The 57,671-nt window shown below is 45.2% G+C and carries 48 protein-coding genes, 2 tRNA genes and 4 pseudogenes (1 of these 54 running past the window's edge); 36 read left to right on the forward strand and 18 right to left on the reverse strand.

Annotation, left to right across the window (positions count from 1 at the left end; genetic code table 11):
- Positions 1-93: 93 nt before the first annotated feature.
- Positions 94-4,017 carry a type I secretion C-terminal target domain-containing protein gene (locus D908_RS15640; RefSeq protein ID WP_235047342.1) on the forward strand — a complete coding sequence of 1,308 codons (3,924 nt, stop codon included), beginning with the start codon at positions 94-96 and terminating at the stop codon, positions 4,015-4,017.
- Between the two features lie 100 nt (positions 4,018-4,117).
- On the opposite strand, the gene D908_RS15635 is transcribed toward D908_RS15640, so the two are convergent.
- Positions 4,118-4,666: a DUF1415 domain-containing protein gene (locus tag D908_RS15635; protein WP_000102798.1), complete on the reverse strand. Its 549-nt coding sequence runs from the start codon at positions 4,664-4,666 to the stop codon at positions 4,118-4,120.
- A 108-nt stretch (positions 4,667-4,774) separates the two neighbouring features.
- Positions 4,775-5,992: an MFS transporter gene (locus D908_RS15630; protein WP_005522833.1), complete on the reverse strand. Its 1,218-nt coding sequence runs from the start codon at positions 5,990-5,992 to the stop codon at positions 4,775-4,777.
- Between the two features lie 104 nt (positions 5,993-6,096).
- Between D908_RS15630 and D908_RS0118925 the strand changes: the two are divergent.
- Positions 6,097-6,965: pseudogene (locus D908_RS0118925) on the forward strand (LysR family transcriptional regulator).
- Positions 6,966-6,978: 13 nt separating this feature from the next.
- Here the strand turns inward: D908_RS0118925 and D908_RS15625 are convergent.
- Complete coding sequence (locus tag D908_RS15625) at positions 6,979-7,212, reverse strand: glutaredoxin family protein (protein ID WP_000832723.1); 234 nt, start codon at positions 7,210-7,212, stop codon at positions 6,979-6,981.
- Positions 7,213-7,386: 174 nt separating this feature from the next.
- Between D908_RS15625 and D908_RS15620 the strand changes: the two genes are divergently transcribed.
- From D908_RS15620 to D908_RS15610, 3 genes are all read left to right on the forward strand, one after another.
- Complete coding sequence (locus tag D908_RS15620; protein ID WP_005522834.1) at positions 7,387-7,893, forward strand: M48 metallopeptidase family protein; 507 nt, start codon at positions 7,387-7,389, stop codon at positions 7,891-7,893.
- Positions 7,890-8,984, forward strand: a complete 1,095-nt coding sequence (rlmF, locus tag D908_RS15615; RefSeq protein WP_005522836.1) for a 23S rRNA (adenine(1618)-N(6))-methyltransferase RlmF — start codon at positions 7,890-7,892, stop codon at positions 8,982-8,984. Before D908_RS15620 ends, rlmF begins: the two co-directional genes overlap by 4 nt.
- A 74-nt stretch (positions 8,985-9,058) precedes the next feature.
- Complete coding sequence (locus D908_RS15610) at positions 9,059-9,283, forward strand: hypothetical protein (protein WP_001217310.1); 225 nt, start codon at positions 9,059-9,061, stop codon at positions 9,281-9,283.
- A gap of 3 nt (positions 9,284-9,286) precedes the next feature.
- Here D908_RS15610 and pilW read toward each other — a convergent pair whose 3' ends face one another.
- Positions 9,287-10,000: a type IV pilus biogenesis/stability protein PilW gene (gene pilW / locus D908_RS15605; RefSeq protein ID WP_000831969.1), complete on the reverse strand. Its 714-nt coding sequence runs from the start codon at positions 9,998-10,000 to the stop codon at positions 9,287-9,289.
- A 200-nt stretch (positions 10,001-10,200) separates the two neighbouring features.
- Positions 10,201-11,142: a homoserine O-acetyltransferase MetA gene (gene metA, locus D908_RS15600; RefSeq protein WP_001122737.1), complete on the reverse strand. Its 942-nt coding sequence runs from the start codon at positions 11,140-11,142 to the stop codon at positions 10,201-10,203.
- 139 nt (positions 11,143-11,281) lie between these two features.
- On the opposite strand from metA, the gene D908_RS0118930 reads away from it, so the two are divergent.
- Positions 11,282-11,656, forward strand: coding sequence for an ATP-binding protein (locus D908_RS0118930; RefSeq protein ID WP_032467519.1), 375 nt, complete (start codon positions 11,282-11,284; stop codon positions 11,654-11,656).
- A 3-nt stretch (positions 11,657-11,659) separates the two neighbouring features.
- Here the strand turns inward: D908_RS0118930 and D908_RS15595 are convergent, their stop codons facing one another.
- The 5 genes from D908_RS15595 to D908_RS15575 all read right to left on the reverse strand — a co-directional run bounded on the left by D908_RS15595 (position 11,660) and on the right by D908_RS15575 (position 16,786).
- Positions 11,660-12,808, reverse strand: coding sequence for an ABC transporter permease (locus tag D908_RS15595; protein WP_005522842.1), 1,149 nt, complete (start codon positions 12,806-12,808; stop codon positions 11,660-11,662).
- Complete coding sequence (locus D908_RS15590) at positions 12,805-13,953, reverse strand: ABC transporter permease (protein ID WP_005522844.1); 1,149 nt, start codon at positions 13,951-13,953, stop codon at positions 12,805-12,807. Before D908_RS15590 ends, D908_RS15595 begins: the two co-directional genes overlap by 4 nt.
- Before the next feature lies 1 nt (position 13,954).
- On the reverse strand, positions 13,955-14,929 hold the full coding sequence (locus D908_RS15585; protein WP_000859617.1) for an HlyD family secretion protein: 975 nt from the start codon (positions 14,927-14,929) through the stop codon (positions 13,955-13,957).
- Between the two features lie 11 nt (positions 14,930-14,940).
- Positions 14,941-16,359 carry a TolC family protein gene (locus D908_RS15580; protein ID WP_005522846.1) on the reverse strand — a complete coding sequence of 473 codons (1,419 nt, stop codon included), beginning with the start codon at positions 16,357-16,359 and terminating at the stop codon, positions 14,941-14,943.
- A gap of 193 nt (positions 16,360-16,552) precedes the next feature.
- Positions 16,553-16,786: a hypothetical protein gene (locus D908_RS15575; RefSeq protein ID WP_000617374.1), complete on the reverse strand. Its 234-nt coding sequence runs from the start codon at positions 16,784-16,786 to the stop codon at positions 16,553-16,555.
- Positions 16,787-17,112: 326 nt separating this feature from the next.
- Here D908_RS15575 and D908_RS15570 point away from each other — a divergent pair, with 326 nt between their 5' ends.
- From D908_RS15570 to D908_RS0118940, 6 genes and pseudogenes are all read left to right on the forward strand, one after another.
- Complete coding sequence (locus D908_RS15570) at positions 17,113-18,729, forward strand: ATP-binding protein (protein WP_005522848.1); 1,617 nt, start codon at positions 17,113-17,115, stop codon at positions 18,727-18,729.
- Entirely contained in the window at positions 18,729-19,415 is a 687-nt protein-coding gene (locus D908_RS15565) for a response regulator (protein ID WP_005522854.1), read from the forward strand. Before D908_RS15570 ends, D908_RS15565 begins: the two co-directional genes overlap by 1 nt.
- 65 nt (positions 19,416-19,480) lie before the next feature.
- Positions 19,481-20,247: pseudogene (locus D908_RS0118935) on the forward strand (substrate-binding periplasmic protein).
- A 27-nt stretch (positions 20,248-20,274) separates the two neighbouring features.
- The gene (locus tag D908_RS15560) at positions 20,275-21,252 is read left to right on the forward strand and encodes a chemotaxis protein (RefSeq protein ID WP_000070388.1); all 978 of its coding nucleotides are present in this window, start codon (positions 20,275-20,277) and stop codon (positions 21,250-21,252) included.
- 135 nt (positions 21,253-21,387) lie between these two features.
- Positions 21,388-22,191, forward strand: a complete 804-nt coding sequence (locus tag D908_RS15555; protein ID WP_001219175.1) for a hypothetical protein — start codon at positions 21,388-21,390, stop codon at positions 22,189-22,191.
- 184 nt (positions 22,192-22,375) lie between these two features.
- Positions 22,376-23,057, forward strand: a pseudogene (locus tag D908_RS0118940) (DUF2726 domain-containing protein).
- Here D908_RS0118940 and D908_RS15550 read toward each other — a convergent pair.
- Positions 23,058-24,116 (reverse strand): GGDEF domain-containing protein, encoded by a 1,059-nt coding sequence (locus D908_RS15550; protein WP_005522865.1) that lies wholly within the window; start codon positions 24,114-24,116, stop codon positions 23,058-23,060.
- A 272-nt stretch (positions 24,117-24,388) separates the two neighbouring features.
- Between D908_RS15550 and D908_RS15545 the strand changes: the two genes are divergently transcribed.
- The 8 genes and pseudogenes from D908_RS15545 (at position 24,389) to D908_RS0118945 (ending at position 36,525) form a co-directional block, all read left to right on the forward strand.
- A tRNA-Val gene (locus tag D908_RS15545) sits at positions 24,389-24,465 on the forward strand.
- 22 nt (positions 24,466-24,487) lie between these two features.
- A tRNA-Val gene (locus D908_RS15540) sits at positions 24,488-24,564 on the forward strand.
- A 212-nt stretch (positions 24,565-24,776) separates the two neighbouring features.
- The gene (locus tag D908_RS15535; RefSeq protein ID WP_005522866.1) at positions 24,777-26,210 is read left to right on the forward strand and encodes an MDR family MFS transporter; all 1,434 of its coding nucleotides are present in this window, start codon (positions 24,777-24,779) and stop codon (positions 26,208-26,210) included.
- Between the two features lie 405 nt (positions 26,211-26,615).
- Positions 26,616-27,671 carry a UDP-glucose--hexose-1-phosphate uridylyltransferase gene (locus D908_RS15530; protein ID WP_005522867.1) on the forward strand — a complete coding sequence of 352 codons (1,056 nt, stop codon included), beginning with the start codon at positions 26,616-26,618 and terminating at the stop codon, positions 27,669-27,671.
- A 59-nt stretch (positions 27,672-27,730) separates the two neighbouring features.
- Positions 27,731-28,891 carry a galactokinase gene (gene galK / locus D908_RS15525; protein ID WP_005522868.1) on the forward strand — a complete coding sequence of 387 codons (1,161 nt, stop codon included), beginning with the start codon at positions 27,731-27,733 and terminating at the stop codon, positions 28,889-28,891.
- A gap of 8 nt (positions 28,892-28,899) precedes the next feature.
- On the forward strand, positions 28,900-29,964 hold the full coding sequence (gene galM, locus D908_RS15520; protein ID WP_032467520.1) for a galactose-1-epimerase: 1,065 nt from the start codon (positions 28,900-28,902) through the stop codon (positions 29,962-29,964).
- Between the two features lie 215 nt (positions 29,965-30,179).
- A complete protein-coding gene (locus D908_RS15515; RefSeq protein ID WP_390622356.1) occupies positions 30,180-31,586 on the forward strand; it encodes an alpha-L-fucosidase in 1,407 nt (468 codons plus the stop codon).
- Between the two features lie 359 nt (positions 31,587-31,945).
- Positions 31,946-36,525, forward strand: a pseudogene (locus tag D908_RS0118945) (SslE/AcfD family lipoprotein zinc metalloprotease).
- An 84-nt stretch (positions 36,526-36,609) separates the two neighbouring features.
- Here the strand turns inward: D908_RS0118945 and D908_RS15510 are convergent.
- Positions 36,610-37,050 (reverse strand): YkgB family protein, encoded by a 441-nt coding sequence (locus tag D908_RS15510; RefSeq protein WP_005522871.1) that lies wholly within the window; start codon positions 37,048-37,050, stop codon positions 36,610-36,612.
- 455 nt (positions 37,051-37,505) lie between these two features.
- On the opposite strand from D908_RS15510, the gene katE1 reads away from it, so the two are divergent.
- The 6 genes from katE1 (at position 37,506) to D908_RS15480 (ending at position 41,609) form a co-directional block, all read left to right on the forward strand.
- A complete protein-coding gene (gene katE1, locus D908_RS15505) occupies positions 37,506-39,017 on the forward strand; it encodes a catalase KatE1 (RefSeq protein WP_005522872.1) in 1,512 nt (503 codons plus the stop codon).
- Positions 39,018-39,115: 98 nt separating this feature from the next.
- A complete protein-coding gene (locus D908_RS15500) occupies positions 39,116-39,631 on the forward strand; it encodes an ankyrin repeat domain-containing protein (RefSeq protein ID WP_005522874.1) in 516 nt (171 codons plus the stop codon).
- 47 nt (positions 39,632-39,678) lie between these two features.
- Entirely contained in the window at positions 39,679-40,191 is a 513-nt protein-coding gene (sodC, locus tag D908_RS15495; protein ID WP_001046475.1) for a superoxide dismutase family protein, read from the forward strand.
- 170 nt (positions 40,192-40,361) lie between these two features.
- On the forward strand, positions 40,362-40,697 hold the full coding sequence (gene yqfB / locus D908_RS15490; RefSeq protein WP_005522875.1) for a N(4)-acetylcytidine aminohydrolase: 336 nt from the start codon (positions 40,362-40,364) through the stop codon (positions 40,695-40,697).
- Positions 40,698-40,720: 23 nt separating this feature from the next.
- Positions 40,721-41,179 carry a DUF2127 domain-containing protein gene (locus D908_RS15485; RefSeq protein ID WP_001290737.1) on the forward strand — a complete coding sequence of 153 codons (459 nt, stop codon included), beginning with the start codon at positions 40,721-40,723 and terminating at the stop codon, positions 41,177-41,179.
- Positions 41,180-41,258: 79 nt separating this feature from the next.
- Positions 41,259-41,609 (forward strand): DMT family protein, encoded by a 351-nt coding sequence (locus tag D908_RS15480; protein ID WP_005522881.1) that lies wholly within the window; start codon positions 41,259-41,261, stop codon positions 41,607-41,609.
- 443 nt (positions 41,610-42,052) lie between these two features.
- On the opposite strand, the gene D908_RS15475 is transcribed toward D908_RS15480, so the two are convergent.
- Both D908_RS15475 and D908_RS15470 read right to left on the reverse strand, forming a co-directional pair.
- Complete coding sequence (locus D908_RS15475) at positions 42,053-43,438, reverse strand: class II fumarate hydratase (RefSeq protein ID WP_005522882.1); 1,386 nt, start codon at positions 43,436-43,438, stop codon at positions 42,053-42,055.
- 14 nt (positions 43,439-43,452) lie between these two features.
- Positions 43,453-43,833, reverse strand: coding sequence for a hypothetical protein (locus D908_RS15470; protein ID WP_000431624.1), 381 nt, complete (start codon positions 43,831-43,833; stop codon positions 43,453-43,455).
- Positions 43,834-44,199: 366 nt separating this feature from the next.
- Between D908_RS15470 and D908_RS15465 the strand changes: the two genes are divergently transcribed.
- The 10 genes from D908_RS15465 to nrdF are packed head-to-tail and all read left to right on the forward strand — an operon-like array spanning position 44,200 to position 53,610.
- Positions 44,200-44,568 (forward strand): iron-sulfur cluster assembly accessory protein, encoded by a 369-nt coding sequence (locus tag D908_RS15465; RefSeq protein WP_000774946.1) that lies wholly within the window; start codon positions 44,200-44,202, stop codon positions 44,566-44,568.
- Between the two features lie 3 nt (positions 44,569-44,571).
- Positions 44,572-46,035, forward strand: a complete 1,464-nt coding sequence (gene sufB / locus D908_RS15460) for a Fe-S cluster assembly protein SufB (protein WP_005522883.1) — start codon at positions 44,572-44,574, stop codon at positions 46,033-46,035.
- Positions 46,036-46,039: 4 nt separating this feature from the next.
- A complete protein-coding gene (gene sufC / locus D908_RS15455; RefSeq protein WP_000884314.1) occupies positions 46,040-46,786 on the forward strand; it encodes a Fe-S cluster assembly ATPase SufC in 747 nt (248 codons plus the stop codon).
- Positions 46,761-48,014, forward strand: a complete 1,254-nt coding sequence (gene sufD, locus D908_RS15450) for a Fe-S cluster assembly protein SufD (protein WP_005522884.1) — start codon at positions 46,761-46,763, stop codon at positions 48,012-48,014. The genes sufC and sufD overlap by 26 nt, the downstream gene beginning before the upstream one ends.
- On the forward strand, positions 48,014-49,276 hold the full coding sequence (locus D908_RS15445; protein WP_005522885.1) for a SufS family cysteine desulfurase: 1,263 nt from the start codon (positions 48,014-48,016) through the stop codon (positions 49,274-49,276). Before sufD ends, D908_RS15445 begins: the two co-directional genes overlap by 1 nt.
- 4 nt (positions 49,277-49,280) lie before the next feature.
- A complete protein-coding gene (gene sufE, locus D908_RS0118955) occupies positions 49,281-49,772 on the forward strand; it encodes a cysteine desulfuration protein SufE (RefSeq protein WP_005522886.1) in 492 nt (163 codons plus the stop codon).
- Positions 49,773-49,819: 47 nt separating this feature from the next.
- The gene (gene nrdH, locus D908_RS15440; RefSeq protein ID WP_000705933.1) at positions 49,820-50,038 is read left to right on the forward strand and encodes a glutaredoxin-like protein NrdH; all 219 of its coding nucleotides are present in this window, start codon (positions 49,820-49,822) and stop codon (positions 50,036-50,038) included.
- A complete protein-coding gene (gene nrdI, locus D908_RS15435; protein WP_005522888.1) occupies positions 50,035-50,442 on the forward strand; it encodes a class Ib ribonucleoside-diphosphate reductase assembly flavoprotein NrdI in 408 nt (135 codons plus the stop codon). The genes nrdH and nrdI overlap by 4 nt, the downstream gene beginning before the upstream one ends.
- 18 nt (positions 50,443-50,460) lie before the next feature.
- A complete protein-coding gene (gene nrdE, locus D908_RS15430) occupies positions 50,461-52,629 on the forward strand; it encodes a class 1b ribonucleoside-diphosphate reductase subunit alpha (protein ID WP_082320886.1) in 2,169 nt (722 codons plus the stop codon).
- 9 nt (positions 52,630-52,638) lie between these two features.
- Positions 52,639-53,610, forward strand: coding sequence for a class 1b ribonucleoside-diphosphate reductase subunit beta (nrdF, locus tag D908_RS15425; RefSeq protein ID WP_000879043.1), 972 nt, complete (start codon positions 52,639-52,641; stop codon positions 53,608-53,610).
- A 68-nt stretch (positions 53,611-53,678) separates the two neighbouring features.
- Here the strand turns inward: nrdF and D908_RS15420 are convergent, their stop codons facing one another.
- The 4 genes in view from D908_RS15420 to D908_RS15405 are tightly spaced (at most 3 nt apart) and all read right to left on the reverse strand, a layout consistent with a single transcriptional unit that may run on beyond the window.
- Positions 53,679-54,380 carry an ABC transporter ATP-binding protein gene (locus D908_RS15420; RefSeq protein ID WP_005522891.1) on the reverse strand — a complete coding sequence of 234 codons (702 nt, stop codon included), beginning with the start codon at positions 54,378-54,380 and terminating at the stop codon, positions 53,679-53,681.
- Positions 54,380-55,657 carry an ABC transporter permease gene (locus tag D908_RS15415; RefSeq protein WP_005522897.1) on the reverse strand — a complete coding sequence of 426 codons (1,278 nt, stop codon included), beginning with the start codon at positions 55,655-55,657 and terminating at the stop codon, positions 54,380-54,382. Before D908_RS15415 ends, D908_RS15420 begins: the two co-directional genes overlap by 1 nt.
- Before the next feature lie 3 nt (positions 55,658-55,660).
- Complete coding sequence (locus tag D908_RS15410; RefSeq protein WP_005522898.1) at positions 55,661-56,875, reverse strand: ABC transporter permease; 1,215 nt, start codon at positions 56,873-56,875, stop codon at positions 55,661-55,663.
- Positions 56,872-57,671, reverse strand: partial view of a TolC family protein gene (locus D908_RS15405; RefSeq protein ID WP_005522899.1) — the 3' portion only. It continues 463 nt past the right edge of the window; 800 of the gene's 1,263 nt are visible here — the last part of the coding sequence; its start codon lies off the right edge, out of view; its stop codon occupies positions 56,872-56,874. The genes D908_RS15410 and D908_RS15405 overlap by 4 nt, the downstream gene beginning before the upstream one ends.

Here is a 57,671-nt window from a genome sequence, read left to right on the forward strand (position 1 = left end):
AACACCGAGGGTTACTACGAAATCCGCGGCACCGATGTGGTGTTGACGCCAGCGGGTGTTGACGCGGTCAATGCGGGCGTGACCTTGCCAGCGGTGAGCCTGACGGCGACCGATAGCGCAAATGCGACGGCGACGGACAGCGATACGCCAACGTATGCGGCAGAAAACGACGGTCCAATTGCCAAAGATTTTATGATTGAATCCAACTCAGATTATGGGGTGCTAATTGGTTTTAATAACCCTAATGGTGCCCATGGGGATAATATTTCTGATGAGGAAGATGATGCTGCTAATGGTGGCAATGCTGCTCTAAAAATTATTATTACTGAGTTACCGGAAGCTGGTCGATTGATCTATACAGATCTCAATGGTGTATCTCGTGTAATTACTCTTGAGGATGTTACTGCAAAATCACAATTTGAATCTGATCGGGTTTCATATCAACCTACTGATGGCCTTGGTTTCTTGTTGGGTTCTAAAGATGTACCAGATAGCTCATTAAAAGGAGGCGGCTTCTTAAATTGGGGCAGCCAGATTGATGCTGAAGGTAAGGTCCGTGAGGTTGAATTAGCCAATGGCGATGTTATTACCATATCCAGTAATTCTGGGCCATTAACGCAGTACGAAAATCAGGCTAGCCATGTCGGTCATGGAATCGGAGACAATGATGGTTCAGGAATTGAAGCAGGTGAGCGCATTTCAATCAACTTCTCTTCTGAACCAGCGCACCAAATTAAAGTTGGTTTAGATGGGTTGGGTGGTTTGTTCGAAAGTCGTGATCCTGGTGCTGCATTAATTACTGTTACTTACAGTGATGGAACGACAGAACAATTCGAAGTACGTAAGCCAAGTGGAGTTTATGGCGATGAAGGATTGCTACAAGAATGGAGTCATTCTGCTCCTAGTGGTTTGACTATCACTCAACTTTCATTCTCAACTCTTGGTGATGGTAACTGGGAGCTGAGATACGTGGAGTCTTTGCCAGCAGATGAAACGTTTAAATATCAGGCTATTGATAGTGAAGGTTCGTTAAGTAATGAAGCAACTGTAACCGTCAACAATTCGAATGCAGATCGTACTCCTGTTGCGGAAGACGCACATGTTGTTACAAACGAAGATCAACACTATGTATTTAAGTGGTCTGATTTCGGAGTAACGGATGTCGATACACTTCCATCATCATTATCTGTAATCATTGGTTCTTTGCCTGACAATGGACGATTAACTCTAAATGGTTCATTCATCACTATTGGTAGTGAAATCAGTTATGAAGATATTAAAGCTGGGAAATTGATATTTACTCCAGTAAGTGATGAGTCAAGCACCAATACAACGTCACAATCAGGTAATGTGGTGGGGGATCAACAATCGGATTATGCGAAGTTTGATTTCAAAGTTTCTGATGGCATTAGTACTAGCCGGGAGCATTCTGTTGTTATTGATGTGTCTGCGGTTGCAGATAAACCAAAAGTGACTGTTGCCCTACTGTCCGAGGGGGCCTTTGTTAGTGGCACACCAGAACATTTGGTTGGCGGAAAAAATTATTTAGGCTGGGATAATATTGATTCTTCGTATAACAAGATCACTTTAACAGACGGACAAGATAACCCGAATGTCATAAATACCAATCAGAGTAATGCCATTCGTGGTATGGGTTTGAATGATAGTATTCAAACAAATAATACGACTTATGACCAAATCTTGGCTGGTGATGATGCAATTCTTGGTAATTCAGATGGTACGAATATCCAGTGGGTTAATGACTCTTTAACTGGTGGTTCGGGTAACGATATTCTAATTGGCGAACAAGGAGATGATGCACTACGTGGTGGTGATGGTGTAGACACGGCTGTTTATGCTAAGAATTTCTCTGAATATGAAATCGGCTCTATTTCCTATGACGGAGGTGGTGTACCTAATTTCCAAGTTAAAGATAAGCTTGTTACTGTTGATAATCCGTATGCTGGAGAGGGAACTGATCAACTTTATTCGATTGAGAGACTTCAATTTGCAGATGGCACATATTATTTCGATGCAAGCAAGGGTGAATGGGTTAAAGAGCAGTCGTACACAGAATATAAGGTTGCTATAACTGTCGAATTAACGGATACCGATGGTAGCGAATTAATTGACAGCGTCGAGTTGTCTGGCTTGATTGAGGGTACCTTAATATACCGAGGTAATGATTTGCTAGGTGTTGCTAACAGCGAAGGAAAAATCATCGTTTCTGGTGGCTGGGATAATAATGCTACTTATCAAGTCAAAGTGCCTAGTGGTTCTGAAGGACAACTGAACCTAACTGTTACAGCGATTTCTGAAGAGAAGAGCAATTCGGTTCAGGCATCTGGTCATGATTCTGTTCAACTGAGCTCGTTTGCAGGCCATGAAGCGGTACCTGGTGAACAAAATATCACGTTTGGCGCTGAGCATGATGTTGCTGTGGGTGATTTACAGGGCACCGTTGTTGTTCCTGGGCAAAATTATAATATTGCCTTTATGGTCGATTCCTCAGGTAGTTTAGATGCTAATAGTGTTGGAACGATTAAAACGCAATTGTCTACCGTGTTTAGTTCACTAAAAAATAGTGTTGGAGAATATTCTGGTAAGGTAAATATCTTCTTAGTTGATTTTGATAACCCATCAAGACAATCAATATCAGTAAATCTTTCTGATGGCGATGCTTTGACCAAGTTAGAGTCTGTACTCAATTCGATGCAGTCTGGCGGTGGTACAAATTATGAAGATGTATTTAAAACGACAGCTAACTGGTTCTTAAGCCAAGATGCGATTAATAATGTTGGTGCATCAAATATTGCCTACTTCATTACTGATGGTAAAGCAACGGCATATAATGAATCAGTGAATATATCAGATTGGAAAGTGGGCTCTAGCAGCACCTCATTACAATCATTTTCAGCTATTGTAGCGAGTTTAACTTATCCATTAACATCGCCTCTAGAGTTTGCTAAGAATCAAAATATTCCGACTGCAAATGATGATCAAGCAATACGTATTAATGTTGATGGAGCAATACAATATTACAAAAATCAGACGTGGAAGGATCTTGGATATAATATCCGTCCAGATGGTACCGGGCATGTTGAAGTTGTAAAAATAGTCGGAGGTTCATCAACAGAAACTATTGACTACGATGAAGCTAGATACGCATTCCAGACACTTACTAACGTAACGGTTGAAGCGATTGGTATTGGTAGCAATATCGCAACGGACTATTTAAAGGATTTTGATACAGATAAAATTATTGCGAATGACCTAAATGTTTCTAATCTGGCAGATACTATCCTAGGGAAAATTGAAACCCTTGTACCTACCAAAGATATACTTGATGGCGGTGCAGGTAACGATATTCTATTTGGAGACTCAGTAGTATTTTCAGGTATTGTTGGCCAAGGATACGAGGCAATTCAAAATTACGTTGCTAACAAGCTTGGTGAAGAGAGTGTTTCTGATTTCCAAGTACATCAGTATATTAGCCAGCATACTTCGGAGTTTGATATTTCTGCAAACAATCATCAGGATGATAGACTTACTGGCGGTTTAGGTAATGACATTCTATTTGGTCAGGGTGGTAATGATTATCTTGATGGTGGTGTGGGTAAGGATACGTTATATGGTGGTAAGGGCAATGACACACTGATTGGTGGTGATGACGATGACATTCTTATCGGTGGGCTTGGCAATGACATCTTAACTGGTGGTGAAGGTGAAGACCTCTTCAAGTGGGTTGATAGAGATCTCGATGGTAGTAAAGATCGAATTACTGACTTTACGATTGGAGAAGATAAGATCGATTTAAGTGATCTTTTCTCTGATGAATCAAGAACTTTAGATCAGCTTCTGAACAGTCATGTTATTGAGATAACCGAGAAAGGACAGGATTCAGAAATCGTTATCAACAAGAGCGTGACTGAGCATGTCACCATTCAATTGGACGGAGTCTCAGCGACAGACCTGATTAATAATCTGTCTTCAATAATTCAGATTAAGGAAGATTAAACGTTAAGAAAATCCCGCCGATTGGCGGGATTTTTCTGTCTTGAATCTGCTGTTCTTGTGAGTATTCACGAGCTTTGTTGCGCGTGCTTTTTTGATGCAATCAGCGAAACAGATATGGAAAGAGCAGTTTTCTTTCTTCAGCAGAAAGGTTACTCACTCTTTCGATGTTGGTATCAGGGATCGCTTCTGGATTCGGGTAGTGTTTGAGCACTTTTTCCATACTCTCTTCACGGATCAGATGGAAAATCGGGTAGGGTGAACGGTTGGTAAGATTCTCATCATCTTCTGGTTCTGTGCCTGCGAAGCAGTAATCGGGATGAAATGTCGCGACCTGAAAGATGCCTTCCCAGTCTTGCTGGCGAATTAATGCCTCAACCCAGTCGATATAGAAATTGTAATCGACAAAATCGTGCAGCAGGTTTGGGACTACCACGAGTGTGGTTTCAAGCTCTTGTGGCTCTTTACTATCGAGTTCTAGCAGCTGATCGTAGATATCTTGCAGCAGAGATTCTTCATCATTCGCCTCGCTGACATAGATCTTAATTTGTTTATTGCGCTGTGGTTTCGCCGCAAATGGGCATAAGTTTAAGCCGATCACGACTTGATTAAGCCAATGATCGACTTCTTGAATGATGGTTTCCGTTGACATGGTTGAGCTCAGTTTATCACTTCTGGTTATACCATTACTCTAAGACGCCACTCGCTGATGATGGCTACGAGAATGGTTTTTATCAATTGGCGCTGAGCATATCACATCTTATACAGAAGGACTGACCAAAGCCTGGCTACCATGTGGTGTTTGTTTATTTTGTCGGCTTAATCGCCAACCTAGAATAAACAATACAACATAGAGAATTAAGCCTCCGAGTGTAACCATCGCCCAACCACCGTGTTGCCAGCAATAAAGTAGATAGAATCCGCCTAAACTGCCACCGATATAGTAATGCACTAGATAGAGTGCTGTTGCGGTGGCTTTGGCTTGTGTCGCTTTTTGGCTCACCCAAGCGTAAGCCAAAGTGTGGGTGAAAAATGCTCCAAAGCTGATTAAAATCAGACCGAGGAGCATGGCGGGTATTGCTTCAATGAGCGCAATGAGCATGCCTGACATACTGATCAACGCGCCAAGCATCATCCCAGGAATGGCAGCAAAACGCCGATTCCAATTGGCGGTTAATTTGGAACTCAATGTGCCCGCCAAATAGCAAACGAAAATCAGTGAAGCAATACCAATGGGAAGTGAATAGGGCTCTGCTACCAAGCGAAATCCCATGACTGAATAGAGGTTCACGAATAACGCAAAGTTCACTCCTCCAATCAACATTGCAAGCCACAAAGTCCGATTTTTTAGGTGCTTCACTAAAGCACGATTGTGGTGGAAAAACAGTCCGCGTTGGGGCTTAAAATGTTGTTGTACTGGCAGTAAATAAGCGACTAAAAGCGCGCCAATCAACGTGAAAATCGCCATTGCGATGACTGCATGCTGCCAGCCGAGCGCATCAGTGAGTAAACCTCCGGCAATACGCCCTGTAATTCCGCCAAGAGAGTTAGCGGCAATGTAGCCTCCAATGGCTTTACCAAAGGCCTGAGGTGAAAGCTCTTCTACCATATACGCTACAGCTACCGAAGCAAAAGCCGCCAAAGCAACGCCCATCAATGCGCGAGTCAGAACTAAAAACCAAAATTGCTCTGCATAAAGCATCGCTAACCCAATGAGAGGCATGGCAAATAAGCCAGTGAGCATGACCAAGCGACGCCCAACCGCCTCTGAAGTTACTGCCCAAGGAACAAGACAGAGAGACAAAGAGAACGTTGAAGCAGCAAACAACCAGTTAATTCGAGTTTCAGAAACAGCAAAATGATTAGCCAGATAAGGCAGCATTGGCTGGAAAAGGTAAAGATTGCAGAACACGAGAAATGATCCGAAAGCGAGGGCAAACGTCACTTTTAAATATTGAGGAGAATGCAGTTCAATCATACAGCGATCCGAGGTACTAAAAGGCGGTGATGTGATCACGATAGCAGTGGCCTCATGATTAATGAAATATATTAAAGTTATGATAGTGATATACAGGATATATGATGGAAGTCCGACAACTACGCCACTTTGTCACTGTGGCAGAATGGGGGAGTTTTACATTAGCTGCCCAACAACTGCATATTGCGCAGCCAGCGCTCAGCATTTCAATTAAAAAATTTGAGCAGCAGTTAGGCGTTACCCTGTTTAAAAGGATGAGAGAAAAGTCGCACTGACCCATGAAGGAGAAGTGTTACTTGAACACGCCAAACGAATTTTGCAGCAAGTGAATGATGCACAATTGGCTGTCGATGAGCTTAAAGGGGTAGTAAAAGGAGAAGTTCGACTTGGTGCGCCGAGCATGATGGGTTCTTACTTCTTCCCCGAAATTATCATGGCGTTCAAAAGTCACTTTCCGAATTTAAAAATGACGGTGATTGAAGCCGGCACACAGTCCATTCGTAAAATGTTGCTGTCTGGAGAGTTGGATATTGGGGTTATTTTAAACCATGACTTACCGGAGGATTTGGAAGCGGATCCATTGCTCTCTTCACAAATGGTGGCTGTCGTGGGTAAAAACCATGAACTAGCTCAGCGTACAAATCTCACCTTTACGGAATTTTTTGAGCATGAACTGGTGATGTTTAAACCCGGCTATTTTCACCGCGACTTTATCGATAAAGTCTGCCGAGAGTATAAAATTACCGCTGATTTTTCTTTTGAAACCAATCTGTTGCCCATGATATTAAGCATAGTGAAGCATGAATATGCGATTACGGCACTGCTTGAATTGGTGACTAGTAATGAGCAAGAAGTGAAGGCGATCCCATTTGAACCGCCAGTGTGGTTGGATTTGGCGCTAGCATGGAGGAAAGAAGGTTATCTTTCTAATGCCGATCGTACCTTTATCGAATTTGTGAAAAAGTACGTTTAAAACGAAGAGGTGATCAGTCTTTACTGCCGTAGATGCGCTCAAAATTGGTATGGTTCCAGCCGATCATCAAGCGGTCGCCAATTTTGAGTACAGGCACACTACGTGCACCAAGCGCATCCAATTCCTTACGGCCGCGCTCCATTTTTGCATTACATAAGCGGTATTTAATGCCTTTTGAGTCCAGATAACGCTGGGCATCTTTGCAATGTGGGCATTTATCTTTAACGTACAAAACCACGCGTTTCATAGAAGTCTCTCATGAATCAAAAGGGCGCAAAGTGTAACGAGAGTCGGGTTGAGATGCAAACATCACTGCGTTTGAAACGATTGTCCTAACAGGTGAAGGATGATTCTTGAGTGGAAATTGAGTAAACTTGCCGACCTTTTTGCAACCCCCCCGAACTGAGCGTGTGAAATGAGTATGCACCCCGCACTGAAGTACATTCAGGGATATCCCCCACATATTGTTGAACAAGTCGCTCAACTGCTGGAAAACGACAGACTGGTGACTTGGTTTGAGCAACGTTATCCAGATCGACACGATATCCAAAGTGAAAAAGCGCTGTTTGATTTCACGATGGCGTTGAAAAACCAATATATGAAGAAGACGGCACCGCTGAGCAAAGTGGTGTACGACGGGAAAATCCACCTGATAAACAATGCTCTTGGGTTACACAGTTATGTTTCACGGGTGCATGGAAATAAGCTCAAAGCGAAAAATGAGATCCGGATTGCCAATGTTTTTAAACAAGCACCGGAGCCATTATTGCGCATGCTAGTGGTGCATGAACTCGCACATTTAAAAGAGAAAGAACACAACAAAGCGTTTTATCAGCTCTGCTGCCATATGGAACCGAATTATCATCAGTTAGAACTGGATGCAAGGTTATACATGATGGTACTGGAGCTTAAGGCAGGTAAGGCATGAACAACAAACCTAAGCCTAAAATCGGGCTGAAAGTAGCGCAAAACAGCAAATCACTAGCGAACAAACCGCAGGCCAAAAAGCCACAAATCAAAAGGCCTCAGGTTAACAAAATGCAAGACCTCGAAGTTGCAGCAGTAAAATCTGGGTTGCACCCGCGAAATCGTCATCGTGGACAGTATGATTTTCCTGCGTTGATTAAAGTCGTGCCAGAACTGCAATCTCATGTCATTAAAAATCCTAAAGGGCAATCGACAATCAATTTTGCTGACCCAATAGCCGTTAAATTACTGAATAAAGCATTGTTGGCTCTTCATTACGGTGTCACTTATTGGGATATTCCACAGGGCTTTTTGTGTCCGCCGATCCCGGGTCGTGCGGATTATATTCACCGCGCTGCCGATCTGCTTATAAAAGACTGTCCTGATTTAGCGCATTCACAAGTTACTGCACTGGATATTGGTGTCGGGGCTAACTGTATTTACCCTATTGTGGGTGCTACCGAATATGGCTGGTCTTGGGTAGGCAGTGATATTGACCCAGTTTCAATCAAACAAGCGAGTTTGATTGTTAACAGCAACCCGAAGCTACAAGGTAAGATCGAGTGTCGCCTACAAAATGACAGTCATAGTATCTTTAAAGGTGTGATCGGCGAAGGGGAACGTTACACGCTGACTACTTGCAACCCGCCATTTCATGCCTCACTCACTGAAGCACAACAAGGTACGCTGCGTAAGCAAAATAACCTTCAAGCGAATCAACGTAAAAAAGGTCGTACAACGGTGCGTACCTCAGCACAAACCGCAGCATTAAACTTTGGTGGGCAGAAAGCAGAACTATGGTGCCCGGGTGGAGAGGCGGCCTTCATTGGAAAAATGGCGGTAGAAAGCCAGCAATTTGCTCAGCAAGTGCTGTGGTTTACCACCTTGATTTCTAAGGGGGATAATGTGCGCGGCATGAAGAAACAGCTGGAAAAATTGGGTGCTCAGTCGATACAGGTAATAGAGATGGCACAAGGACAGAAGATCAGCCGCTTTATTGCTTGGAGTTTTCAAAATGCAGAGCAGCGCAAGCTGTGGTGGCAGACAAAGTGATACTCTGTTGCTAAGGCACTAGTATTAAACAATAAGCTCAATTTGATCAAAGACTAAACGAAAGGAGGGACAAGATGAGAATCGAAGACGTCCCACTCTACGCACCCTGCCAACCACACTGGCTGTGTGTTCCTTTTATGAGTATTTTTACACTCTTGTTGTTGATTGGACTTGTTTTTTTTATTCGTATTGTTTATCGCGAATACCAAAAAATCCAGCGCGCCAAAAAGGTGCGCCGTCTACGTCGTACTCATTACCGGGATCGCAAAGGTGGTGGTCGGCCAACCAATATCAAGTAAACCTTAAGAGAGCGTGTCGAATAAGGCTTGGTATTTTTGTTCCAAAGCTGAATTACCTGCACGTTTCTCTAACTCAATGAGCAATTTGAGTGAGGCTTTTTGATAGCCATAACGCTGATTCAAGCTCATTAAACGTATGCGAGCTTGAGTATATTCGCCGGCTTCAATTTCCATTTTGGTTAGCTGAAGAATGGATAGAAGTCGGGTAGGGTCATGATCAACGGCACGTTTAAAATAGTCACGAGCTTTATCATTTTGTCCTGACTTTAATGCACACAGTGCGGCATTCTCATAGCTGGCAGAGATCAGATAATAATAAGGTTGAGCAACAGCTCGCCGGAAATAGTTATCCGCCGTTTCGTAGTCGCCCTGTTTACATAAAAAAGTACCGAAATTATTGAGTACGTTGCCGTTTTTAGGATGCTGATTTAAAGCGGTTTGATACATTTTTCGTGCAGAATCGCTCTCACCCACGGCTTCAAAATAGTGTGCCATGGAGAGTTGTGAGCGGTAGTAGCTTGGGGCATGTTGCAACGCTTTTTCTAAGTTCTCGCGTGCTTTAATCATGCTGCCATTTTCTAAATAGCCTAAACCAAGTGCGATACGTGCTTCAGCCATTTCAGTTGGGTTGCTTTGCGCGGCAGCCTCTGAGGATTCAGTTACGGTTACACAGCCACTTAGGGCGAACAAAACGCCTAATGCAAACACTCTTTTCATACATCCCTCCAGTCAACGCCCCAATGATAGGCAATTCAGTCTGGAGGCCGAGCAGTGCAAACGAAGTCTGCGAGTCAGTTGGCAAATCTAAAGTGCTTATTTCCGTGTTTGATGAAGTCATCACATCAAGTTCACAACGCTTAATGTTGGCTTGAATTCCCATCGGTATAAAAAAGGCCGCTCGTGGCGGCCAAGTATTATTATTCGTCTTTCGTGAAGTTGGCTTCACTGAACTGTTCCAGATCATACGGTGTTTGTTGGTAAACACAGTAGTTCAACCAGTTAGCAAACAATAGATGCCCGTGGCTACGCCAGCTAGCACAAGGTTTATTATCTGGGTTGTCATTCGGGTAGTAGTTCACTGGAATCGCCGGGTTGAGTCCTTCTCCGAGATCTCGCACATATTCGGTGTGCAAAGTGAAGGCATCATATTCAGGATGGCCAGTAACAAAAACATTGCGCTTGTCTTTCGTCGCCGCTAGATAGACACCTGCCACATCCGAGGTGGCAAGAATATCAAGATCAGTATGCTCTGTCAGAAAATCTGCTTCAAAATCTGCATAACGAGAGTGAGGTGCTAAAAAGCGATCATCAAATCCGCGTAACAACGGATGAAAGGCTTGATGAATGTCGTGATAGTACACGCCGGAAAGTTTCTCTTCACGGGTACGCTTAGGCAGGTTATAGAGCAGTTTTAAGCCTGCTTGCGCAGCCCAGCAAATATAGAGTGTGGAAGTAACGTGTGCTTTCGCCCAAGTCATCACGTTCTGTAAATGGTCCCAATAAGCCACATCTTCAAACTGTACTAAACCAAGAGGCGCGCCAGTGATGATCAACCCGTCGAAATTACGGTTTTTGACCAACTCAAATTGGCGATAGAAGGTGTTGAGATGTTCTTCCGGTGTGTTTTTACTTGGGCGATCATCAATGCGCAGCAGCTCGATATCAACTTGCAGTGGGGAGTTGGAGAGCAGGCGTAAAAACTGAGTTTCTGTCTCAATTTTTTTTGGCATTAAGTTTAATAACAAGACCTTGAGTGGGCGTATCTCTTGCGTCGAAGCACGCGATTCCGACATAACGAAGATATTTTCGTTACGTAACACATCACTTGCCGGTAATTGATCGGGGATTCTAATCGGCACAGCTTTCTCCCTAAGCTTAATTTGGACGTCTAAACATCTAGACTTATAACTCAACCAAAAATTATTGTCGATAGCAAAATGCACGGAACCTTAATCTAAGTTAGTATCTTTGGGCTCAATTGCCTACTGTGAAGCTGTTATGAGACCCCATTTAACCTTGATTCGTGGTTTACCCGGTTCCGGAAAATCTACCTTAGCGAAGACTTTACCTGCCATACATTTGGAGGCGGATATGTACTTTGTGAATGAGCATGGTGAATACCATTTTCGCCCAGAGCGTCTAGCGCAAGCACATCAATGGTGCCAAGAACAAACGGAATATTGGTTACAGCAAGGCAAACATGTCGTGGTATCGAATACCTTTGTGCGGCATTGGGAGATGGCGGCGTATCGGAAACTTGCACGCAGGTATCGAGCCAAGCTCACTATTATAGTATGCCGAGAGAGTTATCAAAACGTACATGGGGTAGATGTTGCCACTGTCGAACGTATGCGCCAACAGTGGCAAGAGTGAGAATTACTGTGGATTTTTTGCGGTGCGCTGGAGATCTTGGCGCAAGAGATAAAACGCCAAACCGCCCCATATTACGGCTTGTACCCAAAGTAGCGTCCATTTCGGTGCGATCGTTGACCAACTGGCGGCCATTTGGTTTAAACCCAGAAAACCTTGGATTGCAGGCGTACTTGGGAAGCATTGAGCAAGCCAAACGAGTGGTGAAGGAATCATCTCAACTGGCCAAATAAAACCTGCGGTAAAGATCAGCGGCATCGAGCTGATTAATACCACCAAAGTCACCAGTTCCCGTCTTGGGGTCGCCGCACCCAAACAGATGCCTATAAAGCTACAGGCTAACAAAAATGGCAGTAATAAACTGAGAAGATCACTGGACTTAGCTAAGGTATTCACCCCGTGTAAATCAAAACTGGCACCGAAATAATACAGGCTCAACAGATAGTAGACGGCAACCAGCACAAAGCTACGCACAAACAGCAGTTTGGCTGGGGAAACACGGCTCCAGTAACCATGTCCTTGTTTTTGGGTTCCCACCATGAGTCCCGCAGCCATGATTAACGTTTGCTGTAGAATCAGTACAAAGACGGCTGGAACCACGTAATCAACATAACCCATACGTGGGTTAAACGTCGGTTTGAGATTGGCGCTGGTCGGGGAGAAATGCTGCGCTGCAAACGCCATTGGTTCACCTTCCACCACTAAACGGCTCACTTTTGTTTGAGCAGCCAGTGTTCCGCCAGCTTGGGCTAAGCCTTCAACAATCGTACCGTACACCAGAAAATAGGAAGCATCCCCTGCATAGGCGAGAGTCGGGCTTTTTCCTAACAGCAGATCCTTATAGAAGTGCTCAGGGATGACTAAGATACCAGCGACTTTTTTATCTAAAAAAGCTTGTTTGGCATCCGCAAGGGTGTGATCGCGACGAACAATTTTAACCTGCGGTGTGGCATCTACCATGCGTTCAAGACGGTAGCTGGCTTGACTCTGATCGAGATTGACGACAGAAACAGTTTGTTCGCGCGGGATCTGCTTCGCGTAAGGAAGCGGGTAGAGAAAGGAATAAAAGATCACTCCACCAAAAACCGTGAGCACAACGACTGGATTGGTGATGAGTGCTTTCAATTCAGCTTTGATCAGTTCAAACAACGTCATACGGCTTCTCCGGTTTCATGCGCTAGATGTTTGCGGAGCAAAATGAAGACCAAACCCAGTGGTATGAGATACCCAATCATAGCGAATAAAGGTTGCAGCGACGCTAATGCATCGAGACCATAGCTGACTTGGTTCACCTGCACTTCAATGTAATGGCTGATTGGCAATAGGTTACGCCATACTTGGGCGAGCGAATTCATGTCACTGGCCGGAAAGGTGATGCCCATAAACGCAAAACTTGGCGCGGTGAAGGCTCCGGCGAAACTCATGGCGCGGGCAGGATCCAAAGTCAGGAAGTAGAAAAACGCCCCCATGATGACGCAAGCGATAACAGTAATAGCTTGTGCAACCAATAACACGGAAAAGTGCCCGAACATTGGCCAGCGTAGAACATCATAAAACCAAATTAAAAAGCCTAACCCCTGCAACATAAAGATCGGCAGATAAGGAAGTAGAGTACGAGTCAAATGGCGTAATGGTGAGTCAGCTAACCAAGTTTTCAAACCATAGTGACGGTAGTTAGCCGCCAGAATCAAAATGGTGCTCACAACGATAGTTATTTGCCATAACGCGGGAACAATAGCTGAAACCAAAAATTGTGCGTAGTTCGTGTTTTGGTTAAAAAGAGGGGTGATTTGCGTACGTACAGGCACCGAACGCCCCATTGCAGCAAGCGTAGTATGGCTTTTGGTCGCGAGATTTTTCATCACATCCACCTGCGCATTAAACGTGCCTTGCGCTTGAACGACAGCGGAATTCACCAGTTTTCCGACCAGAATCATCTGGCTGTTGTAAAAGGTGGTCACCTGCGGTTGCTCTTGGCGATAAATCGCTTTATCAAACTGCGCAGGGATCACCATAAAGCCATAAATTTGATTACTGCGCATTGCTTCACTGGCTTCATCAACACTCGCATAATGTTCATTAACATGCAGTGTTGAAGTGGAATCGACTTCACGAATCAATTGACGAGAGAGTTGGCTATGGGATAAATCCACCACGCCGAATGGCAGATCCCGAGCGATGCCTTGTGAGAAAATCCACCAGATTGAGGCCGCGAGTAGGAGCGGCACCCAAGTTAAGCATGAGAGCAACCATTTATCGTGACGCAGTAACGTCCATTGAGCAGGGATTGCATGTTTCATTTTATAACTTAACCACGACACTCATGCCCATGCGCAAACCTTCGGTCGGCTTGACCGGACGGGCTTCGACTTCAAAAGTACGCAGATCGAAACCTTGGGTTGCATCGGTAGAACGCCATGTCGCGAAGTCTCCCATTACCGCTACATGAGTCACTTTAAACTCAACGCTTTTATCGAGGGCAGGCAAGTAGGCCTCAAACTGTGTGCCTTGAGTAAAGTGTTTGAGTAGGTCTTCACGTACGTTAAACACCGCCCAAGTATCTTGGGTGTCCACTACAGTGACAACAGGGAAGCCTTGCGGTGCAAGTTCACCACTGTGCATCAAAACCTGTGAAACTTCACCGTCAAACCAGCTTTGAATTTTGGTATCTGCTGCGTAAGCTTCTACTTCAGCCACCGCACCTGCTGCCATGCGAGCTTTTTCGAGGGCGGCTTGCTTGGTTTCTTCACGCGCGCCTTCTTTTGCTAGCTCATACATTTGTAGCGCGGCACTTTCGGTGTATTTCGCCGCTTGCCATTGAGTTTTGGCTTCGTCACGTTTTTGCTCAGAAACCACACCATCGTTATAAAGGTTGTTTACACGGAGATAAGTTTTTTCGGCGAGATCTGCAGCCGCTTGTGCTTTGAGCCATTGATCTTTCGCAGCTTGAATTTGCTGCTCGCGAGCGCCATTTTCCGCTTCTTGAGCAAGAGCGCCAGCCGCTTTTTGACCTGCGATGGCTTGCTCTAACTTGGCATCAATTTCAGGGCTGAGCAGGGTAAAAATCAGTTGGCCTTTTTCAACTTGATCGCCTTTACGTACTAAAACTTGGTCAATACGCCCCGGCACTTTAGAGGAAATGCTGTACTGTTGAGACTCAATTTGACCTTGTAAAGTAACTGGTTCTGGTTGATATGCTTGATAAAATCGATAACCAATCCAGCCAACAACGGCGACAGCAGTGAGGGTCATTATGGTTGTTTTTACCGTTTTCATTGCGATTCCTTTTACTTAGCCGTTGCGTTTTGGTGCAGTGAAGAGAGTGAAACTGCAGATTGGTTGTAAGTGGAGAAACTGTTCATTTCGCTAGCCAATGCCAATAATTTATTCAGTGAAATGAGATAGTTAAAGCTCGCCAGAGATTGCTGAGTACGAATGCTGGCCAGATAGAGCTCGGCATCCACCACATCGACAGAGGTGGATAAACCTTGGCTGAATGCTTTTTGACGTAAACGCAGGTTCTCTTGTGCCAAATGTAGGCTTGAGTTGAGTCCGGTGACTTCTTCTAGCGCTTGCTCAGCTTCTAGATAAGTTTTTTCAACCAAAACGCTCAGGTCTTGTTTGGCCTGCGCTTTCAAATAACGAACTTGATTGACGGCGCTATTCGCGGCTTTCACTTGTTCGCTGCGCCCTGTATTTTCAATCAGCGGAATACTCACCCCAACGCCCACTAACCAATCAGGTTTCATTTGACTAGCGAGTGAATCATCTTCATGCAGGCTGTAATCGCCATAGAGATAAACATTTGGGTAGTATTTACCTTGTTCCGCTTTAATGAGACTGCTGGCTTGTTTTTCTTTTGCATCCAGCAAGCTTAGGCCGGGATAGGTGTTTAGAGTCTGCTCGATAAAGGCTTGCATCGGCGGCAGGCTGGTATTAATAAACAAGGTTCCGTTGGGTTCCACCGGATCTGAAGCGCCTAAGATCTGAGTGAGAGCACTTTGTGCAATATCCAAGGTCTTCTGGGCTTTCTTACGCTCCACTTTTGCTTTATCGAGAGAAGCCTCCGCCTGCAGACGCTCAACATGAGCAATTTGCCCCTGTTGCTCAAGCTTAACGGCGTTATCTCGGTGTTGAGCTAGCCCTTCTTCGACAGCGATACGAGTTGCGAGCACTTCTTTAGCCAGCACTACACTGAAGTAATACTTAGCTAAATCTTCATAACGCGCTTGCACTTCCATCGCTAGTTGGCTTTGTGCCTCATGTTCTTTACCTTGCGCGGCATCTTGCGCGGCGGTGATGCGCCCACCAGTGAAAATGGGCCAAATCGCACGGATGGAGGAAGTGAAAATATCGCGCTCAGTAACGGTGGATTGAATTGAGCCTAAACCTGCAACTAATTGCCCGAGAGTCGGGGGTAATGCTGGCAACGGTTGACCTGTACTATCAAAGATCTGCTTGCCAGAAAGGGTTACATCTTGATCCAAACGAGTAAAATTTGCCCCCACAGTGACTGAAGGCAAGTTAAGATTTTGCGTTGCGTCTTTAAGGTGTGCATAACGCTCAACATTGGCTCTTTGTGCTGCCAGCGAATTATTTTGCAGCTGTAGCATCTCCCAAGCGTCTTGAAATGAGAGGGGAGCAGCATGGACAGTCGGCACGGAGAGTAATGAGCAGACCACCAGAGAGAGAAGTTTCACTTTCATTTTGGGCTCGACAGAATAGGTTTAGAGCTAATGCTCTATTTTTTAGGAAACTAAGTCAAACAAAGAGTTTATGGATGCAGTATAAAAAACTGACTTGCAAGAGCAAGCCAGTTCTGTGGATAACGAATAGAAATACCAAAAACGATATTTGGTGTGGTTTTTTTACTCTCTGCTTGATTCAAAGGATAAGCAGTTAGCAATGCGGGTAGGAAGGGCAATGGTAATCAGCTCTCCAAACTAACTTTTTAGTTCCCTGCATCGTTGTGAGTACGTCTTTGCCAGACATCTGAGGAAACGCAAACAATACACGCATTTCATCATGTGCCTCTGACTCGATTTCATAAGCCCTCACATGGGTGAATGTCGAGTGTAGATGTTCACAAAGCATGTCTTTGGAAAGGCATATTCCAAAAGCATCTCTTATCATGTTCCTATTCCTTCTGACGTATTATTGAGTGAACTTGGTCGCAACCGCCTATTTTCATTTTTATGCCTGATTGCATCCCAGTTAAGTTTATGCTCACTGCGCATTAAGTATAGTCCTGTCACCTTTTGGATGTGGCGACAAAACGCACAATTGTTGTGAGCTGTGCCATAAATTCAATATGCAATTAGTTTTCTTGTTTGGGGCTAATTTAACCAGTGAGAAGTATGGGATACGCGAATCCCGTGCCAGCCTCACACTTATTCATTGCAGACTTCGCGCCAATATTAAATTGATGTTAATTTTCACTCGCCAACAAGGAGTGAACTATGGTGTGGAGTAGCATTACCTTCCGCAAGCGGATGTTAATCATCATGACCTTATCAGGATTGATTGAACTGCTACTCTTGGTTGCGGCTGGGTTCATGTACGTTAAACATTCTCAGGAACAGGATGTCGGGCAAAAGGCTTTGGGTGTCGCTGCATTTCTTGCCCAAACTCCCGCAGTTATCTCAATGATCAAAGTGGGTAACGCCACTGAAGAGCAACAACAAGCTTATCGTGAACTCACTCAGCTTATCGGAGCCGCCTTTATTGTAATTGGTAACAATAAAGGGATTCGGCTTGTGCATCCGCTTGATGAGCGAATTGGTAAACCCATGGTTGGCGGAGATAACGACAGAGCGTTGTTGGAAGGCGAGGCTTATGTATCATTTGCACAAGGTTCATTAGGCAAATCGGTACGTGGTAAATCGGCAGTCGTTGATCGTAATGGTCAGATTATCGGTGTCGTATCAGTGGGTTACCTGATTGAGCGTTTGCAAGATAGAGTCGAGCCATTTCTGTTTTATTTGATTGCGACCGCACTCTTAGTGGTCGGGGCCAATGCGCTGGTTTCAAGTTACGCATCAAGACGTTTCCAACGTGCCATATTAGGCTTCGAGCCAGAGGAAATCGGCCGGTTGTATGTCGAACTGGATGTCACTATGAGTACCCTCAAAGAGGGCATTATCAGCATCGATGACAAAGGCATTTTACGTTCCATCAACAAGAGCGCTTGCGAGATCTTGGGACTAAAGCGCGAGCAAGCATTGAATCGTCGTTTGACGGCCATCTTGCCGGAAAGCGATCTCTACACCGTGCTTGCCACAGGACGTACTGACCACGACATTGAACTCTATCTCAATAAGCATTGGATTATCGCCAACCGCAGCCCAATTGTGGTGGAAGGTAAAGTGGTGGGCGCGGTATCAAGTTTTCGCTTGCGTGATGAAATCAATGAGCTGACTGAGCAACTGGCTCAAACTCGTGAATACGCAGAAATGCTGCGTTCTCAAACCCATGAGCACAGAAATAAATTAAATACTATCAGTGGATTACTGCAAATGGGTGAGCTTGAGGCTGTGCAGCAATTGATTGGTCAGGAAACAGAGCACTATCAATCACTGATCGAGTTTTTACGTGAAACCATCAAAGATCCTCTGATTGCTGGCATGTTGCTTGGCAAGACAGAGCGAGCCCGTGAGCTTGGTTTGGAACTGATGGTTGAAGAAGGCGCTCGTTTAGAAAGTTTGCCGCCACATATTAAAGCGGAAGATGTGGTGACTATTTTAGGCAATCTTATTGATAACGCATTCGACGCGACATTGAGTGCGATTCGAACACTCTCGGCAGTGCCGCAAGAGCGTAGAATCATTGAAGTTTCTGTCAGCGACTTTGGTAATGAGATCATTTTGGAAGTGGACGATCAAGGATGCGGCTTACCCCAAGAGTTGGAGCAGTGGCAACTCACGGAAAAAGGGGTATCAAGCAAAGCCAAACAGAATCGAGGTGTTGGCCTCTACTTGGTTAAACAATTGGCTGATCGTTATCAAGGACAATTAGACATGCACAGTAAAGCACAAGGTACACGAATGACGGTCTATTTACCCAAGGATGAAATGTAATGAATACCCGTATCCTGATCATTGAAGATGATGCAGCGATAGCTCAACTTCATCACCGTTATTTAAGCCAGTTGGAAGGCTTTGACGTGGTTGGCATCGCGACTTCACAAGCTGATGCGCGTTTGCAAATGGAAGTGCTCAATCCGGATCTGGTGCTGCTGGATGTTTATCTTCCTGATGGCACCGGGCTTGAACTTTTACAGTGGATTCGGGGACGCAATGTACATTGCGATGTCATTCTAATTACGGCTGCGCGCGAAGTGGACACACTACAACAAGCCATGCGTGGCGGTGTGGTAGATTATTTGCTCAAGCCAGTGATGTTTCCAAGACTTGAAGCCGCATTAAAAAAATATCAAATGCGGCAAATAGAGTTAAAACAGTTGGCGGATTTTGATCAGCACAAGGTGGACAAAATGTTCACCCCGCACACCTCTGAGTCAATGCCTCAGCGTTTGCCGAAAGGGATCGATGCGGTGACGTTAGATAAAATTCGTGTGTTATTTCAAACCACTGGCATGCTCACAGCCGATGAAGCGGGTGACAAAATTGGAGCCAGCCGCACAACAGCGAGACGATATCTTGAGTATCTTATCAGTGCTGGGGAGTTGGAGGCTGATCTCAGTTATGGTACGGTTGGTCGTCCAGAGCGAACTTACCGCAAAGTACAACGCCATACCTCCTGATTAGACGGATTGGATAACTGCATCTAAAGTTTAAACAGATTACACGAATGTGATGAGGTCGACAGATGCAGTGGCGTTTTTGTTTGACAACAGTACTGGGTGTTTTTTGGGGTTTAAACCTGAGTGTTCAAGCCCAAGGTTTGGAATCGTTAACGTATTACACGGAAAACTATCCGCCTCTAAATTTTATTCAAGATGGCAAAACCACAGGCATTGCGGTTGATTTACTTCAACAAGCCGCGGCTGAGGTCAATGTAAGCTTGGACCCTGAACAGATTTTAGTGCAGCCTTGGCCACGTTCTTATCGGTCGGCGCTGCTAAAACCAGATGCAGTGCTGTTTTCAACCACCCGTACAGTGCATCGAGAAAACTTATTTAACTGGGTAGCCCGATTGCCGATATTAAAGTTGTCGTATTTGCTCGGAAATCAAGCCATATCAAGGTGACTGACCCCATTGAGCTTGGTAATCATCGAATCGGTGTAATCCGTGATGATATTGGTGAGCAGCAACTACTGCAAATCGGTGTGCCAAGAGAATCTATGGTTGAGGGCTCGACAGTAACAAGTTTGGCTGAACAGCTCTTGAAACACCGCATTGATCTGCTTGCCTATGATGAGAGGACAGCGCTTTGGTGGATGAGCCAAGATCGATTTCCTGTTGAAGAATTTGAAACGGTGTACGTTTTGATGCAAGGTTCACTGTATTACGCATTTAACAAAAATATAGATAAGTCAGTATTGGATGATTTACAGAAAGGCATTGAACTGATTAAAAATAGTGTCGATGAAAATGGTGTAAATCGGTATCAAGCCATACTGAACAAGTATTGATAACCATCCCGAGAAGATGTGACCATTATGAGCAACCCAAGCAGTACTATTTTGACTGAAAGCGGCACTAACGAGTTAGAGATCATTGAATTTCATCTCGAGAAAGTGCTTCCTGACGGGCGAACCAAGACGTGTTACTACGGCATTAACGTCGCTAAAGTTCGTGAAGTTATCCGAGTTCCGGAAACCACAGATTATCCAAATGCACAACCTCACATGATCGGTGTGTTTTCTTCACGGGAAATTTTAACGCCGTTAGTGGATTTAGCTGGCTGGCTCGGTGTTCCCACTTCGACCGATATCAGCAAGAAATACGTGATAGTGACTGACTTCAACCGGATGACCAATGGATTCTTAATTGACAGCATCAGCCGTATTCATCGTATCTCTTGGAATGATGTGGAATCACCAAGCCAGTTCCTTGAAGCTGGCGAACAAGACTGTGTGGTTGCGGTTGTTCGTCAAGATAAAAAGCTCATCATGATCCTCGATTTCGAGAAGATTATCGCGGACATCAACCCCGAATTGAGTATGGAAAAATACGATGTGACGGTTGATAGAAAAGTTGACCTGAACCAACGTATGGTCACTAAGCGCAACGCGAAAACCGTTATGGTGGTGGACGACTCCGCCTTCATTCGTAGTTTGATTCAAGATACGCTCAGTTCCGCGGGTTACAACATCATCGCTTGTAAAGACGGTGGTGAAGCGTATGAAAAACTGATGGAAATTAAGAAAGTGTCCCAAGAAGAGAACATCCCCGTTAGCGAACTGGTTGATGCCGTCGTTACTGACGTTGAGATGCCTCGTATGGATGGTATGCACTTAGTGAAACGCTTGCGTGATGATGAATCCTACACGGCGATGCCTATTGTGATGTTCTCATCCTTGATGAGTGATGATAACCGATCAAAAGCACTGGCACTTGGTGCCAACGACACTATCACCAAGCCGGAAATCGGCAAAATGGTGTCTATGATGGATAAATACGTACTCAACCTGTGAGCGATGCGGAGCATAGCTCCGCTTCCTCTATCGATAGGTGTTTCTCCATCGTAACAGCGTTTTAAAGTGAATGGTTTCTGCCTTTTTATCGGTAGATGCTTGAATGCTAGCGAATTAAGTCGCGGTGGGGGTGATATGCGAATATTTTGGTTATCGATTCTGCTCTGGCTTTCGTCCAGTGTTTTGGCCGCCCCCCAAACCATCACATTAGTTCTGCCCGCACAAAATGATAATGGTCACGCGTATTATCATGAACTTCTCACTCGTGCACTCGAAGCACAAGGTATCTCCTTAGTTATCGAAACTCCGTATTCACATCTTCCACAGAAACGTGTGGTAAAAATGGTGGAGAACGACCAACTTTCCCTGACTTGGCTATTAGAAAGTGAAGAACGTGACAAACATTTTGCCCATGTCGACGTACCATTAACCAACGGTTTAATCGGGCAACGTGTGCTGCTAATTCCCCCGAGTTTGCAAGAGCGCTTTAATAAAGTGGCATCCTTGGATGATATGCGTAAAACACAGCTCGTTGCTGGATTAGGTGAGCGTTGGTTAGACATTACGGTTTGGCGTAATAGCCAGCTACCTTTTTATATTCAGTCGGGTGAATGGCGTGATCTTTATAAAAAGCTTTCTGTGACAGGGGAGGTCAACTATTTTCCGCGTGGCGTGACGGAAATTTATCAAGAATCATTGCTCAACCCTTATCTAGCCATTGAGCAACATCTTCTTTTTCAATATCAAAGTGATTTTGTTTTCTACCTCAGCCCGCAAACGGCAAAGTATCAAGGCATATTGGAAAAAGCGCTGAATAACGCGAAAGAATCCGGTTTAATGAATTCGTTGATTGAGAAGTATTGGGGGGAATCACTTACCCTGTTAAGGCTCAAGCAAAGGCAAGTGATTGAACTGAAAATGCCGGAGCAAACTCAATAAACTTGTACTTAACTCCTTTATTTTCCGCACAAAAACTGCAACCGAAACTGGTCTTTCATTGCAACATCAGTTATCAATAGAAATGCGATCGTCATCGACCTTGTGAGGTTGCCCATACTGCGGTAATTTCTGGGCGCTAATGAGGTTCAGACTCTTCTTCACTTACTGTGGTTCAAATGATTCTATGGTTGAAATTTTTATTGTCGTCGTACTGCTCGTCTTGTTCTTTATCTTTATCCAGAAGTATGTGATTCGCCATGATGACACCAAGGAGTATGGCTATAAAAAGAAAGGGCCACTGCTTGATATGAAAGAGAGCGCTTTTTATAACGCTTTAGTGAGTGCCGTTGGTGATCATGGTGTTGTACTGGCGAAGGTGAACATGGCGAATGTCATCACTCCTCATAAAATGGCCAATAAGAAACATTGGTTTATCGCTTACAACAAGATTTCAAAAAGCTACTTTGATTTTTTGGTGTGTGATGCAAGAACACTTGAGCCAAGAGTTGTCATTGAATTAGATGACGGTAAAGAGCTGCAAAAAGGCAAAAGTAGAGCGCGAAAAGTTACTTCTCCATGTTTGTAAATCAGCCAATATTCCGCTCATCGGGACGAACGTTCGAATGAGTTACCAAGTTGGTAAATTGCGGCGCTTGTTGGCGGCTCATATTGATTTGATTCAACCTGATCAGGAAGTCAGATTCTGTAAACGTTGTGGCAGCCCGATGGTGATCAAGGTTGCAACGCAAGGTGAGTACCGCGGGCGTCGATTCTTCACATGCAGCCGACAACCACACTGTTCATACACTGAAAACTACAATGTGGTTTATGAATTTGAAGAAGAGGAGAGTGCGGATAACAACTAATCAGAGGCTTTCGGTTTGCTGACTCGTGGTATCTGGCTGAGTTTGTGCATGTTTGAATAAGCGAACCTGATTTCTTCCGGCTTTCTTGGCTCGATAAAGCTCTATATCAGCAAACTTGAGGAGATCATTAAGTTGATCTCCAGGCTGATATTCACATACTCCAATACTGATTGTGACCTGCACTCGTTTATCACCAAATGCAAAGATGTGCTGGCTGATAATGGCTCTTAACCGCTCGCAAACCCGCTCCGCTTGTTCAAGCGATTGATCAAATAAGGTAACGCAGAACTCTTCACCGCCAATTCGATACAAATTATTGTCACCCACCACTTGAGCGAGTAGCCGTGTTGTCTCAATCAGCACTTTATCGCCAGTATCATGACCAAACTGATCGTTAATGGATTTAAAGAAATCCAAATCAATCACGAGCAAACTGAGCGTGGTTTGATCATTAAATTGCTCGAAATGCTGGAAAGAGGTCGTGAGTGATAACCGATTGTGTGCACTGGTCAGTGGATCTCGCGAGGCGAGGTAGAGCAGAGAGTTTTCAATTTTACGTCGATTTTGCTCATACACATGAGAAACAACCCAAATCCCGATATAGGCGAAAGATAAATGAAGTGAAACAGACCAAGAGATAAGCGGCTCATTTTGCAATTGCCAATAAACAATACCGCTTTGAAGAATGAGAAAAAGAGAAGAGGTCAAAAAGGCAAAGCGGGCAGAAGTAAAAATGTAAAACAGAATCGGTACAAAGCAGCTCCAAACATAAACCCCCATGACCAAGGGTTTCATATAAGTCGCAAACAATGTGGTACCAGTTAATACAAACAAATAGAGGTAAATTTGCCCTTCAGTATGAGCACGCTTCTTTGCGAGCGTATGGATATAGAGAGAGTAAATCGCACACACGGATTCAACTAAGGCTAACTCGAATTGCTTGAGCGACAAAAAATTGATCATTGCCATCATAAAAGCAATCAATGCCCAAAAAAAACTCAGGCCGCAAAGCACTGAAGCTCGTAGCGTCTGCGTATTGTCAAATAACCTAGCATCCATGTACTGACCCTCTCCGGGGCTAAAGGTAAGCGTTTATAGTACAGAGTTGAACGTCGTGATCAACTTTGCTTCTGAATGCACATCACAAAAGTAGACGGCGCTCTAATTCTTTAAAAGGTGGAAGTTTTTACAGAACGACATCAGAAATTAATTTTTAAAAGAACAAAAAAACAACAAACTGATTGCGGAAAAGCCAAACGGTTCAAAAACAAAGAAATTGGGCTTGCACGTCAGAAAAACTGCCGCTAATATCCACCTCGTTCTAAAGCGATGCGTCCGTAGCTCAGTTGGTTAGAGCACCACCTTGACATGGTGGGGGTCGGTGGTTCGAGTCCACTCGGACGCACCATGAGAAACTTACAAAATAGCATGCGTCTATAGCTCAGTTGGTTAGAGCACCACCTTGACATGGTGGGGGTCGGTGGTTCGAGTCCACTTAGACGCACCAGAATTCGTTCATTAAGAACAAACAACAAAGCCCACTTTCAGTGGGCTTTGTTGTTTCTGTCTGCCAATTCACTTTCTACTCATTTCTGTTCATATAAATTGAGCTTAGTATGAAATACCGAGTCACAATCGAGTCGGCATTGATCTATCATTAGTAAGCGTTTTTTGTATTGAATCAATGTGGTATGCGCTATGGCGTAGGTGAGGGGATGTATGTCACAGCCAGTAGATAAGAAAACCTTTCTGAGTATTTTCTTCACCGTATTTCTGCCAATGTTTTTGGCGGCGGTGGATCAAACACTGCTTGCTACCGCTACGCCCGCCATTGTTCGTGACCTAGGTAATTTACAACTTTCATCGTGGATTGCGATTGGCTACATGCTGGCTAGTGCAGCCAGTGTGCCAGTGTATGGCTGGTTAGGCGATCAATATGGCCGAAAGCCGATGCTGATGACATCGTTAGTGATTTTTGCATTGGGCTCCGTCATCTGTGCTTTTGCCACCAGTATGCCGATGCTGGTGGCGGGTAGGATAGTGCAAGGCTTAGGAAGCGGTGGTTTGATGAGCTTGTCGCAAGCTCTGATTGGTGAATTGGTTCCGCCACGGGAACGTGCCCGATTCCAAGGTTACTTTTCTTCATTGTTCGCGATTGCAAGTATCGGTGGGCCTGTTTTGGGTGGGGTGCTTGTGACTTATCTCTCTTGGCAGTGGTTGTTTTGGTTTAACTTACCTCTGGTTGGCTTGGCTTTATACAAACTATCTAAGTTCAAGTTTGTGCAGACCTCTCGCAAATCGGATGCCTCGATTGATGTTGCTGGACTGATTTTATTCCCCAGCATGATGACATTGATCATCTATTGGCTTTCCGCGGGTGGGCATTATTTTCCTTGGTTCTCGACCACCAGTTTCACTCTTGTGGGGTTATTTGCCGTTACTTCATTTCTGTTTGTGGCTCAGCAAAAAAGAGTTAAAGCTTCATTCCTTCCGCTTGCCTTGTTGGCGAAGCGCGAGATTCACATTCCGCTGCTATCCACATTCATTTTTGCGGCTTGCCTGTTTGCGTTGATCTTCTTTTTGCCAATCTACCTGCAGTTAGGGTTACGGGTTAATGCTGCACAGTCAGGTTTTCTATTGATCCCTCTTTCATGTGGCATCATTGGCGGTGCCTACATCACAGGCAAAGTCATTGCCAAAACGGGAGTGCCGAAATTTTTGCCCGTATGTGGAATGAGTTTAAGCAGTTGTGCGTTTGCGGTGTTGGCTATATTTCCATTGCAGGCAAATGCAGTCAGTGCGTGTGCGGCGCTATGTGGTTTAGGGTTGGGTACGGTAATGCCATCCACACAAGTACTGATACAAACTCTTGCGGGTAAAGCCAATTTGGGGCGCATTACCGCCATGGCCTCGCTAAGCCGATCGTTGGGAGCCTCAGTCGGAACCGCGTTTTTTGGCACTCTAATCTACTCTTTATTACCTGAAATCTCTCCACACAGTGGGTTGCAAGCCATTGCTGCACTACCACAAAATGAAGTGTTGCATGCTTTCCACATTGGATTTGCTGTCGCCTCTTTGCTGGCATTATTTGGTGCTTTTAACGCTTTACGAGCCCCGAAAATTCAATTGGATGACTACGCGTTCGATTCCTAAATCTGAACAGTAGAAGTAATAAAAATCAGCCAGTGTCGATTCGCCCAAGATCAATAATCCTGTTTTCAACAGCAAGTGTAAACGTTTAACCATTGGCTATTCTGTATGGTCATAATAAATAGATTGGTTTTGTTTCATTGTTCGTTACCGCACTTATAACTGTGTTGATAATAGCGATATTGCGATGGCTGACTGCGAGTTGAAGCAGAAATGTCTATCTTCCTGCTGGCGTCAACAAATGAAAATAAATGGAAACGTTTACACTGTGGGATTCGCTTCACAGAATATGATTGGAAATGGTTGCTATGCTTTCGCAAAGGCTGACCAGTGTGTCGTAAGCCTAATGTTTGAGTATTGCTGACTATCTTCTCATCCAATTGTGGGTTGGGAAGTGAGAGAAACATCATGCCTGAGCTTAAGTTCAACCCAGTAGATCATCCTCATCGTCGTTATAATCCATTGACTGGTCAGTGGGTCTTGGTTTCCCCACATCGTGCGAAGCGGCCTTGGAGTGGACAAGATGAAAAGCCAGCGACACAAGAACTCCCCAGTTATGATATGCAATGCTTTTTGTGTCCAACAAATACGAGAATTTCCGGTGATGTGAATCCCGACTATTCGAGCACCTATGTATTTCGCAACGATTTTGCGGCTTTAATGCCAGATTCACCTGAAGCACCAGAGTCCACTCATCCTTTATTTAAAATCCAAGCTGTTCGCGGCTTAAGCCGTGTGATCTGCTTTTCTCCCGATCACAGCAAAACCTTGCCTGAACTTTCTCTGACACAAATCCGAAACGTGATCGAAACGTGGAATGAGCAAATTGAAGAGTTGGGTCAGGATTATGTCTGGGTTCAAGCCTTCGAAAATAAAGGTGAGACGATGGGATGCTCACAACCTCATCCGCATGGACAAATTTGGGCGAATAGCTTCCTTCCGAATGAAATAGAGCGTAAAGAGCAACACCTGAAAGCCTATTACTTAGAACATGGTAGCAACTTGTTGGTTGATTATGTGCAAGCCGAATTGCAGGACGGCGCACGTACGGTCGTGGAAACCGAACACTGGTTGGCGGTTGTCCCTTATTGGGCTGCTTGGCCATTTGAGACTATGTTGTTACCCAAAACGCATATTCGGCGCATGAATGAGTTAAGTGATGCTCAGCGTGATGACTTGGCATTGGCAATTAAAAAACTCACCAGCCGCTATGACAACCTGTTCCAGTGTTCATTTCCGTATTCTATGGGATGGCATTTTGCTCCGTTTTTTGAATCGGGTACGGATATTGAACACTGGCAGCTGCATGCACTTTTTTATCCGCCGTTACTACGCAGTGCCACGGTTCGTAAGTTTATGGTCGGCTACGAAATGCTGGCCGAGAATCAGCGTGACCTGACAGCGGAACAAGCTACGCAACGGTTACGTACTGTGAGTGATGTGCATTACAAGCAAACGAAATAATTTTGAATTGTGCTCAAAGCTTTGGAGTACGGTTCCCCATTTTAAAAGTGAGAAGCCCTATGTCTGAATTAATCCATAACGTCAAAGCTGCGTTCAAACAAGTGCTTAGTTATGTTCCGACACACGTCGTTCAGGCTCCTGGACGAGTTAATTTGATTGGTGAGCACACCGATTACAACGATGGTTTTGTTCTGCCTTGTGCAATCAATTATCAAACTGTGGTCGCTGCAGCCAAACGGGATGATTACACAGTACGCTTGGTGGCCGTGGATTATAGCAATGAAACCGATGAGTTTGACTTACGTGACGAGATTCGTTTTCTGCCAGAGAAAATGTGGGCGAACTACATTCGTGGTGTAGTGAAATGCTTGATTGAGCGTGGTTTTGAGTTTCGTGGCGCGGATATCGCAGTGTCAGGTAATGTTCCGCAAGGCGCTGGACTCAGTTCATCAGCTGCTTTGGAAGTGGTGATCGGCCAAACATTTAAAGAGCTGTATCAATTAAAAATAAGCCAAGCAGAAATTGCTCTTAATGGGCAGCAAGCGGAAAACCAGTTCGTTGGCTGTAATTGCGGGATTATGGATCAAATGATCTCTGCGCAAGGGCAAGCGAATCACGCACTGTTGCTCGATTGCCGCAGTCTGCAAACGGAAGCTGTCTCCATGCCTGAACAGATGGCCGTGGTGATCATTAATTCCAACAAAAAGCGTGGTTTGGTTGATAGTGAATACAACACCCGTCGTCAGCAGTGTGAAGCTGCGGCACAGGCTTTCGGAGTTAAGGCGTTGCGTGATGTGACGATGTCACGATTTCACGTCAAACAAGCTGAGCTTGATCCGATTGTTGCTAAACGAGCGCGGCATGTCATCACTGAAAATGAGCGCACACTGCATGCGGCACAGGCTCTGCGTGAAGGTGATATTAAACGCCTAGGGGAATTGATGGCGGCATCTCATGCCTCAATGCGTGATGATTTTGAAATTACTGTTAAAGAGATTGATATCTTGGTGGAGATCGTGAAAAACGTCATTGGCGATCAAGGTGGAGTGCGAATGACTGGTGGTGGTTTTGGTGGTTGTGTGGTGGCCTTGGTGGCACCAAGTCAGGTTGAAGCGGTCAAGCAGGCGGTTGCTGAACAATACCAAATAGCGACTAGGCTGAAAGAAACCATCTATGTTTGTTATGCGACAGAAGGCGCAGGCTTAGTTGAGCACTTATAAGGCCCGTAATGAATACTTTATTACATACTATGGCTGAACAACCCGCTTACGATGGCTTACCTGCAAAACTGGTTGAGTTAACAAACCAAGCGGGTATGCGTGTGGTTGTGATGGATATCGGTGCAACTTGGCTGAGTTGTACTTTACCCGTTGGTGATGAATCTCGGGAAGTGTTGCTTGGGGTGAGTAACATGACCGATTCTCAGCGCCAAGGCTGCTATTTAGGCGCGACAGTGGGTCGCTACGCTAATCGAATTGCACGAGGGGAGTTGAGCATAGATGGTCGGCATTATCAGCTTTCCGTAAACCAAGCGGGCAATACTTTACATGGTGGTGCACAAGGTTTTGATCGACGTCGATGGACGATTGCCATGCAAAGTGCACAACAAGTCACATTCACTCTATTGTCAGAAGATGGCGACCAAGGCTTTCCGGGCAACTTGCATGCAGCGGTAACTTATACTCTGGATGAGCAAGGTGTCGTAACCATTGCTTATCAAGCGCATACGGATCTTGCTACAGCCGTGAACCTGACAAATCATGCTTACTTTAACCTTAATGGTGCAGATGTCGGTGAGAGTTGTCTTAATCATCGCCTTTGGGTTGATGCCAAACTGTTTTTACCAACAGATGAAGCCGGCATCCCGCTGGGAGAGTTGCAACCAGTTATAGGGACTGGGTTTGATTTCACACAGCCGAAATTGGTTGGTGAAGATTTATTGAAAGAGGATCAGCAAATCGCAGCCAAAGGCTATGATCACAGCTATTACTTTGCACCTAAGCGTGATGTACAAAAGCCTGTTGCTAAGCTTTGGTCTGGCGATGAAAAAATACAACTCATCGTTAGTACAGATAAGCCTGCCATGCAGCTCTATACGGGTAACTGGTTGTCAGGCACGCCGAATCGAAGCGGATCTGAGTACATGGATTACGCAGGGCTGGCTTTGGAAACCCAATTTTTGCCCGATTCACCACATCATCCAGAATGGATTCAACCCAGTTGTATTTTGCAACCTGGCGAGCACTATCAATATCGAACTCGCTATCAGTTTATTTGTAAGCGTTCGGAGTAAAGACTGCTCTGATTCATCACACATCAACTCAGCTAAATCATCTATAGGGTCAGCGTTGAAAAATCTCGACTCTGATTATCTCAACACTCTTAACCATAACCTAACTCAAACTTACATAACCATGACAAAAGTATGGGAATAAAAGGGAGTCATTTTTGTTTGATGGCGTCTAACTAATCGTAAATCTCCAATTGTGTAGTGTTACATAATCCCAGTTGAAAGCTGTTGACCGAGTATATGTAGCACGACCAGACGTTGCTCACGCTTATACCTATTGGGAAGGGCGAGGGCAGTATCATGAAATAGTTCATGAGGAGGACGAAATGAACGACCAACAGTCAACTCCGGCTACTGACAAGGTGTCGGATTCACCAGCAAAGGCGTGGTTCGTCAAGGATCGTTTCGGAATGTTCATTCACTGGGGGCTGTACTCCGTAGGGGCATGGCATCCGTGGCATAAGAACAAGAAGGAACTTACTACCGAACAATATCAGAAATATTTCGATCACTTTGACCCGGATCTCTACGATCCTAAAGAGTGGGCTCGGCAAGCAAAGGCGGCGGGGATGAAGTATGTGGTTATCACCACAAAGCATCACGAGGGATTCTGCCTCTTTGATAGTAAGTACACCGAGTACAAATCGACCAATACCCCATGTGGTAAAGATTTAATCGCCCCATTCGTGGAGGCTTTTCGGGCCGAAGGGCTGAAAATCGGATTCTATTATTCACTGTTCGACTGGCACCATCCTGACTTCACGATCGATATTAATCACCCTCAGCGCAATCACCCCGATGCAGAGGCGATGAACAAGGGGCGGGACATGAAGCGCTATGCGCAGTATATGCGCGACCAAATCACTGAGTTGCTGACCAACTACGGTAAGATCGATATTATTTGGTGTGATTTCTCCTATGTGGACTGGGAATGGCATGGTAAGCCCGGTAAAGGTCGCAATGATTGGGAAAGTGTTGAACTGGTCAAACTTATCCGCAAATTGGCACCAGATATTCTCATCAATGACCGTCTCGACCTAAATGATGTAGAAGGATATCAACCTGACATCATTTGCCATGAACAAATCATTCCATCCCCACGTCCGACAGTTCCGGATCATGCGGTAGGATGGGAGGCCTGCCACACCCTAGCGGGACTGTGGTGTTATATTCGCGAAGAGTTCAAATGGAAAACGCCCGAACAGTTAGTGAATTTACTGAGTGACATTGTGGCATTGGGAGGGAATCTGCTGATGAATATTGGCCCCACGGCCCGCGGTACCTTTGAACCTCGTGCCGCTGAAGCGCTGAAAGTCTATAGCGACTGGATGGCGGTGAACGGCCGAGCGATCTATGAAACGGTTCCGTCTGAATTTGAGGCGCCTGACGGATGCCGATTTACCCAAAAAAATAACCGGCTTTATGTCCATATCCAAAACTGGCCTCATAAAGCTATCCACGTGAAGAAACTGATAGGCCGTGTTGCATATGCACAAATGCTACACGACGCCAGTGAGGTGTTTTGGACCGAGGTTAAACATGATGGTAGTGTAAGATTTGAGCTACCATTGGTTAGACCCAAAATCAATGTACCTGTAATTGAAATATTCCTAAAGGAGGAGTAACGATTTAAGTGTTGCCTCAAAATAGGAAAGCCGTATTGATGTTTTGAAGTAAAACCACAAGAGAACAAAACAGTGATATAGGTTGCTTCCATCGGCGCCGCAATGTCAATTGCGGCCGCTGACGAGGCGAGTCTAGTGTGACATATGGGATGTAGCAATCGAGTATATTGAAAATAAACAAAAGAATTACAAAGTAGTTTTGTATAATAAAAATGAATCTAAGTGATTTCATTTATTATATCTTCCATTTTAATTTTGTCCGCGTCAGTTTATTCCTACAGTTACTTTGTTGACAAAATATATTTAAAATTAAATCATTAACTTGATTCTTTTCGATAACAATAATTCAAATTGGAAATATGAAAGTTAAATTAATATCCGCCATGATTGCGATGACTATCGCTGGTTGTAATCATGACTCTATGTATAATTCTTCCGGTAGCATTAAGCCTGATATTCCGAATATTGGTAATGGCAATGATCCTGCAGTTGACGGTGGCGAGCTTCCTGATATCGGCGTGGATGATCCCATTATCTTTTCTCAACTTTCCCTTGATGGGAATCTGATGTTTGGTGAATCAGTACAGTGTAATAATCAGCCAGCTTATGAATTTTCCGTTGAGCAAAAAGACCATGTAATTTGTACATTAAATGATCGAGTTCTGGCGACGTTTAATTCCCCTTTCGATGCAGTTAATTCGCGTATGATGAATCGTTCGAGCACGCTCGAATTATTAAAGCTCATTGATGCTGATGAATATAAAGACTCAGTCCAGCGCCAAAAAAACATTCAGACGCTGATAAAAAACATGGGCAATATTCAGGGGAAAAATATTGAACTCAATTTCAGCTCTTCTCGTGATCAACTGACTTTTGATAACTATTTAAGCCATAGCTTAGATTTACCAGAAGCTGAATTTCGTGAATTGATTACGGAAAAAGTCAGCAACGATAATCAAGTAGATAAACAGCCATCACACATGTGCCTGATATTCCGCCAGCAATAACGGAAGGGGCATCCAGTGATCTCAACAGCAATTTTGTTTCTGCCAATGCTGAAGAGGCGTTGGTGTATAAGCCGACAGAAGTGATCCTTAGCCAAGGACAACTGCTTGATAGCCAAGGTCGCCCTGTCAACGGTATTGCTTATTTCAGCAATCACAGTCGTGGTGTGACGGGCGTGAATAAAGAAGGGCGAGCTACAGGTGATGGTCGTTTTGAGTTCTCGTGGGGAGATACCATCAGCTTTGCGATTGATACCTTTGAACTCGGACAGATTCGCGGCAATAAAAGTACCTTTGAACTGACAGAATTAGCGGCGGGTAATGAAGGGAAAAATGCACAAGCCTTAGTGTTACGTTATGCAGACAGTACTCATGATTCAGTGTCGATTTCAGACAAAGTCACGCAAGTTTTTGCTCAATATCCGAATGTGGTGAATGAGGCGATTTCATTATCGTTGAGTAATGATGATGTGGCATTGGAGATCGGTGGTGGTGAAACACAAATCGTACCGGGAGAATTTAATCAGCAGTTCTCGCAAGGCATTGCCGCCGAAATTGATCAAGCTCTAAAGCCAACAAGCTTTTATCAAGCGTGGGCCGAGCCAGTACAAAAATCAGCTGTGGATCCCGAGGCAAGCCGCATTCAGGCAGATATTCAAAAACTATGGGGAGCGACACCAGAAGTACAGCAGCAGGGGTGGAAAAAAGTAGAACGCTTCCATGTTTTCCACGACAGTACTAATTTCTACGGTAGTACAGGCAGCGCTCGCGGTCAGGCTGCAGTCAATATTGCCAATAGTGCTTTCCCAGTGCTGATGGCGCGTAATGACAACAACTATTGGATTGATTTTGGCAAGCCAAAGGCTTGGGATTCACAAGGGCTAGCTTTTATCACAGAGGCGCCATCTCAAGTTAAACCCGAAAAAGTATCGGCAGAAACCACGACGTTTAATTTGCCATTCATCAGCTTAGGTGAGTTAGGCAAAGGTAAAGTAATGGTGTTGGGTAATGCACGCTATAACAGTGTGCTGGTTTGCCCGAATGGTTTCAGTTGGAATGGCGGTGTCGATCAACAAGGCCAATGTACCTTAAACAGTGACAGCCATGATATGGGGAACTTTTTCAGTAACGTTTTTCATTACCTGACAGGAAAAAACTCGGCTGAAATTACCGTTGGCACCAATATTCCTTATGTCTATTTTAAACGTGGCGGTCAGGTTCTTGGGAACCAAGCTCCATTTGTATTGGATCCTCGTTTTGCTACGCAAACCGAACAGTTAAGTAATTTCTCAAATCTAGACCCTGAAACTATGCCTGTTGTGATCATCAACGGGTATGAATATCTCGGGCACAGTGGTATCGGTGCGTATGATTTACCGATGAGTGCAGATATACAGCGTCCGAAATTAACCCAAGAAGATGTCAGCGATCTTATCGACTATGTAAGCCGTGGCGGTAACGTTTTGATGATGGAAACCATCATTAACCGTACCAATGCGGGAGAAGTCGCACGATTGTTAGACAGTGCCGGTATTGCTTTTGGCATGGGTTCCAGCGTGGTTGCTAATGGTAATGGGCCAAGTGGTGGCTATCCTGATCGCGTGCGTAACCAGCGCCAACATGGTATTTGGGTTTTAGAACGTTATGCCGCAGTGACTGGTGAAAATGGTGTCGCGCCAACACTTCCATACACCATTAAGGAAGATGGTAGCGTTGAGTGGAAGTTCATCGTTGATGGTAAACCAGATGATAAACCTAAGCTTGAGATGGCGACGTGGACCGAAGAAGACAGCCAAGGCAATCCAGTGAAGCAGGCGGCTTTCATCGACGAATCAAGCCATTGGCAAAAAGATGCCAATGGAAAAGTGATATACGATGACAACGGCAAACCGATTCTGGATAAACAGAGCTTAGCCGCCGCCAAACAGCGTATTCTGAATGCTTTTATCACATCAGAAGGCAAGTCTGCATATCAAGAGTGTCGTGATAGTGAATTCCATTACGAAGTGAATTGTTTGGAATATCGACCCGGGAATGGGATCCCAACCAGTGGTGGTATGCATGTGCCTATTTATACTGAGCTGAAGCTGGGTAATGACGAAGCCAAAGCGATGGTGAAGGCAGCCAACTTAGGTACTAATATTGAAGCCCTGTACCAGCATGAGCGTTATTTCCGTACCAAAGGAAAACAAGGTGAGCGATTAAACAGCGTTGACCTGAATCGTATTTATCAGAATTTGAGTGTATGGCTGTGGAATGATCTGGATTATCGCTACGAATCTGGCCATGGCGATGAGCTAGGCTTCAAACGCTTTACCGAGTTCCTCAACTGTTACACCAATGATCAAGCGGGTGGTAATACCCAATGTCCAACCGATCTGAAATTACAACTTAATCAGATGAAGATGGTGTACGGTGATGAGGCTGGAGAATATGCAGGCCAAATGAACCCAAGTTATCCATTGAATTATATGGAGAAACCGTTAACTCGCTTAATGCTTGGCCGTTCCTATTGGGATTTGGATATCAAGGTGGATGTGCGTGAATTCCCAGGAGAGGCTGAAAATGGTTCGGGTGGTGGCAACATTACCTTGGATATGCGTAACCTAACGACGGCTTGGTTTGCTGGTAATCGCCAGCCTACAGGGCAGTGGGCGGTTGCTCAGCAGGAGTTTTCGGTATCCGTTTCTGGAGAAAACTCTCCAGTGACCATCACTATTGCCTTGGCGGATGATCTTACTGGGCGTGAAAAGCATGAGTTAGGTTTGAAACGGCCACCAAGAATGACGAAATCTTTCGTGATTGGCGGTGATCAACCCAAAAGTCAGAGCTTTACTGTGCCATACGGCGGTTTGATTTATGCACAAGGTGGTAACAGTGAGCAGGTCACACTAAGTTTCAGTGGTACGGTGAATGCACCGTTGTATAAGAATGGTCAATGGCAAAATGGGTTAAATTCCCCAGCACCAATTGGTGAAGTTGTTTCCAATACTTTTGTGTTCACTGCGCCCAAAGCAAACTTGAATGCATCTGGTTATAACGGTGGTATCGCACAATTTGCAGATGATCTGGATACCTTTTCCGAAGATCTTAATGACTTCTATGCGCGCGATGAAAATGTTGATGGAAAACGTAATCGCAAAGCAACAGGTGAGAGCAATCCAAACAACCGACATCATTTTGTTAATGATATCGCCATCAGTGTTGGTGCTGCACATTCTGGCTATCCAGTGATGAATTCTAGCTTTAATGCTAAAAGCCCAAGCCTGAATACGTCACCACTGAATAGCTGGTTGCTTTGGCATGAGGTGGGGCATAACGCTGCAGAAGCGCCTTTCAATGTTGATGGTGCTACCGAGGTAGTGAATAACTTACTTGCACTTTATATGCAGGATCGCCATTTAGGTAAAATGGCACGAGTTGAACAAGACATTCGGATTGCGCCTGATTTTGTGAAAATGGAACATGGACATGCATGGGGTGCTGGTGGCGCCGGTGAGCGCTTGGTGATGTTTGCTCAGTTAAAAGAGTGGGCGGAAAGCGAATTCGATATTGCAGATTGGTACCCAAATGAGTTGCCTTCATACTACAAGGTTGAATCAGGCGTGAAAGGGTGGAACCTGTTTAAGTTGATGCACCGTTTAACCCGTAATGCAGACGATGGCGTTATAAACCTCAAAGGTGAGAATCTATGCCAAGCCACAGGGTTGGGTAAGAGTGATCAACTAATGCTTTGCGCTTCATATGCTGCACAAACTGATTTAACCGAGTTTTTTGATGCTTGGAATCCAGGTAGCAAAGCCTTTGTTTATCCGGGGGATCCTAAGCCGCATTATGAAGGTGGGATAACCGAGGCAGGGAAGAGTCGTGTGAGAGCACAGCAGTACCCTAAACCGGTTCGAAACCCGCTGCTGATTAATGAAATTAGCCAATAAACTTTTACATTAAACAAGAATAGAGCGTCATGATGGCGCTCTATTTTTATACGGACAATTGGACAATAAATATAATCGAAAGTCTTACATTTTATTTTTCTCCATAACACGAACAACAACGGCTAAAAATAGGATGTCTTTTAATAAGAAGAAGTTTGGAACCAAAATTCCATCAGAAACTTTCCATGCATTCGGTGTTGTGATTAAAAAGCTCAGAGTAGTAATAAATATAACGACACCAGCAATAGCGGAATAATAAGCAATTTTCGGTGAGCGAAATCCCACCAACAAGCCAATTCCTACAATAATTTCGGTAGCGCCAATAAGGTTAGAAACGGCTTGAACAGAGAGAATTTGATAAGTCCAACTCATTAATGGGTGATTAACGACTAATGGTTCAATCAACTTAGCTTCAGTAGGCGTAAATTTGTAAATGCCAAGCCAGATTAAAATCAAAGAAACACCAATAACACCAATAAGATAGCTGTATTGGGTAGAGTGTTTTTGAGTTGTTGCACTGTGCATGAAAAAAGGCTCCTTAATATTGATGGCTTCACTAAAATTTTAGATAAATAGTTTGTGTAGATTGACTTGCACGAATGATATGACCCGAGAGAAGCAATAAATCATTCAAGATTAGGAAAAATTTATTTTTGAAAATGAAACATTTCATTTCTATGAAGTGGCGAACAAGAAATAAACTAATGGAGTGAAGGCTAATTTAATCTTTACTAATAATTATATTTTATGAACGAACATCACATTACGATGGTTAAAATAACATCATCACATAAACGTCATACGGAAAAATACATTTTACAACCCAAATTGATATCGATTTTTTCTATTAAATTCATCGTTATTTTCCATTAAGTAAAAATCTTGTTTGCCAGTATATTTTTGTTGGGCAGAAAAGAGCTTTTGAATTACCCATTCTCCGCTTTGTGAGCAAGAATGGTCGGTCGCATTGGAGAGCAACCATGCAGATGTCAAAAAGCTTCTTATTAATATCAATGGGGTTAGTCGCGGTTTCAGTACAGGCACAAACTCTAACGAGAGACAATGGTGCGTCAGTCGGCGACAACCAGAATTCGATGACTGCAGGTGAAAATGGCAGCGTTTTGTTGCAAGACGTTCATCTGATTCAAAAATTACAACGTTTTGCTAGAGAGCGAATCCCTGAGCGTGTTGTGCACCCAAGAGGTACTGGTGCACACGGTGAATTTGTCGCGTCTGGCGATTTTAGTGATTTAACCCTATCTGCACCTTTTACCAGCAAAGGTAAAGTAACGCCGGTGTTTGTTCGCTTTTCTACTGTAGTTCACTCAAAAGGCTCACCAGAGACGCTGCGTGATCCACGAGGTTTTGCAACCAAATTTTACACCGAGCAGGGTAACTGGGACTTGGTGGGTAATAACCTGCCTGTGTTCTTTATTCGTGATTCAATCAAGTTTCCGGATATGGTTCATTCACTGAAGCCATCACCAATTAGCAATATTCAAGATCCGAATCGCTATTTTGATTTCTTCAGCAATGAACCTGGTTCAACTCATATGCTGACATGGGTATATACCAACTTAGGTACGCCAGCCAGCTACCGTACCATGGATGGTTTTGGTGTTCACGCTTACAAATGGATCAATAAAAAAGGCGACGTTAACTATGTGAAATTCCACTGGAAGAGTCAGCAAGGTATCGAAAGCTTACGCCCTGATGAAGTGGCCAAAGTACAAGGGCAAGACTTTAACCATTTGACCAATGATTTGTATGCGCAAATTAACGCAGGCAATCATCCGAAATGGGATCTTTACGTGAAGGTGTTGACTCCAGAACAACTGAGCAAACTGGATTACAACGGTTTAGATGCAACCAAAGTTTGGTTGGATGTACCTGAGAAGAAAGTCGGCACCATGACTCTTAATCGAGTGCCAGATAACTTCTTCTTGGAAACAGAACAATCGGCATTTGCGCCATCTAACCTGATTCCAGGTATTGAGCCATCGGAAGATCGTCTATTGCAAGGCCGTTTATTTGCGTACGCCGATACTCAACTGTATCGCTTAGGGGCCAACCTGTTCCAACTGCCGATTAACCGTCCGTTGGCAGAGGTGAACAGCCATAACCAAGACGGAGCTAGCAACAACGCTCAGACAAGCTCTGATATTAATTACGAACCAAGCCGCCAGCTTGATCTTAAGGAAGCGCCTGAGTTCAAAGCGGTGGAAACCAAACTCGTTGGTACAGTGCAGCAGAAAGCGATCAGCAATCCGCGTAATTTCTATCAAGCCGGTGTGCTATATCGCAGCTTAAGTGAGCAGGACAAACAAGACCTCATCACGAATTTGGCTGGTGACCTGAATAAAGTGAATGATGAAGTGATCAAAGCCACTATGGTCAGCCATTTCTACCGTGCAGATAAAGATTACGGTACCCGCTTAGCCAATGCGACCAACACAGACATGAAACAGGTTATGAAAAAAGCAACGATGTAACCAATAAAGTTTTGCCCCACAAGAGATAAGTCTGCTCTTTTCTGCCCGAAAAACAGGGCTCTTGTGGGGCATTCATTGGTTATAAAAGGAGATGGAAAATGAAGTGGCTTCGGCAATTTATCTTGATGGGGTTGTTGATTTTACCTTTCGGAACCAGCTTTGCTGCCAGTGAAGAAGTGGATTCAACACAAGAATATCAATCACTGATTACCCTTTTTTTTGCCGCAGCCAGAACGGGCAATAACGAAGTTGTGAGTGAGTTCCTTTCTGCTGGTTTCCCCATTAATCAAAGAAATTCTGAGAGTTATACCGCACTGATGGTTGCTGCTTACCAAGGTAACGCAGAGACGGTTGATCTACTGCTTAATTCAGGTGCTAATGCTTGTTTGCAAGATAAACGTGGCAATACTGCCTTGATGGGCGCTTTATTGAAGAGAGAAATTCAAATAGCAAGAGCCTTATACCAAGCGGAATGCACAGATGACATTCGCAATAAGGCAGGACTTTCAGTGAAAGAATTTGCAGAGTTGTACGGTCAATCTGAAACGTTAAGAACGCTGCATCAAGAAAAATTGGCAGCGCAATCTCATACAGAATCGCAATCTGTCAACTAAGCTTGTTGGATTGCGTTGATCACCAATCATAAATAAGGATATCGATAATGAATAAATACACGTTGTTTGCTGTCGCCGCTTTACTTTCTCAACCTGTTCTTGCGCAAGAAATAACGGTGGCTATGACCGATTTAAACTCAGGTCAATCTGTAGGTACAGTGACATTAACGGATAGTGACTATGGCACGGTGTTTACACCGCAACTGATGGGTTTACCAGCAGGCACCCACGGTTTTCATGTGCATGCGAATGCCTCGTGTGAAACCAGTATGAAAGATGGAAAAACAGTATTGGGCGGTGCAGCCGGTGGGCATTATGACCCGCAGAATACAGGTAAACATGGTCACCCATGGACTAACGACAATCACTTAGGTGATTTACCTGCACTCTATGTTGATGCTCAGGGTCAAGCAAACCAACCTGTACTGGCACCTCGATTCAAAATGGCGGATGTAAAAGGCCGTGCGCTGATGATCCATGCGGGTGGAGATAATCACTCAGATCACCCAATGGCGCTCGGTGGTGGTGGTGCACGCATCGTTTGCGGTGTGATCCAATAATCAACCTAAGCTAAGTCTCCGGTGATTCTGGCTATCAGAACAAGATGGCCAGAATTTTGTTTTATGTAATGGCAGATCGTCAGATTTAAACCTTGATTCTGCCTTGACGTAGAGCCCATGATCCGTCATAAACGCTAACTCAAACTCCCTTCTAGTTTTAAGAGAACGCGATGACGATTCCAGCTTCAATCCCAACCAAAATTACTTTCTTTGAATTTCTGACTCCGCTGGTGGCTTCTGGCGCAAAGACCATTACTATTCGTGATAAATCCGAGAGTCATTATGTTCCGGGAACTCGCGTGGAAGTGTTTACTTTAGAAACCGATCGTAAAGTCTGTGATATCGAGATTGTCTCTGTTGAGCCATTAAAATTTCATGATATCAATGAGTTCCACGCCGAGCAGGAAGCCATTGAGTTGCCAAAACTCAAATCGTTGATCAAAGAGATTTACCCGAATACCGATGAGCTGTTTGTGATCACTTATCAGCTAGTGAATATGTTGTAGCACAAAATAATGGTGAAAGAGTTATGTCGGAGAAACACCAAGGCTTAAAAGCGGTCGCAATTTTAGAATCTACCAAAGGGCTTGTGTCTCTTTTTGTAGGCTTAGGGCTACACCATTTCGCAGGTGATAGTTTGCAACAGCTACTGCAAGATTTGTTGCTGCATTTGCATTTAAACCCGGCTAGCTATTGGCCTGAAAAAGTCATGCATGAAGCTGGGCTAATTGCTCATTTCAATCTGAATTGGGTCGCGGCAGGCGCACTGGCTTACGGCATGATTCGTTTGATTGAGGCTTATGGCCTCTGGCATAACTTATTGTGGACAGAATGGTTTGCTTTGCTCAGTGGCGCCATTTATTTACCATTTGAAATCTATGAGCTATTTGCCCACCCGGGGCTATTGAGTATTTCGGCTTTACTGATCAACGTAATCATAGTGTTCTACATGTATCGCATTGTTCGAACCAAAGAAAAACAGAGATAAGATGCAAAGGATAGGGCGCTCAGCTATGCTAGCGCCGCCGTCGTTTCGGTACGGTATCTGGATAGGACTGAATAAAGAAATGAATCCGATTGTGGTCAGTGTCGGGCTGCTGATTTGCAGCAATGTATTTATGACTTTCGCTTGGTACGCGCATCTTAAAGAGCTGAATAACAAACCTTGGATTATTGCCGCCTTGGTTAGCTGGGGGATTGCCCTGTTCGAATACCTTCTGCAAGTTCCTGCGAACCGAATTGGTTACACCGCTCTCAATGTTGGGCAACTGAAAATTTTACAAGAGGTGATCACCTTAATGGTGTTCGCTCCTTTTTCGGTATTCTATTTACGTGAACCTTTGAAACTCGATTATCTATGGGCTGGACTTTGTCTGGTGGGGGCTGTCTATTTTGCTTTTCGCAGCAAGTTTGCCTAACGATCTTGAGCCGCTAGCTATATTGTTTTCTTGATCGTTTCTGTCGCAGTACCCAAAGAATAAATCGATAGATGGGTTTGCCAAGCCTCCCGAGCTTTGAATGTGGAGCTTGGCTATAAGCCATTAGAGCCATGCCGATCATCGCAACAGAAAAATGCACGTACCACGGTGAATTGGAATCAATCCAGTGTCGTGATTCGTAACCGGAACAGTCATCTCGTAAACCTAATAGGTAAAGGATGATTTGGATAAAAAAAATCAATCCTCCCCATAAGAAGGGATGCTTCTTTCTAATTATCTTCAAGAATTTTTCCATCACGATTCAGTTACCGACAAAAGACCAAAAGCCGATGACTCGGCTTTTGGGATATTACAGAAATACAATGTTATTGATTCACTCTTTCCACAGGGTTTCGAGTGATAGCTCATGAGATGCGAAAGGTTTAATGAGCAATGCCACCTTGGGTGAGCTTTTTCGGGTCAAGCAGAGTCTCGAGCGTTGCGCGGTCAATATCGGTTTCCTCTACGGCAACATCCAAAATTGCTCGACCTTGTTGGTACGCTTTTTTGGCAATTTCTGCGGCTTTGAGATATCCAATCACCGGATTCAGAGCTGTCACCAAAATTGGGTTTTTCGCGAGTGCCTTTTCAAGGTTGTCATGTCGTACTTTAAAAGTCTCGATTGCTTGATCAGCAAGAGCAGTGCTGGCGTTGGTCAGGAGTTCAATTGACTCCAGAAGATTGTGTGCAATCACAGGTAACATCACATTGAGTTGGAAGTTACCTGATTGCCCAGCCACAGTAATGGTTGTGTCGTTGCCGATAACTTGGGCAGCTACCATGGTGACAGCTTCAGGAATCACAGGGTTGACCTTACCGGGCATGATGGATGAACCAGGTTGTAGACCTTGCAGCTCAATTTCACCCAATCCAGCCAGCGGGCCAGAATTCATCCAGCGCAGATCGTTGGCTATTTTCATCATGGCAACGGCGGCTGTTTTCAGTTGGCCAGAGAGTGCAACAATGCAATCTTGGCTGCTGAGGTTATAGAAAAAGTTGTCACTGGGTTGGAAGGTAATTTGGCTAAGTTGGCTGAGATTATCAGCAAAAATGCGGGCAAAGCGTGGGTCGGCATTAATCCCTGTACCCACAGCAGTTCCCCCTTGCGCCAACGCTTTAACTGGGGAAAGCGCGTGATCTATGCCTTGCATCGCATGATCAATTTGGCTTTTCCAGCCCCCCAGCTCTTGGGCGAAAGTGACAGGCATGGCATCCATCAAATGGGTGCGTCCTGTTTTCACCACATCTGCCAGCTCCGACTGCTTCGCAGCCAGTGCTTGGCTTAAATGAGCGAGTGCCGGAATCAGCTTCTGCTCTATACCGATTGCGGCGCTAACTTGAATCGCAGTTGGGATCACATCATTACTGCTTTGTCCCATGTTGACATGATCATTCGGGCTTACGCTGTAGCCCAACTCTTGTGAGGCAAGGGTAGCAATCACCTCATTCGCATTCATATTGGAGCTGGTTCCAGAGCCTGTTTGAAACACATCGATGGGGAATTGGTCGCCATGCTCTCCGTCAATCACAGCTTGCGCGGCATTGCTAATGGCCTGAGCAATATCACCTTCTAAGAGTCCTAACTGTGCATTGCTGATTGCGGCTGCTTGCTTGATATAAGCTAGAGCAACAATAAACGTGCTTGGCATGGTGTATTGGCTGAGAGAAAAGTTATCTACAGCACGTTGAGTTTGCGCTTGATAGAGCGCATCAGCAGGGACTTTCACTTCACCCATGCTGTCTTTTTCGATTCGATACTTGAGAGTCATAACAGATCCTTTGGTTAATCAAGTGGAGCTTGAATTTGTTGTAATTTTTGTTTGAGTCGCTGCAGTTGCCGTTCTCCATTCTCGACTTGTTGATAGCACTTATTCAGCTCCATCAGCAGGATATAAATCGAATCAAGACAGACTCGGCGAAATACACGACTGCGTGTAGGGTCTTGAATAGCATCTAAAAAATGGAAGTAGATTTGGCGTAAAAATAGTTCACACAGTAAGAAGTTTTGCTCCTTTGCCCCCTCATAGTGATGAGAGGCAATAAGGCGTGCACAGTGAATGTAGTCATAAATCACATCAGGCTCAAAGCCACTCTCGATCTCATGCACCAGAAATCTATCCTGCGCCTTAAAGAACGCATTGTATAACCATGTTCTATTTTCCATACCACCCCCTCCCAACTTTCAAATGATAATTATTATCACTAATTTGTCGAATGCAACTGACTTTTGCTTTTTGAAGATAAAAAGAGACAAAAAGCATGGCTTGTTTTATGGCGATAGAGTTGAAAAACATTTTATTTCAATACATTAGACCGTTTATTTCAGAGGTAAATAACGAAATAACTATCAAAGTGATAGTTATTTCTGAATAGCTCATGCCAACTTGCCTGCTTAGTATCTGCCGTAAATATCAAATTTAAAGATCTGATTTAGCCGCGGTGAAACGGTAGTTACACAGTTTTTGTGGTTGAATCATAAATGACAATCATTATCATCTTGGTGGTTTGTTGCAAACGAGAGAATCGAACTATGGCAGATCAAGAACGGGGTGTTGCAGCCTTTTCACTGCACACAACAGAGTGGCAGGGTGTGACGATGACGGATAGCGCGGCGAAGCGAATTATACAGCTCAGCCTTGATGGCAAAGTCATTCAACTGAACGTGAAAGCATCAGGGTGTACCGGATATGCCTATGTTCTTGATCAACATGAAGCACCCACTGCTGATGCACTCTGTTTTGAACACCTAGGTGCACAGCTCTATGTTCCGTTATCAGCAATGCCATTTTTAGACGGAACCGAGGTGGATTATGTGCGTCAGGGCTTAAATCAAATTTTTATTTACCACAATCCTAAAGCCAAAGCCCTGTGTGGGTGCGGCGAAAGTTTCGGTGTTTAGTGTATGTCAGCAGTAGAAATTCAGCCTGATATTCAGGCCGCCATGGGCAACAAATACAAAGCAGGATTTTTCACTCAGCTGGAAAATGACACTTTGCAACAAGGCATCAATGAGCAGGTTGTGCGTGCCATTTCTGCCAAACGTAATGAGCCAGAGTGGATGTTGGAGTTCCGACTCGAGGCCTACCGTATCTGGCAGCAGATGGAAGAACCACATTGGTTGAAGGCGGATTATCCTTCTCTCGATTACCAAAGTTACAGTTACTATTCCGCGCCAGCCTGTGCCAAATGTGGTGACGATTCGGACTTCTGTGATGGTAGTACGCCATTTTTAACCCAAGAAGTTGAGCATGCTTTTGAACAACTCGGTGTGCCAGTACGCGAAGGTGCAGAAGTTGCGGTCGATGCAATTTTTGATTCCGTATCGGTGAGCACAACCTATCGTGAAGAGTTGAAACAGCATGGGATTATTTTCTGCTCATTTAGTGAAGCGATCCGCGATTATCAGGATTTAGTGCGCCGTTATTTGGGAAGCGTTGTTCCACCAAAAGACAACTTTTTTGCAGCACTGAATGCGGCAGTGGCTTCCGATGGATCCTTTGTTTACATCCCGCCCGGCGTGCATTGCCCACGTGAACTGTCCACTTATTTTCGAATCAATCAGGCTAAAACAGGGCAGTTTGAACGCACAATTTTAATTGCGGACGAAGGCGCTTTCGTCAGCTATATCGAAGGTTGTTCCGCCCCTGTGCGTGATAGCTATCAACTGCATGCCGCTGTGGTGGAAGTGATCGTTCATAAAAATGCGCAAGTGAAATATTCCACTGTGCAGAATTGGTTCTCCGGTGCTGAAGGCTCTCAAGGTGGCATTCTCAACTTCGTAACCAAACGTGCTCTGTGTGAGGGTGAAAATAGCAAGATGTCATGGACACAATCGGAGACTGGGTCAGCGATCACTTGGAAATACCCGAGCGTGATTTTGCTTGGCGACAACTCGGTTGGTGAGTTCTATTCCGTGGCTCTGACCAATGGTGAGCAGCGTGCTGATACGGGAACAAAGATGATCCATATCGGTAAAAACACCCGCTCGACCATTATCTCGAAAGGCATTTCAGCCGGACGCAGTGAAAACAGCTACCGCGGTTTAGTGAAAATTTTACCTAGTGCCAGTGGTGCCAGAAACTTTACACAGTGTGATTCCATGTTAATTGGCGCGGAATGTGGCGCACATACTTTCCCGTATGTCGAGGTGAGAAACCCGACGGCTCAAGTGGAACATGAAGCCACAACATCACGCATCGGTGAAGATCAGCTGTTTTACTGTTTGCAACGCGGTATCTCAGAAGAAGATGCCATCTCAATGATTGTTAATGGTTTTTGCAAAGAAGTTTTCTCCGAGTTGCCGCTTGAGTTTGCCGTTGAGGCACAAAAGCTGCTCTCCATCAGTCTCGAACACAGTGTGGGTTAAACCTATGTTAGACATTCAAAATTTACAGGCCAGTGTAGAGGGTTCTCCCATCTTAAAAGGCATCAATTTGGTCGTTCGCCCCGGTGAGGTGCACGCCATCATGGGTCCTAATGGCTCAGGGAAGAGCACCCTTGCCTCGACCATCGCAGGAAAAGAGGCCTATGAAGTGACCGGCGGTAGCATCTTGCTGAATGGCCAAGACCTGACCGAGCTTGAACCTGAAGAGCGTGCTGGGGAAGGGGTGTTTTTGGCATTCCAATATCCGGTGGAAATTCCGGGTGTCAGCAATCGGCTGTTTTTACAAACTGCACTCAATGGCATTCGCCAGTACCGAGGTTTGCCAGAGTTGGATCGCTTTGAGTTTGAAGATCACCTAGAACAGAAAGCTCAACTGCTCAAGATGCCGTTGGATTTACTGAATCGTTCTGTGAACGAAGGATTTTCTGGTGGTGAGAAAAAACGTAACGACATGGTGCAAATGGCCGTGCTGGAACCTCAGTTGTGCATTCTCGATGAAACGGATTCAGGGCTTGATATTGATGCGCTCAAAGCTGTTTCTGAAGGTGTGAATGCACTGCGCGATGGTAAGCGAGCTTTTATTGTTGTTACCCACTATCAGCGGATCTTGGATTACATCAAACCTGACTTTGTGCATGTGCTGTATCAAGGCCGGATTGTGAAATCGGGAGATCACACTTTAGCGAAGCGTTTAGAGGATGAAGGTTATGGTTGGATTAACGCACAAGAGTAGCCAACAAACGCTCAAACAATTGGAGAAACTGCGTGGTGATGCGCAGTGGCAGCAGCAAAGCTGGGCACAATTACAAGAGATTGGCCTACCCAAAGAGCGTGATGAAGGGTGGAAATACACATCGCTCAACGAATTCGCGCTATTGAGTTTTCAGGCTGCTGATAAACAGCCACTGACACCAGAAACCTTAGCTTGGTTAAGCCAATTTGAGGGCTATCGGTTAGTGTTTAGCAATGGTGCTTGGCTGAGTGAATGGTCTGATGTGATTCCCGGCGTCACCATTACTCCTATTGAGCTGTGGAATGAACAGCAGTTAAAACAAGTGAATCAGTCGGTGCAGGGTGAAGCATTTGCATTACTTACCGATGCGACTGCGAATGCAGGGATTCATCTAGCAGTCAGCCGCGAATTTGTTACCGACAAGCCTATTTATCTGCTGCATGTTCAAACGGCAAATCGTGGTGTGTTGTGCAGTTATCGACACCACCTAGAGTTGGCGCGTTTAGCGCAGTGCCAACTCTACGAACACTACTTCTCGCTTGATGAAAGTCACGGTGTCACTTGCTCTCGTGTGTCTGCCAATGTTGCTGAAGGCGCGCAATTGGAGCATGCCAAAGTGATCGAAGAAGGCTCGCAGCAACACCATTTTGCGCACAACGATCTGCGATTAATCCGAGATAGTCAGGCGCAAAGTCACAGCTTTTTATTAAGCGGACAATTGATTCGCCAACAAACCAGTACGTTGCTTGCCGGAACCGGGGCAGAAGTTCAAATGCACAGTTTGTCATTGCCTGAAGCAAATACGACCAGCGATAGCCGTACTTTTTTACGGCATCAAGCCGCTCACTGTCGCAGCTATCAATCCCACAAAGTGATAGCAAAAGAAGAAAGCAACGCCGTGTTTCATGGCCTGATTCTGGTTGATAAAGGCGCGTTAAAAACTGATGGTCAAATGGACAATCACAACTTGCTTTTGGGTAATCACTCACAGGTTAACAGCCAGCCGCAGTTGGAGATCTATGCCGACGATGTGAAATGTAGCCACGGTGCGACGACAGGACAAATCGACCCTGAACAGCTGTTTTATTTGCAAGCGCGTGGCATTGAACGTGCGAAAGCACTGCATATGTTGACTTACGCTTTTGCAGGTGAGCGGATTGCAGCGGTGAGCGACTCTAAATTACGTGATTATTTGGCGCAGCGTGTGTCGAGTAAACTGGAGGCGTAATGAGTGATTTAACTGTCGTGCAAGCCAACAGTACTGAAGGAACCTCACCATGGCGTGATGATTTCCCAACACTTGGTGTTCAATTGGGTGGTGTACCGTTGGTTTATTTGGATTCGGCAGCCACAGCGCAAACGCCACAAGTCGTCATTGAGCGTATGCAGCACTTTTACCAAAGTGAATACGCCAGCGTTCATCGTGGTATTCATCAATTGAGCAGCACTGCAACAGACAACATGGAAGCGGTGCGGGACAAAGTGCAGCACTTTATTGGTGCCGCAAAGCGTGAAGAAATTGTGTTCACTAAGGGAGCGACAGAGGCGATCAATCTAGTCGCGAACAGCTTCTTACGTCCGATTTTGCAACAAACCACAACGCCAGTTGAAATTGTCATTTCAGAATTAGAGCACCACGCCAACATTGTTCCTTGGCAACTGCTTGCTGAACAGTATCCGCTGACCATTAAAATCTGGCCGGTTAACCCGCAAGGCCAGCTTGATCTTGCGATGTTGGAACCACTCTTGACTGAACACTCTCGGCTGATTGCGTTAGCGCATGTTTCTAACGTGTTGGGTCTGCGCACACCAATTGAAGAGGTGATAGCACTCGCCAAATCGCGGGGCATTCCGGTACTCATTGATGGTGCACAAGCCGTGATGCATGAGCCGATCAATGTCGAAGAATTGGGCTGTGACTTTTATGTGTTTTCGGCTCACAAGCTTTATGGTCCAACTGGGGTCGGGGTTTTGTATGCTCAACATCAGCGCCTTGAAGCTATGTCTCCATGGCAGGGTGGTGGGGCCATGATTGACCAAGTGAGCTTGCCCAATGGGACAACATATCTAGGTGCGCCATGGAAATTTGAACCGGGAACACCCAACATCGCGGGTATTCTCGGAATGGGATCTGCACTCGATTATTTGCAATTAATCGGTATCGATAACATTGCCGATCATGAAGCGAAGTTGATGGGTTACGCCCTGAAAGCGTTAAAGACGGTTCCGAATCTTCGACTTTTTGGCTCAGGTTTTACTAGGCATGGGGTGATTGCATTCAATCTAGGCCAGCATCACGCTTATGACGTTGGAAGTTTGCTGGATCGTTATGGTATTGCGATCCGCACTGGGCATCACTGTGCGCAACCGTTGCTGGTGGCATTGGGAGAAAGCTCAGTTTGCCGAGCTTCAATTGGTATGTACAGCAACCAAGCGGACATAGATGCCTTAGTAAAAGGTTTAACTCGAATCGCCACTTTATTGGACTGAACGCATGACTCCTGAACAGTTAGTTAAAAATTTTCAGCGCTGTATGGATTGGGAACAGCGTTATCTCTACCTCATTGAATTGGGTCGGAAAATGCCCCAGTTACCGCAGGAGTGCCGTACGGATGAGCTGCAAGTGCGTGGTTGCCAAAGCCAAGTCTGGATCGAGCAAGTAAGAGATGAACAAGGGCTCTTCCATTTCCGTGCCGATAGCGATGCAGCGATTGTCAAAGGACTCTTGGCGTTGGTGATCTTGGTTTATCAAGGACGTTCAGCGAGCGACATTCTTACCTTTGATATGAACGCTTGGTTGACTCAACTAGAGCTACAACAGCATTTAACTCCGACTCGTGTTCAAGGGTTAGCGGCGATGATCAGCCGTATTCAAATAACGGCTTCGCAAGCCAGAACTAATCCACTGATTTTCAATATGTTGTATTTTTCATTTGTGATCTTCACTACATATAGTGAAATATCGCTTTTCATTTCTAACTATTAGTTGATAATAATTATCAAACGCAATTTATTCTCAACTGAGGAGTAAGAATGAAAATTACTGTCTATTCCAAGCCGAACTGCATGCAGTGTGTCGCTACCCAAAAAGCGTTAACTGCAAAAGGGATCGCTTTCGATGTGGTTTCACTGAACGATAATCAGCAAGCGATGGATAGAGTCACTGCACTTGGATATCGCCAGGTTCCTGTGGTTGTAGCAGGAGAGGATCACTGGAGTGGCTTTCGTCCCGATCGCATAGGCCAGTTATGAGTTTATTGGTCTATTACTCCAGCGCTTCTGGCAATACTCAGCGCTTTATTACCAAGCTTGGCTTGCCAGCTTTGCGTATTCCCATCGGTGTTGAACAACCACTACCTGAAATCACAGAACCTTTCGTATTGGTTTGTCCCACTTATGCTGATGGTCATGGCCGAGGCGCTGTACCGCAAGAAGTGATTCGGTTACTCAAGCACCCACTGGCACGCCAGAACATTAAAGGCGTGATTGGTTCTGGCAACCGTAACTTTGGCCACTTGTTCGCCTGTTCTGGAAAAATTGTGGCACGTAACTGCCAAGTGCCATTGCTCTATCAATTTGAATTAGCCGGCACGGACAAAGAGCTGCGAGAAGTCTCTGGGCGGTTACAACAATTTTGGGCTGCACACTGTTCGTAGAACAAGGTGCGTCCGTTAATGAGTTTCATCAATCATGGGTTACATTCGATGACCACAGTTTCACACCATTCCCGTAAAGATCTCGATTTTCATGCGCTGAATGCCATGCTCAATATTTTAGATCGTGAAGGGCAGATCCAATTCGATGCAGATAAACGCGCTGTGCGGCAATATTTCCTGCAGCATGTGAATCAAAACACCGTGTTTTTCCATCATCTGGATGAAAAGCTCGATTACTTGCTTGAGCAAGGCTACTACGATGCTCAAGTGTTTGCGCCTTATTCGCGAGAGTTCTTACATCACATCTGGCAGAGTGCCTTTACGCAAAAGTTTCGTTTTCCCTCGTTTTTAGGGGCTTACAAGTTTTTCACCGCTTACGCACTCAAAACCCGTGATGGCAAACGCTATTTAGAGCGATTTGAAGACAGGGTAGTAATGACGGCATTAACCTTGGCAAGAGGAGATGAAGCCTTTGCCATGCAATTAATGCGAGAAATATTAAGTGGACGTTTCCAGCCTGCCACGCCAACTTTCATTAATGCAGGCAAAAAGAGCCGAGGCGAGCTGATTTCCTGCTTCTTACTGCGCATTGAAGACAACATGGAGAGCATCGGCCGAGCAATCAACTCTTCGCTGCAACTCTCTCGACGCGGCGGCGGCGTAGCGCTGCTGCTCAGTAATTTGCGTGAATATGGCGCGCCGATTAAAGAGATTGAAAACCAATCTTCAGGCGTTATTCCCGTGATGAAACTGCTTGAAGACAGCTTCTCTTACGCCAACCAATTGGGCGCGAGGCAAGGTGCTGGGGCGGTTTACCTGCATGCCCATCATCCTGATATTCTGCGTTTTCTGGATACGAAACGCGAAAATGCGGATGAGAAAATCCGCATTAAAACCCTTAGCTTAGGGGTGATAGTACCGGACATTACCTTTGAACTCGCCAAGAAAAACAAAGAGATGTATCTGTTTTCACCCTATGACGTTGAACGCGTTTACGGTGTACCGTTTGCCGATATCAGCGTGAACGAAAAATATGATGAAATGGTGGAAAACGCTGAAATCCGCAAAACCAAGATCAACGCTCGCGAGCTATTTCAAACGATTGCTGAAATTCAGTTTGAATCAGGTTATCCGTACCTGATGTTTGAAGATACCGTCAATCGCGCAAACCCGATTGCAGGGCGGATCACCATGTCCAACTTGTGTTCCGAAATCTTACAGGTCAGTGAAGCTAGCCAGTTTAACGATGATCTCAGTTACCAGCATTTAGGTACGGACATCTCATGTAACCTAGGCTCATTAAACATCGCCAAAACGATGGATGGGCAAGCGCTCGGGCAAAGTGTGGAAATCGCGGTACGTGCATTAACGGCTGTATCAGAGATGAGTCAAATTGATAGTGTGCCTTCGGTGCGTAAAGGGAACGATCAGAGCCACGCCATCGGTTTAGGGCAAATGAATTTGCACGGCTTCCTTGCCCGGGAAGGCATTTATTACGGTAGTGAGGAAGGCGTTGATTTCACCAACTGTTATTTTGCTGCGATAGCTTTCCACTGTCTGCGTGCGTCTAACCAGATAGCGAGAGAAAAACAGCAAACCTTCCATGATTTTGAGCGCTCACGCTATGCTAGCGGCGAATACTTCACCTCCTATCTGCAAGAAAGTTTTGCGCCGAAAACTCCTGTGGTCAAAGCTCTGTTTGAACGATTCGCGGTGGAATTACCCACTCAAGAAGATTGGCAACAGCTCAAAGAAGCGGTGATGCGTGATGGCTTGTACAACCGCAATCTACAAGCGGTTCCGCCAACGGGCAGTATCAGTTACATCAACTATTCCACATCGTCGATCCATCCCATTACTGCCAAAATTGAGATTCGGAAAGAAGGGCAAGTTGGACGCGTTTATTACCCCGCGCCTTATATGACCAACGACAACCTCAATTACTATCAAGATGCGTATGAGATTGGCCCATACAAGATTATTGATACCTATGCCGCAGCCACTCGCCATGTGGATCAAGGTTTGTCACTAACGCTCTTTTTCCCAGCCAGTGCGACGACTCGTGATATCAACAAAGCGCAGATTTACGCTTGGAAAAAGGGGATTAAAACCCTCTATTACGTTCGATTACGCCAAACCGCTTTGCAAGGAACACAGATGGATGCCTGTGTTTCCTGCACACTTTAGGAGTTGATTATGTTGGCAGAAAAAAAACAGCCTGCGCGTGCCATTAACTGGAATCGCTTGCAGGATGAGAAAGATCTGGAAATTTGGAACCGACTGACCGTTAACTTCTGGCTGCCAGAAAAAGTGCCGTTATCCAATGATCTATCAACATGGGGACTGCTCACTGAACAAGAGCAAACTCTCACTATCCGTGTGTTTACCGGGCTAACTCTGCTCGACACGATTCAAAACAGTGTTGGTGCGCCAGCGTTAATGGTGGATGCTGTTACCCAACATGAAGAAGCGGTATTGACCAATATTGCATTCATGGAGGCCGTGCATGCGCGCAGTTACTCTTCCGTGTTTTCGACTTTGTGTACCACTAAACAAATTGATGAGGCGTTCCGTTGGTCAGAAGAAAATCCGCATTTGCAGCGTAAAGCACAGCTGATTTTGCATGAATACCAAGCGGGTGAATGTCCGCTGAAAAAGAAAATTGCCAGCGTATTTTTGGAAAGCTTCCTGTTTTATTCCGGCTTTTATTTACCAATGCATTGGTCAAGCCGCGCAAAACTGACCAATACTGCGGATTTGATCCGGCTGATCATCCGTGATGAAGCGGTACACGGTTACTACATTGGCTATAAATTCCAGTTGGCTTATCGGCAGTTGGATGAAGCGCAGCAAGCGCAGATCAAAGATTATGCCTTCTCGCTGTTATTTGATTTGTATGAAGCCGAAGCCAGTTACACCGAGTTTTTATATGACCCAGTTGGGTTAACGGAAGAGGTGAAACATTTTCTGCACTATAACGCGAATAAAGCCCTGATGAATTTAGGGTTTGAGCCTTTATTCCCCGAAGAAGTGTGTGAAGTGAATCCAGCAATCTTGGCGGCGTTGTCGCCGAACGCAGACGAAAACCACGATTTCTTCTCAGGTTCTGGTTCGTCTTACGTGATTGGACAGGCAGTAGCAACACAAGATGAAGACTGGGATTTCTAATCCGCTGAATTTTTGATTTGAACCGAAAGATGAACGGCGCGATGAGCGCCGTTTTTTATGCAAAAACGTTAACTTGTGGCTTCATCACTCACCACTTGCCCATCCCGAATGGTAACAATTCGCTTCGTTCGCTGTGCCAGTTCATTATCATGGGTAACGACGATGATGGTGCGACCTTCACGGTGCAGTTCATTAAAAAGCGCTTCGATTTCAGCGCCGGATTTTGAATCCAACGCGCCCGTTGGTTCATCAGCCAATAGAATTTGTGGTTGATTGATCAGCGCGCGAGCAATGGCAACACGCTGTTTTTGGCCTCCGGAAAGCTGATTTGGTCTGTGATCGAGCCGATCTGCCAATCCCACACGAGTGAGTAGCTCAGTGGCTCGTTTACGGCGCTCTTTCGCTTTAACGCCCGCATAAACCAGTGGTAGGGCAACGTTATCCAATGCGCTGGCGTATTCCAGCAAATTAAAGCTTTGGAAGACAAAACCAATCTTTTGGTTCCGAATCGCCGCCAACTGTTGTGTACTAAGGCTGTCTACGCCGTGCCCCTCTAAACGATAACTGCCCGCGGTCGGTTTATCCAAGCAGCCCAGCACGTTCATGAGAGTTGATTTTCCTGAACCTGAAGGGCCAAGAATGGCCAGAAATTCACCGTGGTGGATAGTGAGATCGACACCATCCAGTGCTTTCACCAAATTATGCCCGCTGGCGTAATGTTTGTAGATTTGTTGTAACTCCACTAACGGAGCGGGAGATAAAGAATTCATTATTCACTCTGTAATGCTTGTAACGGTGTCACTTTTGCGGCGTGATTGGCGGGTAGCCAAGCGGCAAGAATGCCCATAACGGTGAGGGTAGAAACGACAATCGCAATAACGCTCAGCGATAATTCAGGTACTGGCTGGCCTAGATGATCGTAAATGGGATTTCCTTGCAGCGGAATGGCTGCCAGTAGGCGAGTAATAGCGAAAGTCACCCCTAATCCCACCACGCCGCCTAAGCCCATAGTGATCAAAGACTGCACTAGGTAGTGCCAACGAATAGTATTGGGGGTTGCACCGACTGCCATGCGTACACCAATATCACGCGTTGCCCGCTTCACCGTAGCGAACATCACGTTAGTGATCCCCAAACTGGCTACGGCTAAGGTGATAAACCCAATAATGCCAAGGAAGCTTTGCAAGCGCAGGAGAAATTGCTGCATGCTTTTCTGGCTTAGGAAATGATCTTGCACCGAGATAATTTGCTTATCTTGCAAACTGGCACCGTATTTACGTTTTAACACTTGCTGTGCGGTTTCAGCCAAAATTTGGCGATCACTGCCCGCCACTGGTTCAATATTAATCCCGCTGATGGCTTGGTTAGGATGAAAACGTTGCCAAGTGCTGAAAGGGGTAAAACTGCTGTAATCGATAGGGGTACCTTGTTCAACATTGCCACTGTTTCTTGCCAATACGCCAATAACAGTAAACTTATGTGCGCCAATTTTGACTTGTTGCCCAACGGGGTTACTTTCCAGCTCACTTACGGTAAACCAATCGCTTTCTTGTTGATTGAAAAGCTGCACGGCTAGCTCATACCCCAGTACAACAACTTTACGTTGCAATTGATCATCCAGTGGGTTGAACCAACGCCCTTCAGGTAATAAACGCAGTTTGTTCATCGCTTGATAACCATGAGCAACGGCGTAGGGCAGCATCCATGAGCGTTTATCTTCAAAGGTGACTTGCTCCTGCCATTCAGCAGAAGGGAGAGCGCGTTTTACAGCAGGTAAAGTGGCCAAAACCTGACTATCTTGTTCAGTCAGTTTGAGCGTTTGCCCTTCATGGAAACTGCCATGAGTTAGCGTGGCGAAACCTCCGCTGATATGGATTAAATTGCCATTGCCATTTTGGATGGTGCGAACAATCCCACTACGGATTCCTTCACCCACCGCAAGCAAGCCGGCAATACACAAAGTAGACCAAGCGACGGCCAGAATAGTCAGGCTGAGTCTGAGTTTTTCGGCGGCCATTTCTTGCAGAATTTGTCTAATCGGCAACATGGCTTAACTCCGGCTACTCAAGGCAATAACGGGTTCTAAACGAGCGGCGCGTTGGGCTGGAAAATAAGCCGCGGCCAGAGCCAAAACACCTGTTACGGACATAGAAATCAGCACACTTGTACTGGTAATGACGGGTTCGCCGAGCCACATAGGCAAACCGAAATGTTTAAGCAACTCAACCGCCAAATAGGCGAACAGTAAACCTGCCAATGCACCCAGCACGACCAGCATTAAACCTTCGAGTAGAAATTGCTGTTTAATGCGTTGTGGTGTTGCGCCAATGGCTAAACGCACACCGATCTCTCGCGTACGTTCGGTGACAGCCAAAAACATCATGTTGGCAACTCCTAAAATCCCGACTGCCATGGTCATCATGCCGCTGGTAGCAAGAAAAGCCTGAATGCCACGCAAAATAGCGGTAATCACTTTAACGCCACCGCCCAAATCGGGTAGGTAAACGGCTTCCTGATCGGTTGGTGAAAAATGCAGACGTTTGGCAAAGGTTTGACGAAGTTGCTCGCGCAGCGCCCATCCCGAAATACCGTCAGCGGGAAGTATCCACATCATGCTTGGCTGTTGATCCCAGATATCTCGATAAGTGACCGCAGGAATAAACACTTTCTCACTATCACCAAATGAAATTCGGTTACTTTCATCATCCATAATACCGATCACTTGGAAGCGGATGCCGCGAATTTTGAGCCAATCACCAATGTTGAGCTGGCTAGTCGCTGCGACTTGATTGCCCAGAATCGCCACTCGGCGGTGGTTTTTACTGTCATAAACGGTGAAGTCTCGTGAGCCAGAAGTAAGCTTCAATCCGGCGAGAGAGAAATACCCTGGGTCAACCCCGTTGACTGTGCTGCCTATTGGTGTGCCGTGTAGTTGAGTAATCGCCGCTTCATGCTGATCATATACAACCGAATAGCGTTGAATTTCAGGGCGTTGAGCGACTTCTCGCATGAGTGTTTCAGTCAATTGAATGGTGCGGCGAGCGGGCATTCCTTGCCAAGTTTTGCTCGTTTGCCCAGAAGCGACCAACTGGGTTTCCTGAAGCAGAAAGCGAAACGACTCGGTTTGAGCCCGATAGAAGCCTTCACCAAGTGCCATTAATATGACGACAGAGACAACACCCCAACAAATGGCGATGATCGCTAATGTACTTTTGAGTCGATGCGCGAGAAGGGTTTGCAAGGATTGCTGCAGCAAAATGCTCATTGCTGAAACGCTCCGGAAAGTTGTGCGATGGCGTTATCGTTCAGTTGTCCGGTTAATTTCAACAACATGATGCGCTGACGCCAATAGGCATACCAACGACTGGCCAAACTGTGTTTAGCTCGAAAAAGGCTGTTGTGTGCATCAATCAAATCAGAGGCTTCAGATAAGCCAGCATCAAACAGTTTTTGTTTGCTGCGCAGTACTTGCTCGCGATGGGTTACTTGCTGGTTCGCCATCGCGATTTGCTGCCATTCAATATCCACTTGCTGGATTTGCTGACGCAGAGTTTGATCCAGTTCGATCTCGACTTTACGTTGCTGTTGCTGAGCCATAAGCCAATTCAGGTGTGCTTTCTCAGTGTCAGTACGTGTCGCGCCATTCAGATCGATTGGAATGGAGAGGGTTAATCCTCCGTTGAATTCACCGGTTTGACGATCACCATCCTGATAACCCGCTGACGCGCGCAATGTTGGGTAATAACCACTTTGGCTCTGCTGCTTCGCAATTTGATTAATGGCGACTTTCTGAATGGCAATCAAGAGTTCCGGGCTGTGATCTTTCGCCGCGGTTAACCATTGTTCCAATTGATTATCGAAAGCCCAAGTAGGCGTTTGGCGATTGGTTGCCACTTCATTAACTTGTGGAGCAGAGGCATTAAGCAGCATAGCGAGAGTGCTGCGCTTAGATTCTAATTCAGCTTTGGCGTTTAAAATGGTCGATTCTTCATCCAATTGGTTGACGCGAAGTTCTTCAAGTTCCACCGACTTTATTTTTCCCGCCAGATAGCGCTGTTCGG

The sequence above is a fragment of the Vibrio mimicus CAIM 602 genome, assembly GCF_000338875.1.
Taxonomy (GTDB): Bacteria; Pseudomonadota; Gammaproteobacteria; order Enterobacterales; family Vibrionaceae; genus Vibrio; species Vibrio mimicus.

What these genes read in the sequence shown, in the direction of transcription:
- D908_RS15635 (WP_000102798.1), bottom strand. Translation starts at nt 4,666, where the DNA reads ATGTCAACGGAAACCATCATTCAAGAAGTCGATCATTGGCTTAATCAA.
- D908_RS15630 (WP_005522833.1), bottom strand. Translation starts at nt 5,992, where the DNA reads ATGATTGAACTGCATTCTCCTCAATATTTAAAAGTGACGTTTGCCCTC.
- D908_RS15625 (WP_000832723.1), bottom strand. Translation starts at nt 7,212, where the DNA reads ATGAAACGCGTGGTTTTGTACGTTAAAGATAAATGCCCACATTGCAAA.
- D908_RS15620 (WP_005522834.1), top strand. Translation starts at nt 7,387, where the DNA reads ATGCACCCCGCACTGAAGTACATTCAGGGATATCCCCCACATATTGTT.
- rlmF (WP_005522836.1), top strand. Translation starts at nt 7,890, where the DNA reads ATGAACAACAAACCTAAGCCTAAAATCGGGCTGAAAGTAGCGCAAAAC.
- D908_RS15610 (WP_001217310.1), top strand. Translation starts at nt 9,059, where the DNA reads ATGAGAATCGAAGACGTCCCACTCTACGCACCCTGCCAACCACACTGG.
- pilW (WP_000831969.1), bottom strand. Translation starts at nt 10,000, where the DNA reads ATGAAAAGAGTGTTTGCATTAGGCGTTTTGTTCGCCCTAAGTGGCTGT.
- D908_RS0118930 (WP_032467519.1), top strand. Translation starts at nt 11,282, where the DNA reads ATGAGACCCCATTTAACCTTGATTCGTGGTTTACCCGGTTCCGGAAAA.
- D908_RS15595 (WP_005522842.1), bottom strand. Translation starts at nt 12,808, where the DNA reads ATGACGTTGTTTGAACTGATCAAAGCTGAATTGAAAGCACTCATCACC.
- D908_RS15590 (WP_005522844.1), bottom strand. Translation starts at nt 13,953, where the DNA reads ATGAAACATGCAATCCCTGCTCAATGGACGTTACTGCGTCACGATAAA.
- D908_RS15585 (WP_000859617.1), bottom strand. Translation starts at nt 14,929, where the DNA reads ATGAAAACGGTAAAAACAACCATAATGACCCTCACTGCTGTCGCCGTT.
- D908_RS15580 (WP_005522846.1), bottom strand. Translation starts at nt 16,359, where the DNA reads ATGAAAGTGAAACTTCTCTCTCTGGTGGTCTGCTCATTACTCTCCGTG.
- D908_RS15575 (WP_000617374.1), bottom strand. Translation starts at nt 16,786, where the DNA reads ATGATAAGAGATGCTTTTGGAATATGCCTTTCCAAAGACATGCTTTGT.
- D908_RS15570 (WP_005522848.1), top strand. Translation starts at nt 17,113, where the DNA reads ATGGTGTGGAGTAGCATTACCTTCCGCAAGCGGATGTTAATCATCATG.
- D908_RS15565 (WP_005522854.1), top strand. Translation starts at nt 18,729, where the DNA reads ATGAATACCCGTATCCTGATCATTGAAGATGATGCAGCGATAGCTCAA.
- D908_RS15560 (WP_000070388.1), top strand. Translation starts at nt 20,275, where the DNA reads ATGAGCAACCCAAGCAGTACTATTTTGACTGAAAGCGGCACTAACGAG.
- D908_RS15555 (WP_001219175.1), top strand. Translation starts at nt 21,388, where the DNA reads ATGCGAATATTTTGGTTATCGATTCTGCTCTGGCTTTCGTCCAGTGTT.
- D908_RS15550 (WP_005522865.1), bottom strand. Translation starts at nt 24,116, where the DNA reads ATGGATGCTAGGTTATTTGACAATACGCAGACGCTACGAGCTTCAGTG.
- D908_RS15535 (WP_005522866.1), top strand. Translation starts at nt 24,777, where the DNA reads ATGTCACAGCCAGTAGATAAGAAAACCTTTCTGAGTATTTTCTTCACC.
- D908_RS15530 (WP_005522867.1), top strand. Translation starts at nt 26,616, where the DNA reads ATGCCTGAGCTTAAGTTCAACCCAGTAGATCATCCTCATCGTCGTTAT.
- galK (WP_005522868.1), top strand. Translation starts at nt 27,731, where the DNA reads ATGTCTGAATTAATCCATAACGTCAAAGCTGCGTTCAAACAAGTGCTT.
- galM (WP_032467520.1), top strand. Translation starts at nt 28,900, where the DNA reads ATGAATACTTTATTACATACTATGGCTGAACAACCCGCTTACGATGGC.
- D908_RS15510 (WP_005522871.1), bottom strand. Translation starts at nt 37,050, where the DNA reads ATGCACAGTGCAACAACTCAAAAACACTCTACCCAATACAGCTATCTT.
- katE1 (WP_005522872.1), top strand. Translation starts at nt 37,506, where the DNA reads ATGCAGATGTCAAAAAGCTTCTTATTAATATCAATGGGGTTAGTCGCG.
- D908_RS15500 (WP_005522874.1), top strand. Translation starts at nt 39,116, where the DNA reads ATGAAGTGGCTTCGGCAATTTATCTTGATGGGGTTGTTGATTTTACCT.
- sodC (WP_001046475.1), top strand. Translation starts at nt 39,679, where the DNA reads ATGAATAAATACACGTTGTTTGCTGTCGCCGCTTTACTTTCTCAACCT.
- yqfB (WP_005522875.1), top strand. Translation starts at nt 40,362, where the DNA reads ATGACGATTCCAGCTTCAATCCCAACCAAAATTACTTTCTTTGAATTT.
- D908_RS15485 (WP_001290737.1), top strand. Translation starts at nt 40,721, where the DNA reads ATGTCGGAGAAACACCAAGGCTTAAAAGCGGTCGCAATTTTAGAATCT.
- D908_RS15480 (WP_005522881.1), top strand. Translation starts at nt 41,259, where the DNA reads ATGAATCCGATTGTGGTCAGTGTCGGGCTGCTGATTTGCAGCAATGTA.
- D908_RS15475 (WP_005522882.1), bottom strand. Translation starts at nt 43,438, where the DNA reads ATGACTCTCAAGTATCGAATCGAAAAAGACAGCATGGGTGAAGTGAAA.
- D908_RS15470 (WP_000431624.1), bottom strand. Translation starts at nt 43,833, where the DNA reads ATGGAAAATAGAACATGGTTATACAATGCGTTCTTTAAGGCGCAGGAT.
- D908_RS15465 (WP_000774946.1), top strand. Translation starts at nt 44,200, where the DNA reads ATGGCAGATCAAGAACGGGGTGTTGCAGCCTTTTCACTGCACACAACA.
- sufB (WP_005522883.1), top strand. Translation starts at nt 44,572, where the DNA reads ATGTCAGCAGTAGAAATTCAGCCTGATATTCAGGCCGCCATGGGCAAC.
- sufC (WP_000884314.1), top strand. Translation starts at nt 46,040, where the DNA reads ATGTTAGACATTCAAAATTTACAGGCCAGTGTAGAGGGTTCTCCCATC.
- sufD (WP_005522884.1), top strand. Translation starts at nt 46,761, where the DNA reads ATGGTTGGATTAACGCACAAGAGTAGCCAACAAACGCTCAAACAATTG.
- D908_RS15445 (WP_005522885.1), top strand. Translation starts at nt 48,014, where the DNA reads ATGAGTGATTTAACTGTCGTGCAAGCCAACAGTACTGAAGGAACCTCA.
- sufE (WP_005522886.1), top strand. Translation starts at nt 49,281, where the DNA reads ATGACTCCTGAACAGTTAGTTAAAAATTTTCAGCGCTGTATGGATTGG.
- nrdH (WP_000705933.1), top strand. Translation starts at nt 49,820, where the DNA reads ATGAAAATTACTGTCTATTCCAAGCCGAACTGCATGCAGTGTGTCGCT.
- nrdI (WP_005522888.1), top strand. Translation starts at nt 50,035, where the DNA reads ATGAGTTTATTGGTCTATTACTCCAGCGCTTCTGGCAATACTCAGCGC.
- nrdE (WP_082320886.1), top strand. Translation starts at nt 50,461, where the DNA reads ATGAGTTTCATCAATCATGGGTTACATTCGATGACCACAGTTTCACAC.
- nrdF (WP_000879043.1), top strand. Translation starts at nt 52,639, where the DNA reads ATGTTGGCAGAAAAAAAACAGCCTGCGCGTGCCATTAACTGGAATCGC.
- D908_RS15420 (WP_005522891.1), bottom strand. Translation starts at nt 54,380, where the DNA reads ATGAATTCTTTATCTCCCGCTCCGTTAGTGGAGTTACAACAAATCTAC.
- D908_RS15415 (WP_005522897.1), bottom strand. Translation starts at nt 55,657, where the DNA reads ATGTTGCCGATTAGACAAATTCTGCAAGAAATGGCCGCCGAAAAACTC.
- D908_RS15410 (WP_005522898.1), bottom strand. Translation starts at nt 56,875, where the DNA reads ATGAGCATTTTGCTGCAGCAATCCTTGCAAACCCTTCTCGCGCATCGA.